Origin of the sequence: Burkholderia cenocepacia (genome assembly GCF_900446215.1) — a bacterium.
In the GTDB taxonomy this organism is placed as follows: Bacteria; Pseudomonadota; Gammaproteobacteria; order Burkholderiales; family Burkholderiaceae; genus Burkholderia; species Burkholderia cenocepacia.
The window spans coordinates 403,146-460,816 of record NZ_UAQZ01000007.1 but is presented as its reverse complement, the minus strand read 5'-3'; the positions used below and the strand labels follow the sequence as shown (position 1 = coordinate 460,816).

The window sequence follows — 57,671 nt, the reverse complement described above, 5'->3', positions numbered from 1 at the left end:
AGCACGGCCGAGCATAGCTGGCGGCTGTGCCTGATGGCGCTCGTGTTCGCCGAAGCGCTGCCCGGCGTCGATACGCTGAAGCTGCTGAAACTGTGCGTCGTCCACGACCTCGGCGAGGCGCTGCACGGCGACATCCCCGCGATCGAGCAGGCCGCGCACCCCGACAAGAGCGTGCACGAACGCGACGACCTGCTGACGCTGACCGCGTCGCTCGACCGCGCGGCGCGCGACGAGATCGTCGCGCTGTGGGACGAATACGAGGCGGCCGCCTCGCCGGAAGCCCGCGCGGCGAAAGCGCTCGACAAGCTCGAAACGATCCTGCAGCACAACCAGGGCAGCAATCCGCCCGATTTCGACTATGCGTTCAATCTCGGCTACGGCCGGCGCTATACCGACGCCGCGCCGCTGTTCAGCGCGATCCGCGAGATCGTCGATGTCGACACGCAGCGCAGGATCGACGCGGGTGGGCAGCGCGCGTAAGCTCGCGGGATCGGGCGTACCACCTTGCGCGCCCCACCCGCACCTGAGCCGACGCATGACGCAGAACATCTACGACGACCCGGCCTTCTTCGAAGGTTACAGCCGCCTGAACCGCTCGATTCACGGGCTCGACGGCGCGCCCGAATGGCCCGCGCTGCGCGCGCTGCTACCCGACCTGCACGGCCGTCACGTGCTCGATCTCGGTTGCGGCTACGGTTGGTTCAGCCGCTGGGCCGCCGACCAGGGCGCTGCCGGCGTGCTCGGCATCGACGTGTCCGAACGCATGCTCGAACGCGCGACATCGACCACCGCGCATCCGGCGATCACGTACCGTCGCGCCGACCTCGAAACGCTCGCGCTGCCGGATGCCGCGTTCGATCTCGCGTACAGCTCGCTCGCATTCCACTACGTCGTGCACCTCGACACGCTGCTGCGCACGATCCACCGCGCGCTCGTGCCGGGCGGCCGGCTCGTGTTCTCGATCGAGCATCCGATCTATACGGCGCCGCGCCGGCCAGGTTTCGTCGTCGATGCGCAGGGTAACCGCTCGTGGCCGCTCGACGGCTACCAGCGCGAAGGCGAACGCGTGACCGACTGGCTCGCGCCGGGCGTCGTCAAGCAGCATCGCACGCTCGGCACGCTCGTGAACCTGCTGATCCGCAGCGGCTTCACGCTCACGCACCTCGACGAATGGGCGCCGACGCCCGGGCAGGTCGACGCGCTGCCCGCTCTCGACGAGGAACGCGACCGGCCGATGATGGCGATCGTCGCCGCGCGGCGGTAGCGCGGTCGCGGCGGATCGCCGCCTTCACAGATCGAAACAATTGCACCGTCCGGCCCGCGCATCGATACGGCGTCCACACAATTCAGCACAATTTCCACACGATTTGGCGCGAATTCCTCGCTTACCATGAGCGCCTGATTCGATTCGGCACGCCCGCGCGATGCGTACGCGGAACCCGTCGCGGGCAACACGCCCGGCACGCGGCGCCGACCGGATCGTTCCGTTCGGCCCCACGCATCGCCGGCGCCCGCTTCATCCTCGCTGCATTCTCATGACCCAGAAGACCCATCGCCGCCGGCGCATCGTGCTGGCTACCCTTGCCGTCGTCGCAATCGCCGTCGGCGTCACGCTGAAGGCCTGCGCGCCCGACAAGCATCCGCAGTACCTGTCCGCGCCCGTCACGCGCGGCGATCTCGAGAACGCGGTGCTCGCGACCGGCGCGCTGCAGGCGTTCAGGCAAGTCGACGTCGGCGCGCAGGTGTCGGGGCAGTTGAAGACGCTGAAGGTCAAGCTCGGCGACAAGGTCACGAAGGGCCAGTGGCTCGCCGAGATCGACCCGGTGATCTCGGAAAACGCGCTGCGCCAGGCGCGCGCCAGCGAAGAAAGCCTGCGCGCGCAGCAACAATCGACCGCCGCGCAGTTGACCCAGGCCGAACTCGCGTTCCGCCGCCAGCAGGCGATGCTGCCCGACGACGCGACGTCGCGCGAATCGTTCGAGGCCGCGCGCGCTGCGCTCGACGTGCAGCGCGCGACGCTCGCGTCGCTCGCCGCGCAGATCCGTTCGGCCCGCATCCAGATCGAGACCGCGCAGGCCAACCTCGGCTACACGCGCATCGTCGCGCCGATCGACGGCGAGGTCGTCGCGATCGTCACGCAGGAAGGCCAGACCGTGATCGCGCAGCAACAGGCGCCGGTGATCCTGAAGCTCGCGAATCTCGACACGATGACCGTGAAAGCGCAGGTGTCGGAAGCGGACGTGATTCGCGTGAGCGCCGGCCAGACCGCGTATTTCACGATCCTCGGCGAACCGGACAAGCGTCACTACGGCAAGCTACGCGCGATCGAACCGGCGCCGCAGAACTACGCCGAAGCGCAAAGCCCGCTCGGCGGCGGCGCGGGTGGCGGCGCGAAACCGAACAGCGCGGTGTTCTACAACGCGCTGTTCGACGTGCCGAATCCCGAGCACCGGCTGCGCATCGCGATGACCGCGCAGGTCAACATCGTGCTCGGCAACGCGCGCAACGCGCTCAGCATTCCGGCCGCCGCGCTCGGCGAGAAGCGCAAGGACGGCACCGTGGCGGTGCGCGTGCTGCGCGCCGACGGCAGCACGGAAACGCGCCATATCCGCATCGGCATCAACAACAACGTGCGCGTCGAAGTGCTGGCCGGCCTGAAGGACGGCGAGCGCGTCGTGATCGGCGAAGCGTCGGCGGACGAGCGCGCACCGCTGTCGGACGTGGTGTAACGATGCGCCAGCCCCTGCTGAAACTCGCCGCCGTCACGCGACGCTTTCCGGCCGGCGACAAGGACGTCGTCGTCCTGAACAACGTCAACCTGTCGATCGACGCGGGCGAGATCGTCGCGATCGTCGGCGCGTCGGGGTCCGGCAAGTCGACGCTGATGAACATCCTCGGCTGCCTCGATCATCCGAGCGAAGGCACCTACACGGTCGGCGGCCGCGACACGCACATGCTCGACAGCGACGAGCTCGCGCAGCTGCGCCGCGAGCACTTCGGCTTCGTATTCCAGCGCTATCACTTGCTGCCGCACGTCGACGCGGTCGCGAACCTCGAAATGCCGGCGATCTACGCGGGCACCCCGCGCGCCGAGCGGCATGCACGCGCCCGCGCGTTGCTCGCGCGCCTCGGGCTCGCGGATCGCGCGCATCACCGGCCCGGCCAACTGTCCGGCGGCCAGCAGCAGCGCGTGAGCATTGCGCGCGCGCTGATGAACGGCGGCCAGGTGATCCTCGCGGACGAACCGACCGGCGCACTCGACACGAAAAGCGGCCAGGACGTGATCCGCATCCTGCACGAGCTGAACGCGCTCGGCCATACGATCGTGATCGTCACGCACGACAAGGCGGTGGCGCGCCATGCGCGGCGCATCATCGAAATCAGCGACGGCGAGATCGTCGCCGACCGGCCGAACCGCCACTACGCGGAGGCGCTCGCGGAAGTCGGAATCGGCGCAGCCGACGTAGCCGAAACGCCAGCCGAAACGGCAGCCGAGACGGCTTCGTCGCCCGCGCCGCACGATGCCCCGCCGCCCGCCGACACCGATCCCGGCCCACGCGCCCCCCGCTTCGCCGCCGGCACCGGCCGCTTCGCCGAAGCGTGCCGGATGGCGTGGATCGCACTCGTGTCGCACCGGCTGCGCACGCTGCTGACGATGCTCGGCATCATCATCGGCATCACGTCGGTCGTGTCGATCGTCGCGGTCGGCGAAGGCGCGAAGCGCTACATGCTCGAGGAGATCGGCAGCATCGGCACCAATACGATCAGCCTCTATCCGGGCGCCGACTGGGGCGACAGCCGCGCGGACACGATCCAGACGCTCGTGCCCGCGGACGTCGTCGCGCTCGCGGAGCAACCGTACGTCGACAGCGCGACGCCCGAAACGTCGCGCACGCTGCTGCTGCGCTTCCGCAACGTCAATGTGAACGCGCTCGTGAGCGGCGTCGGCGAACGCTACTTCCAGGCGCGCGGAATGCGCTTCGCGCTCGGCGTCGCGTTCGACGACGATGCCGTGCGCCGTCAGGCGCAGGTGGCCGTGATCGACCAGAACACGCGCCGCAAGCTGTTCGGCGCGACGCGCAATCCGGTCGGCGAAGTGATCCTGGTCGACAACGTGCCGTGCGTCGTGATCGGCGTGACCGCCGACAAGAAGAGCGCATTCGGCAGCGTGAAAAGCCTGAACGTGTGGGTGCCGTACACGACCGCCAGCGGGCGTCTGTTCGGCCAGCGCTATCTCGACAGCATCACCGTGCGGGTGCGCGACGGGCAGCCGAGCGCCGCCGCCGAGAAAAGCCTCGAGAAGCTGATGATCCAGCGCCACGGCCGCAAGGACTTCTTCACGTACAACATGGACAGCGTGGTCAAGACCGTCGAGAAAACCGGCCAGTCGCTGACGCTGCTGCTGTCGCTGATCGCGGTGATCTCGCTCGTCGTCGGCGGGATCGGCGTGATGAACATCATGCTGGTGTCGGTGACCGAACGCACGCGCGAGATCGGCATCCGGATGGCGGTCGGCGCGCGCCAGTCCGACATCCTGCAGCAGTTCCTCGTCGAGGCCGTGCTCGTGTGCCTGCTCGGCGGCACGATCGGCATCGCGCTGTCGTTCGGGCTCGGCGCGCTGTTCTCGATGTTCGTCGCGCAGTGGAAGATGGTGTTCTCGGCCGGCGCGATCGTGACCGCGTTCGTGTGCTCGACGCTCACCGGTGTGATTTTCGGGTTCATGCCCGCGCGCAACGCGTCGCGGCTCGATCCGATCGATGCGCTCGCGCGCGACTGACGAAACATGACCATCACGCATTCCTCCCCGCTTCGCCACCTCGGCGCATTCGCCTGCGCGGCCGCTTTGCTCGCCGGCTGCGCGGGTACGCGCCACGATCCGCTGCCGCCCGTCGCGATGCCCGCGAACTGGGCCGCGCCGGTCACGGCCGACGCGCCGCCCGCCGCGCGCGACTGGTGGCGCAGCTTCGGCGATCCGCAACTCGACGCGCTGATCGACGACGCGCTGCGCGCCAACAACGACCTCGCGATCGCGGCGATCCGCGTGTATCGCGCGCAGTTGCAGGCCGGGCTCGTCGATACGAACCTGACGCCCAACGTGACGCTCGGCGCGAACGGCGCCGTGTCGCGCACGCTCGATACGCACCGGACGAGCCAGTCGAGCGGCCTCAACGGTTCGCTCAGCTACGAAATCGACCTGTGGGGCCGGCTGGCCGCGCTGCGCGATGCCGCGCACTGGGAAGCCGACGCGACGGCCGCCGATCTCGAAGCCGCGCGGCTGTCGCTGATCGGCACGACCGCGGCGCTGTACTGGCAGATCGGCTATCTGAACCGGCAGATCGCGCTCGGCGACGCGAACATCGCGTATGCGGTGCGCACGCTCGCGCTCGTCCGGTCGCGGCACGCGGCCGGCGCCGTGTCGGGGCTCGATCTCGCGCAGGCCGAACAGAGCCTCGCCGCGCAACGCGCGGCGCAGACGCAACTGATCCAGCAGCGCACCGAGAACCGCCACGCGCTCGCGATCCTGTTCGACCGGCCGCCGCAGCAACTGGCGGCCGAGCCGGCGGCACTGCCGGATGCCGCACCGCCCGACGTGGCGGCCGGCCTGCCCGCGAGCCTGCTCGGCCGGCGCCCCGATCTGCGGGCGGCGGAATTCCGGCTGCGCGAATCGCTCGCGCAGGTCGACGCGACGCGCACGAGCTTCTACCCGACCTTCACGCTGACCGGCAGCGCCGGCACGACGAGCACGAGCCTCGAGCGCGTGCTGACGAACCCGGTCGGCACGCTCGGGCTCGGCCTCGCGCTGCCGTTCATCCAGTGGAACACGATGCAGTTGCAGATCAAGGTGTCGAAGTCGCAGTACGAGGAAGCGGTCGTCGGGTTCCGCCAGCGGCTCTACACGGCGCTCGCGGAAGTCGAGAATGCGCTGTCGGCGCGCGTGCAGCTCGAACGCGAGGCCGAACAGCGCGCGCTGTCGCTCGCGCAGGCGCAGCGTGCCGAACGGCTGGCCGCCGCGCGCTTCGCGGCCGGCGCGACCGCCGTGCAGCCGTGGCTCGACCAGCAACAGGTGCTGAGGAGCGCGCAGAGCGCCGACGAGCTGACCCGCCTGAACCGGCTCAACAACCAGATGAAGCTCTACCGCGCGCTCGGCGGCGGGACGTCCTGACCGGCCGTCACGCGCCGCACGCCGGCCGCGTCATTCGCACACGGCCGCCCCGCGCCGCGCCGGTGCGAACGCCACCGCGCTCGCCGTTGCGAGCAAGGCCACGCCCGCCGCGCCGTACACCATCACCCAGCCGAACCCGTGCACGAGCGCCGCGTGCAGCGCCGCGCCGCTCGGGTCGGCCTGCGCGAGCGCCGGCGCGATCGCCTGCAGCCCGTCGGTGCGGCCCGCCGCGATTTCCTGCGCGAGCCGACGCAGCGCCGCGTCGCCGATTGCGCCGGCCGGCCCGCCCTTCAGGCTCGCGACGATCCCCGCCACCAGCACGAAGCCCATCGCCGCGATGTTCAGCGCGAGCGAGATCATCCGCGCGCTCATGTCGATGCCCGACGCCATCCCGGCCCGCGCACTCGGCACCGCGCCCGTCGTCGTGTTGGTGACGGGCGTGTTGGTCAGCCCGAGCCCGATGCCGGCGGTCACGCAACCCGGCAGCATCGTCAGCCAGCTCGCGTGATCGGCCGCGCTGCCGAGTCGCATCAGCACGAAGCCGGCCGCGATCGTGAACAGCCCGGCCGGAATCACGACGCCCGGCCCGTAGCGCAGCGCGAGCCGTTCGCCGAACGGCGGCGCGATCAGCGTCGGCAGCGTGTACGCGAGCAATGCGAGGCCGGCCGTCACGCTGTCGTAGCCGAGCGCGACCTGGAACCAGATCGGCAGGTAGATCATGAACGGCCAGAAGCTGAAGTTCATCCCCATCGAGCCGAAGATCGCGCCGGTGAACGCGCGGATCCGGAACACCGAGAAGTCGAACATCGGCCGCGCGCTGGCGCGCTCCGCGATGAAGAAGCCGATCACCGCGACCACGGTCGCACCGAGCACGCCGAGGCCGGCCGCGCTCGTCAGCCCGAGTTCGGCGCCTTGCGTGATGTAAAAGGCGACACCGAGCACCGCGAGCGACAGCGTGACGATACCCGCGACGTCGAGCGCGCCCGCATGCGGATCGCGCGATTCCTGCACCGCGCCGCCGATCAGCACGAGCGCGACGGCCGCGAGCGGCGCATGGACGAGGAACACCCACGGCCAGTTCGCCAGCGCGACGATCGCGCCGCCGACGATCGGCCCGAAGCCGAGCCCGATGCCGAACACGATCCCCCAGATCCCGAATGCGCGGCCGCGCTCGCGCCCTTCGCGGAACTGGTGCGACAGCACGGCGATCTGGCAGATCAGCATCGCGCCGCCGCTCGCGCCCTGCAGCAGCCGGCCCGCGACGAGCACCGGCACGTTCGGCGCGAGCCCGCACAGCAACGACGTCGCGCCGAACAGCACGGTGCCGATCACGTATACGCGCTTGCGGCCGAACCGGTCCGCGAGCGTGCCGGCCGCCATCAGCACCGTCGTACACGCGATCGTGTACGCGTTCATGATCCACTGCATGCCGTTGAAATCGCCATGCAGCACGTGTTCGAGCGTCGGCAGGATCACCGGCACGCTCGAGATTTCGAGGCCGAACATCAGCGAAGTGAGACAGACGGCCGCGAGCGCGACCGCATTCCTGCGGGAGTCGGATAGCGTCATGCGTATTGCGCGGCGGCCCGGCGACAGGCCGCGCGCCTCCAGGTGAGTAGGATTCGCCGCGCGCGGCCGGCGACGCACGCTGGGCGGGAATCGGTACTATAGTGAGAATTCCCCTCCCCATTGACGCATCCATTTCTACGAACTGGGGAATCACAGGACGCAATCCGCGCAACCCGCTATGACCGACAGACTCGATGGCGTGACGACCTTCGTCCAGGTGGTGGAATCCGGCAGCTTCGCGCTCGCCGCGGAACGGCTCGACATGACGCGCTCGGCCGTCGGCAAGGCGATCGCGCGGCTCGAAAAGCGGCTCGGCGCGCGGCTGCTGCAGCGCACGACGCGCAGCCAGAGCCTGACCGACGACGGCCAGGCGTACTACGACCGCTGCGTACGCGCGCTGGCGGAACTGGAAGCGGCGGAAGCCGATCTCGACTGCGGTCGCAACGAGGCGCGCGGCAAGCTGCGGCTGAGCGTGCCGCTCGCGTTCGGGCACCACTGCGTGACGCCGATCGTGCTGGACCTCGCGCGCACTTACCCGCACCTGCGGATCGACGTGTCGATCACCGACCGTTTCGTCGATCTCGTCGAGGAAGGCATCGATCTCGCGGTGCGGATCGGCCCGCTCGCGGACAGCACGAGCCTCGCGGTGCGGCGGCTCGGCACGCAATACGGGAGCCTCGGTGCGGCGCCATCGTATCTCGCGCGTTACGGCACCCCGCAATCGCTCGACGACCTGAAGAACCACCGCACGATCGCGTATTCACGCTCGGGCGTCGTGCAACCGTGGTACCTGCGTGCGCCGGACGGCTCGAGCGTCCACATCGACATGCCGCACCAGCTCAGTTTCGACGACGTGCAGGCGATCGCGGCGGCCGGTGCGTCGGGGTTCGGGATCGCGTGGCTGCCGAGCTGGCTGCTCGATCACTACGTGAAGCGCGGGGAGATGGTGGTCGTGCTCGATCGCTGCTTCGTCTGCGAAGGCGACATTCATGCGATCTGGCCGAAGACGCGCTACCTGCCGCGCAAGACGCGCTGCATGATCGATGCGCTCGTGGAGGCGGTGCCGCCGATGATCGAGCGCTGAGCGCGAAAGAACCGCAACGAAATACGCGGCAACCGACGCGCCGCGCGGGCGCGTCGGCTCATCGCATCACGCCGCGCCGAGATCGGCGAGCGGATGCGCGAACAGCTTCCACGGCGACGTCAGGAAATGCCGCACGCGTTCGGCGCGCAGCTCGACGAGCGATGCGGGCGCCCAGCGCGGCTTGCGATCCTTGTCGACGAGATGTGCGCGCACGCCTTCGCAGAAATCGCCTTCCTCGATCGCGCGCGCGACGATGCCGAGCTCCATCCGGAACGATTCCGCGAGCGTCATCTGCCGGCCGCGCAGCAGCGCCTCGCGCGTCACGGCGAGCATCGTCGGCGAATGGCTCGCGAGCGCGTCGAGCGTCGCCTGCAGCCACTGGCGGTGCTCGCGCGCCAGCTCGTCGCGCGCCAGCTCCTGCGTGAGCGTCGCGACGATCCGCTCGACGGTCGAACGCTTGTCGAAGTGGCGAACGATCCACGGCATCTGGCCGTCGAGCGCCGCATGCGGCACCACGTTGCACGGCGGCTCGAACACCTTGCGCAGCAACGGCAGCGCGTCGCCGTCCCACTTGACGCTTTCGATGCGCGTCTCGAACGTGTCGAGCCACGCGGACGGCACGCACAGGTCCGCGAGCTTCGCGGTCAGCGCGTCGGCGCCCGACAGCATCGCACCGGTCAGCCCGACGTACAGTTCGAGTTCGGCCGGCATGCCCGACAGGAAATGCGTGGCGCCGACGTCGGGCACGAGGCCGATGCGCGTTTCCGGCATCGCGATCTTGCTGCGCTCGGTCGCGACGCGCAGCGCCGCGCCCTGCGCGAGGCCCATGCCGCCGCCCATCGTCACGCCGTCCATCAGCGCGACGACCGGCTTCGGGAACGTGTGGATCGCGTAATCGAGCCGGTACTCGTCGACGAAGAACGGCAGCCAGGTCTCGCGCTGCGCGACCATCCGGTACAGCTCGCGGACGTCACCGCCCGCGCAGAAGCCCTTCTCGCCCGCGCCGCGCAGCACGAGCGCGACGATCTGGTCGTCGTGGCGGCAGCGCTCGAACAGCGCGGTCAGCTCGCCGATCATCGCGTACGACAGCGCGTTGAGCGCGGCCGGCCGGTTCAGCGTGATCAGCGCCACGCGGTTCACCACGCGGAACAGCACCTCGGGCGCATGTTCCGCGAACGTGTCGTGATTCGTCACCGGCGTGCTCATCGTTGCGGCTCTCCATCGGTGCGCCACTGCGGCGCGCGCTTGCCCAGGAACGCCGCCACGCCTTCGCGCGGATCGGCCGTGTCGAACAGGTCGACGAAGCGTTCGCGTTCGACCGCGAGCGCCGCGCCGCGCGGCACGCCGCGTCGGGCGAGGCCGATCAGCTCCTTGCTGTAGGCCACCGCATGCGGGCTTTGCCGCGCGACGTTGCGTGCCAGCGCGAGTGCCGCGTCGCGCGCGGCGCCGCTGTCCACCACGTCCTCGACGAGGCCGATCCGCAGTGCGGTCGCCGCGTCGACGCGCGCGCCGGTCAGGATGATCTTCTTCGCCCAGCCCTCGCCGACGAGCCAGGGCAGCGTCTGCGTGCCAAGCCCGCACGGCAGCAGCCCGACCGACGGTTCGGGCAGCGCCATCTGCGCATGCGTCTCCGCGATCCGCAGGTCGCATGCGAGCGCGCATTCGAGGCCACCGCCCATCGCATAGCCGTTGATCGCCGCGATCGTCACGACGCGCGCGTCGTGCAGCGCCTCGAACGCCGCGCCGAAGCGCGCCGCCATCGTGCGCGCGACCGCGCGATCGCCGTCGGCGAACGTGTTGAGATCGGCGCCCGCGCTGAAGAACTTCGGGCCGTCGCCGGTGATCACCAGCGCGCGCACGCGCGGGTTCGCATTCAGTTCGGCGACGGTTTGCTGCAATTGCTGCAGCCCGTCGGCGGTAAAGGCGTTCGCGGGCGGACGCTTGAGCGTCGCGCACGCGATCGCGCCGTCGTCGACGTAGTCGAGTTCGATCATCACGCGTCCTTCTTCGTGGCCGGTTGATACAGGCGGATCACCGCCGAGAAATCGAGCTGGCCGTCGCCGCGGCTGCTCATCGTCTGGTACAGCTGCTGCGCGAGCGCGCCGAGATAGACGGGCTGGCGCGCCTGCTTCGCCGCATCGTTCGCGAGGCCGAGATCCTTCAGCATCAGGTCGGTGCCGAAGCCGCCCGAGTAGCCGCGCGACGACGGCGCGGTCTCGATCACGCCCGGATACGGGTTGTAGGTGTCCGAGCTCCAGCAGCGGCCGGTCGACGTGTTGACGATGCCGGCCAGCACCTTCGGGTCGATGCCGAGCGCGACGCCGAGCGACATCGCCTCCGACACCGCCGCCATCGAGATGCCGAGCACGAGGTTGTTGCAGACCTTCGCGACCTGCCCCATGCCCGTCGCGCCGCAGTGGACGATGTTCTTGCCCATGCCGGCGAGCACCGGCTTCACGCGCTCGAAATCCGCGTCGCTGCCGCCGACCATGAAGGTCAGCGTGCCGGCCGCCGCGCCGCCGGTGCCGCCCGACACCGGCGCATCGACGAACGCGCCGCCGTGCTCGCGCACCAGCGCGCCGAACGCCTGCGCGCTCGCCGGGTCGATCGTGCTCGAATCGATCACGGTCGCGCCCGCGCCGAGGCCGGCCAGCACGCCGTTCTCGCCGGACAGCACCGAGCGCACGTGCGGCGCGGCCGGCAGCATCGTGATCACGAACGTCGCGCCCGATGCCGCGTCGCGCGGGGAAGCTGCCACCTGCGCGCCGGCGTCCTGCAGCGCGCGCAACGCGTCGGCGCTCAGGTCGAACGCGTGCACGTCGTGGCCGGCTTTCAGCAGGTTCAGCGCCATCGGCGCGCCCATGTGGCCGAGGCCGATAAATCCGATTTTCATGTTGGTGTCCTCCGCCGCTCAGTGCAGCCGGATCGTCGTATTCACCGGGCCGGCCGTCGTGTCGTCGTCGAACCAGCGCGCGGTGACCGTCTTGGTCTGCGTGTAGAACTGCACGACCTGCTTGCCGTACGGGCCGAGATCGCCGAGCTTCGAGCCGCGCGAACCGGTGAAGCTGAAGAACGGCACGGGCACCGGGATCGGGATGTTGATGCCAACCTGGCCGACGTCGATCTCGCTCTGGAACTTGCGTGCCGCCGCGCCGCTCTGCGTGAAGATGCCCACGCCGTTGCCCATCGGGTTCGCGTTGACCAGCGCGATCGCTTCGTCGAGCGTGTCGACTTCCATCACGACCAGCACCGGTCCGAAGATTTCATGCGTGTAGACCGTCATGTCGGTCGTCACGCCGGAGAAGATCGTCGGGCCGATGAAGTTGCCTTCCTCGAAGCCGGCGACCTTCACGTCGCGGCCGTCGAGTTCGAGCTTCGCGCCTTCCTTGATGCCCATGTCGATCAGCGACAGAATCCGCGCCTTCGCGCCGCGCGACACGACCGGCCCGACGTCGGTGCCCGCTTCCGAGCCCGCGTTGACCTTCAGCGTCTTCGCCTTCGCGACGATGTCGGGCAGCCATTCGCGCGCGTTGCCCACCAGCACCGCGACGGAAGTCGCCATGCAGCGCTGGCCGGCCGCGCCGAAGCCCGCGCCGACGAGCGCGTTGATCGTCTGCTCGCGGTTCGCGTCGGGCAGCACGATCGCGTGGTTCTTCGCGCCCATCATCGACTGCACGCGCTTGCCGTGCTGGCTGCCGAGGTTGTACACGTGCGTGCCGACGGCGGTCGAGCCGACGAACGAGATCGCCTTCACGAGCGGATGCGTGCAGATCGCATCGACGACTTCCTTGCCGCCGTGCACGACGTTCAGCACGCCTTTCGGTACGCCGGCTTCCAGCGCGAGCTCGACGAGCTCCATCGTCGACATCGGGTCCTGCTCGGACGGCTTCAGCACGAACGTGTTGCCGCACACGATCGCCATCGGGAACATCCACAGCGGAATCATCGCGGGAAAATTGAACGGCGTGATGCCCGCGCACACGCCGAGCGGCTGGCGCAGCGTGTAGGTGTCGACGCCGCCCGCGACGTTCTCCGCGAATTCGCCGAGCTGCAGCGTGCCGATCGAGCATGCGTGCTCGACCACTTCGAGGCCGCGGAAGATGTCGCCTTCGGCATCGGGAATCGTCTTGCCCTGCTCGGCCGTCAGCGTCTTCGCGATGCGCTGCTGGTTCGCGCGCACCAGATCCTGGAACTTCAGCATGATGCGCATGCGCGCGGCGATCGGCGTGTTCTTCCACGTCGCATACGCGGCGTGCGCGGCCTGCACGGCCGCGTCGACTTCCGCGACGGTCGCGAACGGCACGCGTGCGAGCACCTGCTGCGTCGCCGGGTTGACGATGTCGCGCCACTCGTTCGTGGCGGACTCGACGAAGGCGCCGTCGATCAGCAGCTTGACCGTCGGCACGTCTTGCCCCGTGCGGGGCGTCGGATTCGCGTTCATCAGAGCACTCTCCTTGCAGTGGGCCGCGTGGCGTCGTGCGACGCGCGGCCGGTTCGGTTCAGCGAGGCGGCGGGCGACGCGCGGAAAAAAGCAGCACGCGCGACCCGCGGCCGGTCATTTCAGTTCGGCGGCGAAATCTTCTTCCCAGTACTCGCCGGGCATACGCTCGGTCGCGTCGTCGCCGCGCTCGATCTCGCGGCGGCGCAGCTCGACGCGGCGAATCTTCCCGGAGATCGTCTTCGGCAGTTCCGCGAATTGCAGGCGACGGATGCGCTTGTACGGCGCGAGCTTCTCGCGCGAGAAACGGAATATCTCCAGCGCGAGCGCGGGGCTTTCTTCATAGCCCTGGCGCAGCGTGATGAAGGTCTTCGGCACCGACAGCCGCACCGGGTCCGGGCTCGGCACGACGGCCGCTTCCGCGATCGCCGGATGCTCGATCAGCACGCTTTCCAGTTCGAACGGGCTCAGCCGGTAGTCGGACGACTTGAACACGTCGTCCGCGCGGCCGATGTACACGTAGTAGCCGTCGTCGCGACGCATCGCGATGTCCGACGTGCGGTAGTGGCCGTCGCGCATCGCGTGGGCCGTCGCGTCCGGATTGTTCGCGTAGCCCTTCATCAGCCCGACCGGACGCGTGACGTCGCCACCGATCGGCAGCGCGACCTCGCCTTCGGTCACCGGCGCGCCGTCCGGGTCGAGCAGCGCGATCCGGTAGCCGGGCAGCGGCCGGCCCATCGAGCCCGCGACCACCGGCTGGCCCGGCGAGTTGCCGATCAGGCAGGTCGTCTCGGTCTGGCCGTAGCCGTCGCGAATCGAGATGTTCCACGCCTTCTTCACGCGCTCGATGATCTCGGGATTCAGCGGCTCGCCCGCGCCGACGATCTCGCGCAGCTTCACGTCGAACGACGCGAGCGGCTGCTGCACGAGCATGCGCCACACGGTCGGCGGCGCGCACAGCGTCGTCACGCGATACTTGACGAGCGCATCGAGCACGACCTTCGGCTCGAAGCGCGCATAGTTGAACGCGAACACGCACGCCTGCGCATTCCACGGCGCGAAGAAGCAGCTCCACGCGTGCTTCGCCCAGCCCGGGGAGCTGATGTTCCAGTGGATGTCGCCCGGCTGCAGGCCGACCCAGTACATCGTCGACAGATGGCCGACCGGATAGGTGCGGTGCGTGTGCTCGACGAGCTTCGGCTTCGACGTCGTGCCGGACGTGAAGTACAGCAGCATCGGATCGTTCGCGTGCGTGACGGCGTCCGGCTCGAACGCAGCGCTCGCCGCATAGCCGTCGTTCATCGCGAGCCAGCCCGCGCGCGGCGCGCCGGCGACGATCTTCTGCGCGAGGCCGAGATCGGGCTGTTCGAATTTCGCGGCTTCGTTCTCGTCGACGATCGCGTATTTCGCGCCGCCGATCTGCACGCGGTCGCGCACGTCGTCGGGCGACAGTTGCGTGGTGGCGGGCAGCACGATCGCGCCGAGCTTCATCGCGGCCAGCATCGCGTCCCACAGCTCGACCCGGTTCGGCAGCATCAGCAGGATGCGGTCGCCGCGCACGACGCCGATCGCGCGCAGCCAGTTCGCGATCCGCGACGAACGCTCGGACATCTGCGCGAACGAATACGGATCGCCCGTGCCGGTCGCCGCGTCGACGATCCACAGCGCGGGCTGGTCGTTGCCGCGCGCCATCGGGTCGAAGTAGTCGAGCGCCCAGTTGAACGCATCGAGCACCGGCCATTCGAAATCGCGGTACGCGGTGTCGTAGTCGGTGCGATGGCGCAGCAGAAAGTCGCGTGCGTCCAGGAATGCCTGTACCGTCATGTGTCGTCTCCGTCCAGTCTCCATGCCCAGCGCTCAACCGGTGCAGGTGCTGCAGCACATGCCCGGTTCCGTGTTGCACGGCGCACGGTCACGTCGTTGCGTGCCGCGTTCACCGCGCTGCCCTCGTGCCCTGCGTGATGCTGTCGTCCCGGCGCGACCGTCGCGACTCAAAGCTGCCGCGCGATCACCATCCGTTGCACTTCGCTGGTGCCTTCGTAAATCTGCGTGATGCGCGCGTCGCGATAGTGACGCTCGACTTCGTAATCGACCAGGTAGCCGTAGCCGCCGTGAATCTGGATCGCATCCGAACACACGCGCTCGGCCATCTCGGACGCGAACAGCTTCGCCTGCGACGCTTCCGACAGGCACGGCAGCCCGGCCGTGCGCAGCTTCGCCGCGTGATGCACGAGCAGGCGCGCGGCGTTGATCTGCACGGCCATGTCGGCGAGCTTCTGCTGGATCGCCTGATGCTCGGCGATCGGCTTGCCGAACTGCACGCGCTCGCCCGCATAGCGGCGCGCCTTGTCGAACGCGGCGCGCGCGATGCCGAGCGCCTGCGCGGCGATGCCGATGCGGCCGCCTTCGAGGTTCGACAGCGCGATCTTCAGCCCTTCGCCGCGATTGCCGAGCAGGTTGTCTTCCGGAATCGCGCAGTTCTCGAACGTGATCGGGCACGTATCCGACGCGCGGATGCCCATCTTCTTCTCGGGCTTGCCGACGATGAAGCCCGGCGTGTCGGTCGGCACCAGGAACGCGGAAATGCCGCGCTTGCCGGCTTCCGGGTCGGTCATGGCAAAAACGATCGCGACGCCGGCGCGCTGGCCGTTGGTCACGAACTGCTTCGCGCCGTTCAGCACCCATTGGCCGTCGCGCAGCTCGGCCCGCGTGCGCAGGTTGTTCGCTTCGGAACCGGCATGCGGCTCGGTCAGGCAGAACGCGCCGATCACGCGACCGGCCGCCATGTCGGCCAGCCAGCGGTCCTTCTGCGCGGGCGTGCCGAAGCCGAGGATCGGCCCGCAGCCGACCGAGTTGTGCACGCTCATCATCGTCGCGCACGCGGCGTCGCCGGCCGCCACTTCCTCCATCGCCAGCGCATACGCCACGTAGTCCGTATACGAGCCGCCCAGCTCCTGCGGCACGATCATCCCGAGCAGGCCGAGCTCGCCGAGCTGCGCGACGATCGCGTCGGGCAGGTGCGCGTCGTGGTCCCACTGCGCGGCGTTCGGCGCCAGCATCTCGGTGGCAAAAGCGCGCGCCGCATCGCGGATCATCCGCTGGTCTTCGGTGTAAAGCTCGTCCATGGTGCTGCTGTCTCCCGCGGCCGCCGGGCGCGACCGTCCTTGCGTTTCGATGCAACAAGTGTAGGCAAGCACGCGCGACTGTTCGATGCTCGCGTCGCTCATTTACACTGAGCGTTTTTGCCACACCGGCGACACCGATGAAGCAGGAAGACAAGGGAACCGTCGCGATCAGCCTCGTCGCGTACAGCGTCGCGCTGGCCACGCGGCGCGGCGTCGCGGCCGAGCCGCTGCTCGCGCAGGCCGGCATCGCGCCCGCGCTGCTCGGGCAGCCGCGCGCACGCGTGTCCGCGCAGCAATACGGCGCGCTGTGGAACGCGATCGCGCGCACGCTCGACGACGAGTTTTTCGGGCAGGATCGCCACCCGATGCGCAGCGGCAGCTTCATCGCGATGAGCCAGGCCGCGCTGTCGGCGCGCGACGGGCTGCACGCGATGGCGCGCGCGGTGAACTTCATGCACTGCGTGCTCGACGACCTCCACGCGGAGCTCGACGCGAACCCGCAGCGCGTGCGGCTGCGTTTCGTGCACCGCAACAACGGCGCGACGCCCGCGATGTTCACGTACGCGACCTATTTCATCATCGTGTACGGCCTCACCTGCTGGCTGATCGGGCGGCGCATTCCGCTGCTGCATGCGAGCTTCCGCTGCGACACGCCACCGGCCGATCACGAATACCCGTCGATGTTCTGCGACGACATGCGCTTCAACGAGCCCGAGTCGTATGTCGATTTCGATCCCGAATTCGCGACGCTGCCGGTCGTGCAGAACGCGAAGACGCTGAAAACGTTTCTGCGCAACGCGCCGGCCAGCTTCATCGTCAAGTACCGCAACCCGAACGCGCTCGCGCAGCGCGTGCGCGCGGTGCTGCGCGGGATGCCGCCCGCCGCGTGGCCCGGCGCGGGCGGGATGGCCGCGCGGCTGCACGTGGCCGAGGCCACGCTGCGCCGCAAGCTGCATCAGGAAGGCCACGCGTACCAGTCGATCAAGGACACGCTGCGGCGCGATCTCGCGTTCGAGGCGCTGGCCGACCCCGCCCGCACGATCGCCGACGTCGCGGCCGCGACCGGTTTCGCGGAACCGAGCGCGTTCTACCGCGCGTTCCGCAAATGGAGCGGGCGCAGCCCGGCCGAGTTTCGGGAAGAAGCGCTCGCGCGCGGCGGCGGCGCCGGCTGAAGGCGCGGCCGGCCCGCCTCGCCTTCGCGCTTTGCGCCGAAACCGCCTAATCTTCAAGCATCGGGCCTACGCCCTTTCCGCCAGCCGGACGGCACGCGGCCGTGCGCCGCCCGGACGTCCCGATGCGCTTTCACCGTCATGGCCCGCCGCCGGCGCCTGCCGCGCCCGACGGCCGCCCCCGTCACCCGCTGTCCGCGCGGGTCGCGCGCGCCGCGCTGTTCGCGGCGCTGCTCGTCGTGTGCGCCGCGCTCGCCGCGCCGCCATCGGCCGACGCGCCCGCCGCGCATCCGGTCGTCGTGATTCCCGTCAACGGCGCGATCGGCCCGGCCAGCGCCGATTTCATCGTGCGTTCGCTCGACCGCGCGGCCCGCGAGCATGCGCCGCTCGCGATCCTGCAACTCGACACGCCCGGCGGCCTCGATACGTCGATGCGGCAGATCATCAAGGCCGTCCTCCGCTCGCCGGTACCGGTCGCCGCCTTCGTCGCGCCGGGCGGCGCGCGGGCGGCGAGCGCGGGCACCTACATCGTCTATGCGAGCCACTTCGCGGCGATGGCGCCCGGCACCAACCTCGGCGCGGCGTCGCCCGTGCAGTTCGGCATCGGCGGCGCGGCGCCGCCAGGCGCGAATCCCGCCGCGCCGCGACCGACCGGTGCATCGGGTGCGTCTGGCGTGTCGGACGCGGCTGCCGTGCTGCCGACCGATACGCAATCGACCGAGATCCGCAAGGCGATCCAGGACGCTTCCGCATACATCCGCGGCCTCGCGCAATTGCGCGGACGCAATGTCGAATGGGCCGAGCGCGCGGTGCGCGAGGCCGTGAGCCTGTCGGCGAACGAAGCGCGCGCGCAGCACGTCGTCGACGTGATCGCGCAGGACCCGGCCGACCTCGCGCGCCAGCTCGACGGCCGCACGGTGACGACGACTGCCGGCACGCTGCATCTCGCGACCGCGCACGCGCCGCTCGTCGTGCTCGCGCCCGACTGGCGCAGCCGGTTCCTCGCGATCATCGCCGATCCGAACGTCGCGCTGATCCTGCTGACGATCGGCATCTACGGCCTCTTCTTCGAATTCGCGAACCCCGGTTTCGTGCTGCCGGGCGTCGCCGGCACGATCTGCCTGCTGGTCGGACTGTTCGCGATGCAGTTGCTGCCGATCAGCTATGCGGGCCTCGGCCTCGTGCTGCTCGGGCTCGGCTGCCTCGTCGCGGAGGCGTTCCTGCCGACCTTCGGCGTGCTCGGGTTCGGCGGGATCGTCGCGTTCACGATCGGCGCGCTGATGCTGATCGACACCGACGTGCCGGGCTACGGGATTCCGTGGCCCGTGATCGCGAGCCTGGCGCTCGGCGGCGCGCTGCTCGTCGCGGGCGTGTCGAGCGTCGCGCTGCGCGCGCGGCGCCGCCCGGTCGTGACGGGCGCCGAGGCGATGCTCGGCAGCATCGGCGAAGTGCTCGACGACGGCCTGCAGCCGGACCAGCCACATGGCGCGACCGACGCCGCGCCGTCGGCCGCCGGCTGGGCGCGCGTGCACGGCGAGCGCTGGCGCGTGGCGAGCAGCACGCCGCTGGCCGCCGGCTGCCGCGTGCGCGTCACCGGCCGCCACGGGCTGACGCTGACGGTCGCGCCGCTCTACGACGTGCCCGCCCCCGCCCATCCCCAGGGAGAACCTTCATGATCGGTTACACGTTCGGCTTCAGCAGCGTCCTGGTCGTCTTCGTCGTGGTCCTCGTCGCATCGTCGATCCGCATCTTTCGCGAGTACGAGCGCGGTGTCGTGTTCATGCTCGGCCGGTTCTGGAAAGTGAAGGGGCCGGGGCTCGTGCTGATCATCCCGATCGTCCAGCAGGTCGTGCGGATCGACCTGCGCACCGTCGTGTTCGACGTGCCGGCGCAGGACGTGATCACGCGCGACAACGTGTCGGTGAAGGTCAATGCGGTCGTGTATTTCCGCGTCGTCGATCCGGAGAAGGCCGTGATCCAGGTCGCGCGCTTCTTCGAGGCGACCAGCCAGCTCGCGCAGACGACGCTGCGCGCGGTGCTCGGCAAGCACGAACTCGACGCGCTGCTCGCCGAGCGCGAGCAATTGAACGCGGACATCCAGAAGACGCTCGACGCGCAGACCGATGCGTGGGGGATCAAGGTGTCGACGGTCGAGATCAAGCACGTCGACCTGAACGAGACGATGATCCGCGCGATCGCGCGGCAGGCCGAAGCCGAACGCGAACGGCGCGCGAAGGTGATTCATGCGGAAGGCGAGCTTCAGGCGTCGGAGAAGCTGCTGCAGGCCGCGCAGCGGCTCGCGCTGCAGCCGCAGGCGATGCAGTTGCGCTACCTGCAGACGCTGACGACGATCGCGGCGGACAAGAATTCGACGATCGTGTTTCCGTTGCCGGTCGATCTGCTGGGGGCGTTGCTGGATCGGCTGGGCCCGCCGCGCGAGCGTTGAGACGCGCATGTGCCGGCCGCACGACGCCGCGGGCCGATGCCGATGGGCGCGGGAGCCGCGGCGGCCAGCGCCCGGCGGCCCAGCGGCCCGCCCGCGTCAGGCCAGCAGCTTGCGCTCGGCCTTGCCGTACTTGATCGACTTCTCGTCCGGGATCATCAGGCCCGTGTGCTCGTCGCGGCCCTGCAGCAGGAAGCGCGCGTCCGGGTTGCCGATCTGCTCTGCCGCGAGCTTGCTGTCCGCGCCGATCTCGCCCTTCTTCATCCGGTTGACGATCACGCCGGCCGCGGTGTCCTTGAAATCGCGCAGCATCCATGCGTCGCCGTCGCTGTCGCCGAACACCAGCAGCGGGCCGTAGCCCTTCTTCGACGCGAGCACGTTGCGGATGCCCACCGTCTTGCCGGGCCCCCAGTTGAAATGCCAGCCGGCCGGATAGGTGCTCGTGTACTTGCCGTCCTGCATGTCCAGCCGCAGGCCGATCACGTTCTCCGGCGGCACGCCGTAGCCATAGTTCGGATTGCCGGCGAACACGCGCACGACGTCGTCGAGCGACGCGGTGCTCACGTACACGTCGATGCCGTTCGCCCGCAGCGTGTGCATCACCGCGCGGATTTCCTCGTGAATGCGGATGCCGTGGAAATGCGTATCGGCCACCACGCCGGCCTTGCCCGGCAGCGCCTTGGGGCTTTCGTAGCGGACCTTGCGCAGCGCGTCGCCGATCCCGTAGTTGTTCGACGCTTGCGCCATCGCCTGCAGCTCGGCGGTCGTCATGTTCTGGTAGAAGTAGATGATCCACTTGTAGCCGACTTCGAGCGGATGCGTGTCGCAGATCGCGTCGTACATGAAGTACAGCTTCGCGCGGAAATCCTTGAACTGATCGGTCTCGCGAATCTCGTCGAGGCTCTTGTCGCCGCCGAGGCCCTGGTAGTTCGCATGGAGCCAGCGGTAGTCGGATTCGACGTCGGCCGCGAGGTCCTCCATCGTCACCGGCTTGCCGTCGACGGTCGTGTAGTCCTTCATGAACGCGCCCTTCGGCACGTCCTTCCACATCACGGCGACGAATTCGTCCGGCGTCAGCTTGTACTGCAGATGGTTGATCTGGTACATCAGCAACGCCTCTTCGCAGTCGTTCATGATGCACGTGTTGTCCCAGTCGAACACCGCGTACGGGCGGCGCTTTCCGTCGTAGCGGGCGCTCGCGGCGCCATGCTGGTCGAGCACCGCCTGCAGGCGCGCGGCGTTGAACGGCGACCAGCGGCCGGGGTCCAGCGCGTCCGGCGCGGTGGCGCTCTTCGCGCCGGCGAGGCCGGCCTTGAGCATCAGCGGCGTCGCAGCGGTCGCCGCGGCAAGGGTGTTCATGAACTGGCGGCGTTGCATGGTCTCTCCGTTGATATGCCGAATCGGCCTCGGTCGCGGCCCCGCGCGACGCGCGACACACCGGCCTCGCGAAGCCGCAAAGGCTTCGAATCGGGGCGGATGATGTGACGAAATTATTTCGGCAATTTGACAGCGTCCCGCCGCGACACGACGGCGAGTTGATCCGGCGCGACATGCCGGGCCGTGCGGAAGCCTTGCATGGGGTGCCCCGACCGGTTTCCCCGTTCGGCAAGCATGAACAAGCAACGACCATCCGGCCCCGCTCGCCGGAAATCTAGAGCTTCCCCTCCATTTCGGCCCTTCATTAGGAGAAGCCCTCATCTCCGGGGGCTGGCGCGCGACGTCGAACCGGCTATGATCATTACATTGCTCAATGACACATTAAATGCTGACTGAATAACCGTGTGGCGATGGACGCCGGCGGATGCATTCCGGATCAGCACCCCAGCCTTGCCCAGGACCCGCGTTGCGCCGAGACGCGAACGCGGGCCGACACATGGAGACGCATCATGGCCGACCACCATCCGCTGCCGGAAGTCCACCTCGACGAGCTGCCGCAATTCCGCGCGGTCCAGCAACTGGCGTACCGCTGCGTCGAAACCGTCGGCGCGATGCTCTACCCCGGCATCACCGAGAAGGAAGCCGCGCGCCTCCTGACCGAATGGCTGCAGGACAACGGCGTGCACGACTGGCTGCACAAGCCGTTCGCGTGGTTCGGCGACCGCACCGCGTTCGAAGGCTTCTCGGGCCTCAAGCACATGGGCGGCTTCAATCTCGCGTTCTTTCCGAGCAACCGGCAACTCGAAACCGACATGCCGGTGATCCTCGACGTCGCACCGGTGCTCGACGGCATCGTCGCCGACGTCGGCTACGCGCACTGCCTGGGCCACAACCCGATCCTCGAGCAGTTGCAGGACGACCTGATGGACCATCGCGACATGATCGTGCGGCTCGTGAAGGAGCGCCGGTCGATGGCGGAAGTCGCGCAGGAAGTCGACGCGCTGTGCCGCCGCCAGGGCGTCGAGCCGCGCCACAAGGCCTATCCGTTCAAGGTGCTCGCGCATCGCGTCGCGAAGATCCACAAGCTGTCGAAGCCGCGCTTCGTCGCGCGCTTCGGGCTGAACGCGACGCGCAACCTGCTGCTCGACCAGGGCCGCGCGGCGAAGCAGCAAGGCTGGTCGCCGCTGTGGTCGATCGACCGCCGCTCCGAGCATGCGCCCGTGCCGGGCCTGTGGGCCGTCGAGCCGCATCTCGGCTTCGCCGGCGTCGGCGCGAAATTCGAGGAACTGCTGGTGATCACCGACGACGACGCGTACTGGCTCGACGAGGACCTGCCGCACGTGCGCCGCTGGCAGCGCCGCCAGGCCGGACGCGCGCAGGCGGCGTCGACCGTGCCGGCCGCCGCCTGACGCGCCCCTTCCTCACGAATCCCTGAACGACGGACTCACGATGCAGCCTCTTTCCGACGAAGCGCCGCTGGCCCTGTTCGAATCGGTTCACAACGAAACGGCGGTCGCCTCCGGCGACCTGACGCTCGCGGTCCGGACCTGGGGCGACCCGGCCCGCTCGCCGGTCGTGCTGGTGCACGGCTATCCCGACGACAGCAGCGTCTGGCAGCATGTCGCGCCGCTGCTCGCGCGCCGGCACTACGTGATCGCGTACGACGTGCGCGGCGCGGGCCTGTCCGGCGTGCCGACGCGCACGGCCGACTACCATCTCTCGAAGCTGACCGACGATTTCGTCGCGGTGATCGATGCGCTCTGCCCCGGCCGCGCCGTGCACCTCGTCGCACACGACTGGGGTTCGATCCAGGGCTGGGAATTCGTCACCGATCCGCGCCTGGCCGGCCGCATCGCGTCGTACACGTCGTGCTCGGGGCCGTGCCTCGACCACGTCGGCTTCTGGCTGCGCGAACGCGTGCTGCGGCCGACGCCCGCGTCGCTCGCCAAGCTCGGCGGCCAGCTCGTGCGCTCGTGGTACGTGTACCTGTTCCACCTGCCGTTCCTCCCCGAACTCGGCTGGCGGCTGTGGCTCGGCCGCGCGTGGCCGGGCCTGCTGCGCCGGCTCGAGAAAACGCCCGCCGCGCCGCGCCCGACGCAGGCCGACGACGGCGCGCGCGGCGTGCGCCTGTATCGCGCGAACTTCATCCGCTGCCTGTTCGCGCCGCGCGAACGCTACGCGCACGCACCGGTGCAGACGATCGTGCCGCTCGGCGACAAGTACGTGAGCCCCGCGCTGTCCGAAAACCTGTCGCGCTGGGTGCCGCAGTACTACCGCCGCGAAGTCGCGGCCGGTCACTGGCTGCCGCTCGCCGATCCCGCGCGCTTCGCGGATCTCGCCGGGCAATTGATCGACGCAGTCGAATCCGGCAACGAACCGCCCGCGCTCGCGAACGCGCGCCGCCGCGCCACCAGCGGGCGCTTCAGCGGCAAGGTCGCGGTCGTCACCGGCGCGGGCAGCGGCATCGGCCGCTGCGCGGCGCTGGCCTTCGCACGCGAGGGCGCGACGGTCGTCGCATGCGACATCGATCTCACGAGCGCCGAGCGCACCGCACTGCTGATCGGGCTGACCGGCGCGCACGCGCATGCGAAACGCGTCGACGTCGGGTCCGCCGACGAGATGGAAGCGCTCGCGGCCTGGGTCGGCAGCGAACTCGGCGGCGCGGACGTCGTGATCAACAACGCGGGCATCGGCATGGCCGGCGGCATCCTCGACACGAGCGCGCGGCACTGGGAGCGGATCCTGCACGTGAACCTATGGGGCGTGATCCACGGCTCGCGGCTGTTCGCGCAGCAGATGGCCGCGCGCGGCACCGGCGGGCATATCGTCAATACCGCGTCGGCAGCCGCATTCGGCCCGTCGCGGGACCTGCCCGCCTATGCGACGACCAAGGCCGCGGTGCTGATGCTCAGCGAATGCATGCGCGCGGAACTCGCGGACAAAGGCATCGGCGTGACGGCCGTGTGCCCCGGTTTCGCGGAGACGGGAATCATGGCGTCGACGCACTATGCGGGCGCCAACGCGCAGGACGAAGCGCGGCTGCGCAAGCGCGCGACGAAGCTGTACCAGATGCGCGGCCTGAAACCGGAAACCGTCGCGCAGGCGATGGTCGACGGCGTGCTGCGCAACCGCCCCGTCGTCGCGGTCGGCGGCGAAGCGCACGCGCTGCGCTTCGTCGGCCGCTTCATGCCGTGGCTCGGCCGGATGATCGCCCGCGTCAGCATGGCATCGCATTGACGGCGCACGACGCCGCACTGGGAGACAACATGACCGATACCGCCGACTATCACAAGATCAAGGCCCGGCACGTGAAGTTCGACTTCAGCGACACGCCGGTCACCTGGGTGCCGAACGATCCGGGCAGCACGCACATCATCAACACGCTGAACCTGCTGTTCCCGGAAGGCGAGCTGTGGTTCTGCCGCGTGTACAACAAGGCGCTGCCGCTGATCACCGATGCACGCCTGCGCGACGAAGCCGAAGGCTTCCTGCGGCAGGAAGCCGTGCATTCGCGCTCGCACGGCGGCGTGCTGAAGCACTACTACGACCGCCACGGCATCGACACGAAGCCGTTCACGCAGAAGCTCAACCGTTTGTTCACGCGCGTGCTGGGCGAAGCCCCGTTCGGGCTGAAGATCGGCCATACGCGCTTCTGGCTGCGGCAGCAACTGGCCGTGATCGCGTCGCTCGAGCATTTCTTCGGCTATCTCGGCAACTGGGTGCTCAACGCGCACGGACTCGACGAAGGCCGCGCCGACCCGACGATGGTCGACCTGCTGCGCTGGCACGGCGCCGAGGAAGTCGAGCACCGCACCGTCGCGTTCGACATCTACCGGCATATGGGCGGCACCTATCCGGAGCGGTGCGTGCACATGGCGTTCGTGATCCTGCTGCTGCTCTATTACATCACGACCGGCGCGAAATTCATGTACCGGCGCGATCCGGACGCCGGCCGCTACCCGGGCTTCGTGCTCGCGTGGTGGCAGGGTTCGCGGCGCGGGCACCTGCCGTCGTTCTGGAAGGTGATCGGCGCGGCGCTGCGCTATTTCAAGCCGGGCTATACGCCGCATCACGAAGGCTCGACCGAGCAGGCGCTCGCGTACCTCGCCCGCTCGCCGGCTGCGCAGGCGGCCGCGCACGGCGGCAACTGGGGCACGACGAAAGGCGCGTGACCGGGTTTTCGGCCGGCCCGGCAGGCGGCGCCCGCCGAAATGCGTACAATCGCGGCTTCATTTCCCGGAGGTGCCGCGATGGCCATGAAGAAAACCGATCTCGAAAAGAACAAGGCGCTCAAACTGACGCACGCGATGAAGCAGTCGAGCTCCGCGCGTTTCGGCAAGGGCGCCGACGAAGCGGCCAAGCTGGACCGCCGCGCGCAGCGCAAGCTCGACCAGGAACAGGGCCTCGTGCCGTTCGCGTGCAAGCTCAACGCCGCGCTCGTCGAACAGCTGAAGGCACGCGCGGCCACGCACCCGGAAGGGATGACGGGCCTGCTGTCGGAACTGCTCGTGAACGGCCTCGCGCAACGCGACGCGTAACCGCCACGTATCTCGAAATTGCCGTTGACACGGCAGCGCGGCCACGACACACTCGTTCGCATGCCTATGCTCAAGCCCGTCGCCATCGCGCATGAAAACCGAGTGAACGCCCATACGCGGCGATCACCGGAGGCGCTTGTGCGTTAGCATCGAGATTCAGTCACGCATATCACGAGGCCTCGCCGGAAACGGATGAGGCCTTTTTGTTTGGGGTGCGCGTCATCCCGACCGGCTCAACGGATGGAGATGACGATGGACCACGCAAGCCGGCTGGTTGTCTGCCCCGATCGGTGCCGCACCGATACGATCGCATTGCCGAGCGTCGAGCTGCATTTCATGGTCGCGCCCGGCAAGACGCTGACGTGGCGCGCGCAGCACGACGCCGAGATTCGCGTACACGACGCAACGCTGTGGATCACGCGGCTCGGCAGCATCGACGATTACCGGCTGCGCACCGGCGACGTGCTGCGCGTACGGCGCGGTGACCGCATCTGGATCGGCGCCGGCGACGCCCAGCCCGCCGAAGCGTCGATCGCGACCGCGTACGTGATGCGGCGCGATACGTCGCTGGGGCGGGCGATCGCACGGATGCGCGACATGCTGGGCAGACGAGGTCGAAGAACGCGCGAGTGACGCATCCTGTATCGCCCGTGCATATCCCGAAAATAGTCGTTGACAACGCCGCACGCCGACAACAAAATCGTTCGCATGCCTACGTTCAAGCTCATCGCCATCACGATGCATTGCCCGGTGAACATTCGAAAGAATGGATCACGGGAGGCGCTTGTGCGTTAGCAATCGGGCAGTACCGCATGTCACACAAGGCCTCGCCGGAAACGGATGAGGCCTTTTTGTTCTGGTGCACGTCATCCGTCCGGCTCACTGAATGGAGAAGACGATGGACCAGGCAAGCCCGCTGTTTGAACGCCGCGATCGGCGCCACGCCGGCACGATCGCATTACCGACCGTCGTGATCCGTTTCGCGGTCGCGCCACGCACGACGATGACCTGGCGCGCGCCGCAGGATGCGGAGATCCGCGCGCACGGCGCGGCGCTGTGGATCACGCGGCCGCCGAGCGTCGACGATCACTGGGTGCGGCCCGGCGAGGTGCTGCGTATCGCACGCGGCGAGCGCATCTGGCTCGGCACCGATGCCGACCGGTCGGCCGAAGCGACGATCACGACCGCGTACGTGCGGCGCGGCGAGCGCGTCAAGCGCATGCTCGCGCAAGTGCAACGTTTGCTCGTCGGGATAGGGAGAAGGAGCGGATGAGCGACGTGCCGTGTCGCACGCGTCACGCGCGCGACACGCGGAGCGGCCGCGACCGGAAACGGGCGCACCCGCGGCGCAACGCGCCGCAGGTGCGCATCGAAGGACGCGGCACGCCGGTGCATGCCGCGAGCGATCGCGCGCCGTGCGCAGCGACGGGATGCAGCAAAGGCATCAGGTGCTGGCGGCGAGACGCGGGCCCGTGCTTCGTGGAGTGGAATCGAGGTCGGGACGTTGCGCGGCCTGCGAGGTCACCCACGGATCGATGCCCTGCTTCTGCACCTCTTCGAGGAATGACACACGTGTGCGCCAGTAATCCGCCTGTAATTTCGCATCGATGACGCGCTGTTCGGCTGCGAACAGTTCCATGCGCGCCGTCACGAGCATCGACGCAGCGGTTTTTTCCGGCGTGGGGGCGTGTCGCATCGCCCAGCGGCTGATCCAGTTCAACATGCTGACCTCCGTGATTACGGACGAACCCGCATCGGGCAATCGCAACCGGCCGTGCCTGCCCAAACGCGCAACGGCCTTGACCGCCATTCACCGCCTGGCCTGCACGGACTGCGACTCCCCCGCGTCGGCAATGACCGGCCGGCGTGTGCATGCGCGGTGTATCTATCCTAGAAAGACTTGCCGGTTTACGCGATGGGGTCTTGCAATCTTTTACACAGAAACCACAGTCGTCCCCGCATCGCGAAATGACTGTTGCGCACGGGACGGCTTCGGCGCACGATAGCCCGATACCTGCAACGGCCTGGACTGACGAATGGCCGCCGCACGCCGCGGCCGCGCATCCGCATCGGCCGCGCACGCGCGTTCGCGCGCACCGCCGCCTGCACCGCGTTCGTGCAGCATGCGGGCGCTGCGTTTCAGTCGCATGTCATCGCGCACCGGCCGCGTGCGATGCCGCCAGCGTGCCGTTGCGCACGCATCGGCCCGTCTCGCCCGCCTGCCCCGCGCCGCTTCCCGTCGCTTCCCGTCGTTTCCACCGCTCCCGCCGTTTCAGCCATTTCTGCCGGCCCGCGCCGCGCGAACCGGTAAAATGCGCGCCTTCGTCGCGCGGGCGTGCTGCCAGACCGTTCGCGCGCAGGCAACCGATCGTGCCCCCAACTATATCGTCCGAGCTATCCACGCTATTACAATCCGCCGATAGCCGGACAATAGTGGCTGGTTACAGTTAGCCGGCCGCGCGCTGCCTTTACAACAATTCGGCACAACAATCAACACGACAACCCGACCGGAGAAACGCCTTCATGGAATCCATCAAGCGGTATTTCGGCTTCGCTGAAGCCGGCACCGACTTCCGCACCGAAATACTCGCGGGCGTCACCACGTTCCTGACGATGGCCTACATCATCTTCGTCAACCCCGCGATTCTCGGCGACGCCGGCATGCCGAAGGAATCCGTGTTCGTCGCGACCTGCCTCGTCGCGGCGTTGGCGTCGATCATCATGGGGCTGTACGCGAACTACCCGATCGCCTGCGCGCCCGGCATGGGCCTGAACGCGTATTTCGCGTACACGGTCGTCAAGGGGATGGGTTTCACGTGGCAGGCGGCGCTCGGCGCGGTGTTCATCTCCGGCTGCCTGTTCCTGCTCGTCACGCTGTTCCGCGTGCGCGAGGCAATCGTCAACGGCATTCCGAAATCGCTGCGGATTTCCATCACCGCCGGCATCGGCCTGTTCCTCGGCATCATCTCGCTGAAGACGTCGGGCGTGATCGTCGGCAACCCGGCCACGCTCGTCACGCTCGGCGACCTGCACAAGCACGAGACGATCCTCGCGATCGTCGGCTTCTTCACGATCGTCACGCTCGACCACCTGCGCGTACGCGGCGCGATCCTGATCGGCATCATCGGCGTGACGATCCTGTCGTTCTTCTTCGCCGGCAACCAGTTCCACGGCGTGTTCTCCGCGCCACCGTCGATCGACGCGACGCTGTTCAAGCTCGACATCGGCGCCGCGCTGTCGACCGGCATCATCAACGTGATCCTCGTGTTCTTCCTCGTCGAGCTGTTCGACGCGACGGGCACGCTGATGGGCGTCGCGAATCGCGCGGGCCTGCTCGTCGAAGGCAAGATGAACCGCCTGAACAAGGCGCTGCTCGCCGACAGCACGGCGATCGTCGCGGGCTCGGTGCTCGGCACGTCGTCGACCACCGCGTACATCGAAAGCGCGTCGGGCGTGCAGGCCGGCGGCCGCACCGGCGTGACGGCGATCACCGTCGCGGTGCTGTTCCTCGCGTGCCTGTTCATCGCGCCGCTCGCCGGCGTCGTGCCGGCCTATGCAACGGCGCCCGCGCTGCTGTACGTGTCGTGCCTGATGCTGCGCGAGATGGTCGAGGTGCCGTGGGACGACGCGACGGAAGCCGTGCCGGCCGCGCTGACCGCGCTGCTGATGCCGTTCACGTATTCGATCGCGAACGGCGTCGCGTTCGGCTTCATCGCGTACGGCGGCCTCAAGCTGCTGACGGGCCAGGGCCGCACGGTCAAGCCGATCGTCTGGATCATCGCGGCCGTGTTCCTGTTCCGCTTCTTCTATCTGGGCAGCGAGTAAGCGAAGCGCATCGCCGCGCCGCACGATGCAACGAAAAAACGCCACCTTCGGGTGGCGTTTTCGTTTTCGCACGATTCATCCGCGATCCTGACGAATCGACGCGCACGTCCCTATCGATGGTCGACCATCCCGCCCGGCCCGCATACGAAAATGCCGCCCGGCCCCACCGAACGGCATTGCGTGAAAGGCAACGTCTTCGTGCGCCGCGCTCGGTCGCGCGCGCCGCCGGACGAGCGTCGTGTCGTCAGCGCCAGTTGGCCTCGTAGAAACGCACATAGCCGCTGCGCAGCGTCACGCACTGCGCGCGCGTTTCCGACAGCAGGCGCCGTGCGGCCGCCTCGATGCGCTCGCGGTGCTGGTCGAATGCGCCGACCATGTCCTCGAAGCGCGGCGACGCCGCACCGAAGTGGTCTTCCAGCGCCTCGGCGGTGATCTGACATTGGACGCGCTCGCCATTGACCAGTGCCGTGAACCCCAGCATCAGGTCACGCCCCGAATACTCAGGCTTCTCGTTCGTGAAATGGATCTGCATGGGCGCCGCCTCGACCGGTAGAAAACGAATGACCGCGTCCGTCGTCCGCTACCGGCCGGACGAAATGTACGCGGGCTCGCCAGCGGAGGCCCCGACCGCGGGGTGTGGCGCGGTCGATGCATGCCGGTTGAATTCCACTTTAGACGGTTTCGCGCGGGACACAAAAATTTCGGTATGCGTCGTTCCGACGCGCATTTCGTCTGATCTGCGCGGCATCCGGCACCGTTTCAGCAACGGACGTCAGTGCGGATCGGTCGGCCAGATGTTGAGCGCGATCGCGGCGGTCGTGACGCCCACCGCAATCGCGGCCGCCCCGTATCTCACCGCATCGGTCAGATCGAACAGCAATCCGTGGATCGCCACGGCAATGCCGCCCAGCATGATGAAAGTGGCGATGGCCGCCAGCACGACTCTCAGTTCCGCCCGAACCATGATGCGTCTCCCGAACGGATGCATGTCGCGTCGCATGCATGTTGCACTGCGGAACACGGCGCGTGCGTGCTCCATTTCCATCATTGCAGGCGGGCGCTTAAAAGCAAGGGGATTTTGTTCGCGGTCGCGCATCGCACGTGGCGCTTGTATGATGATGCGTACCCGGACGGTCGGCCGTCGCGCCGAATGGTGCACCGCGAGCGGAGCCGCACTCCGCCGCCGATTCCGATCCGGTCGGCCCCGGGAACAGGAGACACATCATGCCGCAACCCTTCGTGCTGCCCGCCACCGCGGGGCGTACCGACCTGCTCGCGCAGGCGCATGCGCGTTCGACCGCGGTCGGCCTGCGCGCGCACGAACGCCCCGATTTCTCGCCGCTGTCGCGCGTCGCGCTGCGCGAACTGCTCGACACGAACCACACGCTGTTCTCGCACGCCCGCCCGGTGATGGAGGACCTCCACGCGCAGATCGCCGAGACGCAAAGCCTCGTGCTGCTGACCGATGCCGACGGCGTGATCCTGCACAGCATCGGCGACGCGGACTTCATCGAGAAAGCGAACCGCGTCGCGTTGTGCAACGGCGTGTCGTGGGCCGAAGGCGCGCGCGGCACCAACGCGATCGGCACCGCGCTCGCGTCGGGCCACGCCGTGGTCGTGCACGGCTCCGAACATTTCCTGCGCGCGAACCACATCCTCACCTGCGCATGCGCGCCGATCGTCGATCCGTTCGGCCGCACGCTCGGCACGCTCGACGTGAGCGGCGACCCGCGCGGCTCCAGCCCGCATACGCTCGCGCTGGTGCGAATGTCCGCGCAACTGATCGAGAACCACCTGTTCGCGAACCAGTGCGGCGAAGCGCTGCGGCTGCGCTTTCACGCGCACGAGGATTGCGTCGATTCGCTGTTCGCCGGGCTCGTCGCCTTCGGCCCCGACGGCGGGCTGATCGCCGCGAACCGCAGCGCCCAGTTCCAGCTCGGCGCGTCGTTCGACGCACTGCAGCATCAGGCGAGCGACGCGTTGTTCGGCATGCGCTTCGCCCAGCTCGCGCAGCAGGCCGCGCGCGCGCCGGGCGCCACGTTCTGCCTCACGCTGTCGACCGGCGTGCGCGTGCTCGCCCGCTGCGAATTCCCGGAAGCGCAGAAAACGACCGTCGCCGTCACGCCGCCGGCGCCGGCTGCGCGCGTGCGAGCACCGGACCCGGACGCGATCACGTTCGCGACGCTCGACACCGGCGACGCGCGCATGGCCGCCGTACTCGAACGCGTCGCGAAGATCCGCGGGCGCGACCTGCCGCTGCTGATCCTCGGCCAGACGGGCACCGGCAAGGAATGGCTCGCCCGCGCGCTGCACCAGGCGTCGCCGCGCGCGGACGGCCCGTTCGTCGCGGTCAACTGCGCGGCGCTGCCCGATTCGCTGATCGAGGCCGAGCTGTTCGGCTACGAAGACGGCGCGTTCACGGGCGCACGCAAGCGCGGCAGCCCCGGCAAGATCGCGCAGGCCGACGGCGGCACGCTGTTTCTCGATGAAATCGGCGACATGCCGCTCGCGCAGCAGGTGCGGCTGATGCGCGTGCTGCAGGAGCGCGCGGTGATGCCGCTCGGCGGCGCACGCGCGGTGCCGGTCGACGTGCGGGTGGTCTGCGCGACTCACCGCGACCTGCGCGCGATGATCGCGGAAGGCACGTTCCGCGAGGATCTGTTCTACCGGATCAACGGGCTCGCGGTCACGCTGCCGGCGCTTGCCGCCCGCACCGACCTGCCGGCGCTCGTCGAGCGCATCCTCGCGCGGCTCGCGCGCAGCGAGCCGATGCCGCGCCGTCTCGCGGCCGACGTGCTCGATGCGTTCGCGCGCCATCGCTGGCCCGGCAACCTGCGGCAGATGACCAACGTGCTGCGCACGGCCGGCATGCTCGCCGAAGACGAAGCCGAAATCACGCTCGCGCATTTGCCCGACGATTTCTGGCTCGACTGCGACGATGCGCCGGCTGGGCCAGCGGCGGCCACCCCGGCCCCATCGGCCGGCAAGCACGAAGGCACGACGCTGCAAAGCCACCAGGCCGCGATGATCGACGCGGTGCTCGCGCGGCACGGCGGCAACGTGTCGGCGGCCGCGCGCGAACTCGGCCTCGCCCGCAATACCGTGTACCGGTATCTGCGGCGGCACTGATGCACACGGCCGGCGGCCGGCGCGTTCGGGTATGCTTGGCGCGTTGCCGCCGAACCGCCGCCCGCTTCAGTCATGACCGATCCAGAACACCCGCCCGTCGTGCGCATCGAGCCGCTCGGCGCCACCTTCGACGCGCCCGATGCGCTGACCGTGCTCGAAGCCGCCGCATTCGCGCGCGTATCGCTGCCGCGCTCGTGCCGCAACGGCACGTGCCGAAGCTGCCTTTGCCGGATCGTCAGCGGCAGCGTACGCTACACGATCGAATGGCCGGGGCTCTCCCGCGAGGAAAAGGCCGACGGCTATACGCTGCCGTGCGTGGCCGTCGCGACGTCGGACCTCGTGCTCGACGTGCCCGACGCGGTCATGCTCGACTAAACACGGCGCGCGACCGCGCGCGTCGCCCTGCAACGCTCGATCCTGCATGGAGAACGTGATGGTCCAGCCAACCGATCGCATCGAAAAACAGACGCTGCTCGCCGCATCGCCCGACCGCGTCTGGGCAGCCGTGAGCAATTCCGGCGAATTCGGCCAGTGGTTCGGCGTGTCGTTCGACGGCCCGTTCGAGGCCGGCCAGTCGCTGTTCGGCCGCATCACCCCCACCCGCGTCGACGACGACGTCGCCAAGGCGCAGGAGCCCTATGCGGGCACTGTGTTCGAAATCGTCGTCGACCGTATCGAACCCAAGCAACTGTTCTCGTTTCGCTGGCATCCGTTCGCGATCGATCCGAATGTCGATTACGCGTCCGAGCCGATGACGCTCGTCACGTTCACGCTCGCGGCGCAGGCGGGCGGCACGCTGCTCACCGTCACCGAAACGGGCTTCGACCAGTTGATCGAAGCGCGTCGCGCGACCGCGCGCGACATGAACGACCAGGGCTGGGCCGCGCAGATGACGCTGATCGCAAAGTATCTGGCGCTGCACGCGTAGCGCGCCGCTACGCCGCACGTCCGCGCCGACCGGCGCATCGACGTGCGTGGCATAATCGGCGGCATCGTCGTCCACCCGCCGCCGCGCATCGCATGCTGAGTCGTCGTCTCCGGAAGATCGGCAGTCTGATCGGGATGCTCGCCATCCTGATGACGGCGCTCGCGCCGACGATCTCGCAGGCGCTGACCACGCAAGGGCGCGTCGACGCGCTGCTGGCCGGCTACTGTTCGTCCGCGCCGGCCGCCGGCACGCCGTCCGCCGATGCGGCGACGAAAAGCCTGCAGGCCCATCTCCAGGCGTGCGGCTACTGCAGCCTGCTTGCCCATACCCCCGCGCTGCCCGCGCCCGAACTGACGTTCGCGGCTCACGTGCACGCAATCGAGCATCGCGCGGCCACCCGCTTCGAAAGCCTGCGCCGCGCGCTACCGCTCACGTCCGCGCAACCGCGCGCCCCACCGTTCACGTCCTGATCCGTCGTCATTGCGCGTGATGCCGTCGTGCATCGCGCCGTCCGCGCACGCCGCCGGCGTGCGCGACGTGTCACGTTTCGAAGGACGATCATGTCTCACCCTGCTGCGCACGGCGTCGTGCCGGGCATGTGGTTGGCCGCCGCCGGTTCGGATTGCCGCGCCCGCATTCGCCCGCATGCGAATGCCTGGCCGCGCAGGTCCGCGCCGACCGGCGTCGGCATCGATGCCGCTCCGCGCAGCCGTCCGTCGAATCCGTTTTTTCATCCGATTCGTCATTCGCTCATCCAGCCATGAAAACCACCCTTTTCGTTCGCGGCGCACTCGCCGCACTCGGCTTCGTCGTCATCCAGGCCGCCCACGCGCATGCGCTCCCGAAAACGCAGGACCCGGCGCCCGACGCCACGCTGTCCACCGCGCCGCACGCGGTCACGATCGATTTCGGCGAGGCGCTCGAGCCGGCGTTCAGCTCGATCGCCGTGACCGACAGCCAAGGGCAATCGGTCGTCGACGGGAAATCGGCCGTCGACGCCGGCAACCGGAAGCGAATGCACGTCCCACTCGCGAACCTGAAGCCCGGCACCTACACGGTCGCGTGGATCGCGGTGGCCAGCGACGGCCATCGCACGCACGGCCGCTACACGTTCACGCTGAAGTAACGCATGGCACGCACGCGGTGCGCATCGGCGCTTCGTGCCGAGCGCATTCGCATCGATGCCCGCGGCATCGCACCCAATAAGGAGAACACATGATGAAACGCCCGATTCCGACCGGCCTGCTCATGGCACTGACGCTGCACGCCACCGCCACGTTCGCCGCGCCGGCCATCCAGGCCGATGCGTGCTGGATCCGCACGATGCCGGCGACGGTGCCGTCGTCCGGCTACTTCACGCTGAAGAACCACGGCGACGCGCCCGCGACGCTGACCGGTATCGACACGCCCGCCTACGGGATGGCGATGGTGCATGAAACGCAGACGAGCGGCAGCACCGCGAAGATGGTGCACGTCGATTCGGTCGTCGTGCCGGCGCACGGCTCGGTGACGTTCAAGCCGAAAAGCTATCACGTGATGCTGGAGGAGCCGCGCCAGGCCGTCGCGCCCGGCGCGAAGGTGCCGTTCCGGCTGCACTTCGCGGACGGCTCGACCGTGTCCGTGACCTGCGACGCGAAAGCGCCGACCTACGCCGGCCAGTAACGCCGCCCGCCTCACGATCGAAGGAGACGCACATGAAAGACCGCCTGCCGCTGGCCGACCTGATCGTTCGCTACCGGACACCGCTGAATGTCGCGGTACTGATCGTCTGCGGGTTGTGGGCCGCATGGATCGCGTGGATGACACGGCCTGCCGCCATCGATACACCGCCGTCGATTCCCGCGTACTGCATGCGCGACGCGCGCTGACAGGCCGGACGGCACGGTTCCGGCGGCGGCCCGAGCCATTATTGGCGTGGCATCATCGCGTCATCCCGACCGCCGGAACCGCCTCTCGGAGCGCCGCATGTCCATTCAGACCTGGATGCTGTTTACCGCCGCCTATCTCGCGACGACGCTGTCGCCGGGGCCCAACGTGCTGCTCGTGATCCGCAACACGGTGCGCTACGGCGCGCACGGCACCGCGGCGACGATCGCCGGCAACCTCGTCGCGCAGGGTGTGGTCGTGCTGCTGGTCGCGCTCGGCGTCGGCGCGGTGCTGGCCGCGATGCCGCCGCTGTTCGTCGCGATGAAGGTGATCGGCGCCGCGTACCTGATGGTCCTGGGTGTCCGGCAGTTGCGCGGCGACCGCAAGGCCGCCGCATCGAGCGGCCCAACGGAAATCGCCGTGCCCGATCGCCGCAAGCTGTTCCGCGAAGCGCTGTTCGTATCGGGCAGCAATCCGAAGACGATGATCTTCCTGTCCGCGTTCATGCCGCAGTTCGTCGTGCACGACCGGCCGCTCGCGCTGCAGTTCGTCGTGATGTACGCGACGATCGCGTGCACGGTCGTCGTCGTTCACAGCGTCTATTCGGCCGGCGTGCGCCGCCTGCATCGCGGCTTCGGCATGAGCCGCGCGGTACGCGCGCTCAAGCGCGCGAGCGGGCTGCTGTTCGTCGGGCTCGGCATCAAGCTGCTGAGTGCACGGCAGGCATGAGTCGACCCCATCCGTTCAGCGCATGCGCTCGGCCAGCGCGGCCGTGATCTCGTCGAACGACGGCCGCGCATCGACGTCCTCGTTCACACAGGCCGCCGCCAGCGCATCGAGCGCGTCGGCGTGCGATCCACAGCGCTCGAGCAATTCGCCGAGCAGATAGCCGAACGCGCGCACTTCGAGCCGCTCGAACCGGGCGCCCCATATACGCGCGTTCGGGTCGTACAGCGACGCCGCGCCGAAATCCCCGAGCAACGCGCCGCCTGCACCGTCGTGCAGGATGTTGTGCGCATACAGGTCGCCATGCATGATGCCGCGCGCGTGCAGATGACCGGCGACCGACGCGATGCCGTGCGCGATTCGCACCGCTTGCGCCGGATCGAACCTCGCATCGGCGGCGTAGACGTCGCGCGTGCAGGACGCGAAGCTCGGCGGCCCGGCGAGGTTCGTCAGCACCGGATCGACCAACGCCATCACCAGGCCGCGCGTGCCGTCCGGATGCCCGCGCAGCTTGCCGATCACCGGGATCAGGTTCGGATGACCGCCGGCATGCAGGCACGCGGCCATTTCGCAATCGGGCAGGCCGTCGCTCGTCACCGCGCCCTTGAACAGCTTGACCGCGACCGTGCGCGGCGGATGGCCGTCCGCGCGCCACTGCGCACGGTAAATGACGCCCGACGCGCCCTCGCCCAGCTTCTGTTCGCATGACAGCGCCGCCCAGTCGATCTCCGCGACGTCCGGTTCCGCGGACGCCGCGGCCTCCGGCACCGCGCCGAGCGGATTGCCGGCAACGGCGAGCCATGCGAGACGCGGCAGGCGCAGCAGCCAGTCGGGCAACGCCTCCAGCCGGTTCGCGGACAGGCGCACCAGTTCCAGCGCGCGGCACGCGGCCAGTTCCGCGGGCAGCGCGCGCAGCTGGTTGCCGGCGAGCATCAGCTTCTGCAACCGCGCACAGTCGCCGATGTCGGCCGGCAGTTCGTCGATCGCGTTGTCGGTCAGGATCAGCCAGCGCAGCGCACGCGGCAGCGCGCCATGCGGCACGGTGCGGATCCGGTTCGCCTTGAAGCCGATCATGTCGAGCTGCTCGCACGCGCCGAGCACGCCAGGGAAAGCGGTGAAGCGGTTGCCCGACGCGAACAGGATGCGCAGGCGATGCAGCCGCGGCAGATCGTCGGGCAGCGCGGACAGCGCATTACCGGTCAGGTCGAGCACTTCGAGCGTGTCGGCCAGATCGAAGATCTCGCGCGGAAATTCGGTCAGCCCGCACGCGAGCTTGAGTTGCCGCGCGCCCGCCAGTTGGCCGGCCTGCAGGTGTTCGAGGGTGTGGGTCACGGGAAGAAAACGGGTGGCGGTTGCGTTGATCGTCGGGTCGATCGGACGAATTCTACCGGGATCGATCGAGTACCCGTGCACGACCTTGTCACACCCCCTTCACAAACGCGCGATGTGACGTTAGAATTGCGCCCCTTGCAGTGCCGACGTGGTGAAATTGGTAGACACGCTATCTTGAGGGGGTAGTGGCGAAAGCTGTGCGAGTTCGAGTCTCGCCGTCGGCACCAGATGCGTTTTCCCCGCATTCCAGCATTCTCTGAAACCCGCGACAGCACTTGGCTGCGCGGGTTTTTTGTTTTCCGCTACGCCAACAATAAAAAATTCCGCACCACCGCCGACGGCTCGTCGCAGCGCGACGCAATCGCCAGCCTGGCGCGAAACCGGTTACCCGCGAACGGCCGGTACACGACCCCGGGAACCTGCACCTGCGTAATCGCCTTCGGCACGACCGACACGCCGAGCCCGGCCGCCACCAGCGTCACCGCGGACGCGATCTGCGGCGCCGGTTGCGCCATGCGCGGCTCGAACCCGGCGGCCCGGCACGCGGCGACGATGTCGTCGAACAGCGCGCCGCCGGCCGCGCGCGGCACCTGCACGAACGACTCGTCGGCCAGTTCCGCCAGCTCGATGCGCCGCCGCTGCGCGAGCCGGTGCGCGACGGGCAGCGCGACGAACATCGGCTCCTCGTCCCAGTCCGACACCCGCAGCGTCGCGGCGACGCGACGCTCGGGCCGCACGATCGCGACATCGACGCGCCCGGCCTCGAGCGCCTCCAGCAAAACCCCCGACGTCGCTTCCTGCAACGTCAGCTCGGCCTCCGGAAACGCCTCCCGAAAGCGGCGAATCAGATCCGACACCTTCGGATTGAACGCGGCCGTGCCGGTGAAGCCGACCCGCAAATGGCCGGTTTCCCCGCGCGCGGCGCGCCTGGCCGCCCGGGCCGCGCGCTCGGCATCGTCGAGCACGCGTCGCGCCTCTTCCGCGAACACCTCGCCCGCCAGCGTCAGCTCGGCGCCGCGCGCGGTCCGCTTGAACAGCTCCACGCCGAGCTCGTTCTCGAGCGCCTTGATCTGCTGGCTCAACGGCGGCTGGCCGATGCCGAGCGTTTCGGCGGCCTTCGTGAAATTCGACGCGGCCGCGACGGCCAGAAAGTAGCGGAGATGCCGGAGTTCCATGCGTGACGTGACCTCGCGGTGAGTCGGATTAACCCGTCAGCCAGTGTTAAAACATATGGCTGCGGTTCATTTCATATATTGGACATATACATGACCGTGCGCAAGAATTCGTGTATTCCGTCGCACAACGAGTGCCTTCATGTCCTCCGCTTCGATTTCCCGTTCCCTGCCCGGCGCGCAGAACACCGCACCCGATGCGCTGCCGGCCGGTGTGTCCCCGCGCTCGGCCGCGTACAAGCGCATCGCATTCGCGCTGTTCCTCGCCGGCTTTTCCACTTTCTCGCTGCTGTACTGCGTGCAGCCGCTGCTGCCCGCGTTCGCCCGCGAGTTCAACGTCGGCGCGGCGTCGAGTTCGCTCTCGCTGTCGCTGTCGACCGGGATGCTCGCGGTGTCGATCCTGTGCGCCGGCGCGCTGTCCGAACGCGTCGGGCGGCGCGGGCTGATGTTCGCGTCGATGACGCTGGCCGCGCTGTTCAACCTGCTCGCCGCGTGGTCGCCGAACTGGCACCTGCTGCTGGTCTGGCGTGCGCTCGAAGGCTTCGCGCTGGGCGGCGTGCCGGCGGTGGCGATGGCGTATCTCGCGGAAGAAATCGCGGCGGACGGCCTCGGCTTCTCGATGGGGCTCTATGTCGGCGGGACCGCGTTCGGCGGCATGATCGGGCGGATCGGGATGAGCGCGCTCGAAGAGCACTTCTCGTGGCGAACCGCGATGCTGTCGATCGGCGTCGTCGACCTGCTCGCGGCGATCGCGTTCGTGATGCTGCTGCCGCCGTCGCGACGCTTCGTGAAGCGCACCGACCTGACGCTGCGTCACCACCTGCGGCTGTGGCACGCGCAATTGCAGCACGGGCGCCTGCCGTTCGTATTCGCGATCGGCTTCCTCGTGATGGGCGCGTTCGTGACGATCTACAACTACGCCGGGTTCCGGCTCATGGCCGCGCCGTTCAACCTGAGCCCAACCGCATGCGGGCTGATCTTCGGCGCGTACCTGTTCGGGATGGTGTCGTCGTCGAGCGCCGGCGCGCTCGCCGATCGTCTCGGGCGGGCGCCGGTCCTCGTCAGCGGCATCGTCGTGTTCGCGGCGGGCCTCGCGCTGACGCTGTCGCACTCGCTCGCCGCGATCGTCGTCGGCATCGTGCTCGTGACGATCGGCTTCTTCGTCGCCCACTCGGTCGCGAGCGGCTGGGTCGGCGCGCTCGCGGGCGCCGCGAAGGGGCATGCGGCTTCGCTGTATCTGCTCGCCTACTACGTCGGGTCGAGCGTGCTCGGCTCGGTCGGCGGCGCGTTCTGGCAACGCGGCGCGTGGACGAGCGTCGCCGCGTACGTCGCGGTGCTGCTCGTCATCGCATTGCTGGCGGCGCGGCGGTTGAGCCGCGCTTGAGCCGCGCTCAGCCACGCGTGGCCAGACGCAGCGCGGCGCGATGCGCACCCTGCATCGCACGCCGGCCGCGCAGCCGTCACGACACCAGCGCATCGTCCCCCTTCACCGCATACGCCGCCTCGCGCCGCCGCAGCTTCATCGCGATCAGCGCCGCCAGCACCGCGAGCGCGACGCCGGTGAGAAACCCGCCCGTGTAACCGACCTTCGCGGTCAGCGACAGGATCGTCGACGACGCGATCAGCTCGCCGAGATCGCGCGTGCTCTGCACGGCCGTCACGTCGGTGCCGGCCTGATCGCTGCCGCCGGCGAAACGCATGCCGGCCGTCATGATCGACACGGACGTGATGCCGGTCGCCAGCGAGCCGAGCACCGTGCACAGCCACGCCCACGACGGCGACACCGGCAGCCACCCATTCGCCTGCGCGAACCACAGCAGCGCGGCCGCGCCCGCGCAACTCACGCCGGCCGTAAACGCGCGCCACAGCCCGAGCGCCCTCACGAGCCACGCGCCGCCGCCGCAACCGAGCACGACCGTCACGACGCCGCCCGCCATCCCGAGTTTGCCGATCGCGTCGAGCGACCAGCCCGCGTCGTTGAGGAACAGCTTCGACAGGCCGAAGCCCGATACGGCGGTCATCGCCGACAGCAATGCGAGCGACAGCAGCGACCACGAACGCGGCCGCTTCGCGAAGCGCACGAGGCTCGCATCGTGTTCGGGCCGGACGCGCGCGCGATCCGCGTCGCGCGGCAGCACCCACAGCACGCAGACGAGGCTCGCGAGCGGGACGGCGGCCAGCGCGAGAAACGCGGTAGGCTGGCCGAACAGGCCGATCAGCGTCAACGTGCCGGCGCCGCCGCCAAAGAAGCCGATCATCACGCCCGCGATCTGGATCGCGTTGATCTTCGCGAGCGTGTCGCCGCTGAAATGCTCGGCGGCCATCCCGTCGTTCGCGATGTCCTGCGTCGCGCTCGCGAGCGACGCGACGGCCAGCAGCCCGACCGCCCAGCCGGCCGTCGCGACGGTCATCCCGATCTGCGCGAGGCTGACCAGGCACAGCACGACGATCGTCTGCATCGGCAGCATCCAGCTGCGCCGCCGGCCGATGCGGGGCGACCAGCGGTTGTCGACGACGGGCGCCCACAGGAATTTCACGACCCACGGCAGCCCGACGAGCGGCAGGAACGCGAGCGCGTGAAGCGGCGCGCCGTCGTGGCGCAGCAGCGTCGGCATCGCGTCCATCGCGATGCCGATCGGGATTCCCTGTGACAGGTAAAGCAGCGTGATCGTGATGACCAGGCGGCGATGTTCGAGCAGGTCGCGCATCGAAGTCTCCAGTTGCATGAGGTTAAAAAGGTTCGGCGCCGGCCGGCACGCGCGCAGGCTGCATCGCGTCGCGCCGCGGACGGCGGGCCGCACGCAGCAGCAATGCGCCGAAGGCGACGAGCGCCACGTCGATCGGCCAGTACACGGGCTGGCCCGCGCCCCGCAGCGCGAGCGCGCAATGGGTCGCGCCGGCCAGCCCGTACGCGATGCCGGCCGCACGCATCAGCACGCGCAGCCATGCCGCGCGATCGGCGACACAGGCCGCGAGCGCGATCGCGCCGCCCCACACGGCCCAGAACAGCATCGCGAGCGCATGGTCGACGTGCACGCCGTCCGGCAGCGCACGGCCGGCGAACAGCAGGGCGCCGCCCGCGAGCACGAGCCCGCCGCACACGCCGACCGCGGCGGCGGCCAGCACGTCCGCCGAACGCTCGCGCTGCGCACGCCGCCGCTCGATCCACAGGTGCAGCCCCGTCGCGCACAACGCGCACGCGGCGAGTCCCATCAGGAAATGCAGCACGCGCAGCCCATCACCGGCCGCCCCCACCCAGCCGTATTGCGCGAAATGCAGCGGCTGCACCGCGATGAACGCGCGCAGCCAGAAGCCGCGGCCGCGCGACGTCGCATCGGCGAGCCATTGCCCGTCCGTCGCACGGTACAGGTGGCGTTCGAACACGGCGGTGCTCGGCAGGCCCGCGGTCGTGCCGGCAATCTCGACGCGCGCATTCACATCGCCCCAGCGATGCAGCACGACGGCTTCGGGCCGGAAATCCGGCCTGCGCACCGCGTCGCGCCGCAGCAGCGCATCGAGATCGGGCGCATGTCGCCACGGGCCGCCGGCTTCCACGGGCGGCGGCCCGCCCAGCAGTTCGGCGAACGCACGCTGCGGCTGCCCCGGATACGCGACGCCCGCGAGCGACACCGTGCCGAGCGCGCCGAGCCCCGACAACGCGCCGGTGAACGCAAACAGCACGAGCCACGGCGTGCCCCACAGGCCGATCCATGCGTGCAGGTCGAACAGCGCGACGCGCAAGCCGTGGCCGCGCCGGATGCGCGCCGCATCGGGCCAGCGCTTGCGATGCACGACGATGCCCGCGACGATGAGCACGAGCAGCACGATGCCCCACAGGCTGACGAAGATGCGCCCGGGGAAGCCGGCGAACAGCGTCTTGTGCAGCGTGACGATCAAGGTCGCCCGCCCTGCGTCGGGCAGCGGCGCGCCGGTTGCCGGATCGAGTGCGAGCGTGCATGTCTGGCGCGCGTCGCAGAAACGGATGGCCGGATCGTCCGGCCGCGGCAGCACGATGCGCGCGTCGCGCAACGCCACCCCGAGCGACGCCGCGCGCGTGACGAGCGCGTCGAGCGGCAACGTCGGCCGCGCGACGGCCACCGCCGGCGGCCGCCACCAGCCCTGCATCGAATCGAATGCGAGACTCCAGGCACCGCGGAACAGCACGACGAACAGCACCACGCCGAACAGCGCACCGGCGCCGCGATGCAGCGCGCGCCAGCGCGAACGCGACGAAGCATCCATGTCAGCGCCCTCCCCAGAACATCGCGCACGGCACGAGCACCGCGAGCCACACACCCGCGCGCCACGCGGCCTGCCGCCAGCCGGGCGCGACGAGCACCCACAGCAGCGCGGCGACGCTCGCGGCGAGCGTCAGCAACACGGCCGCATAGAGCCGGTTCAGGCCGTCGTCGGGGTAATGACGGGCCAGCGTGAGCGCGAGCGCGACCGCACCCGGCAGCACGCCGCCGATCGCGATCGCCGCCCGCGCCCCCCAGCCGGACGCCATCAGAATTGCCCGCGCACGGTCAGCATCACGTTGCGCGGTTCCCCGTAACGGTTGTTCCAGCCGGGCTGGCTCAGGCTCAGGTAGTAGTGGCGGTCGAACAGGTTGTTGACGTTGAGCGCGGCGCTCCAGTGCTTGTCGTAGCGGTAGCCGAGCCGCACGCTCGCGAGCGCGTAGCCGCCCTGGCTCATCGTGACGCCGTTCGCCTGCGCCGAGTAGCTGCTCTGCACCTGCACGCCGCCGCCGATGCTCCAGCGCCGCTCCTGCCACGGCAGGTCGTAGTTGGTCCACAGCCGGAACAGGTGGCGCGGATTCAGCAGCGGCGCGAACGAACCCGCGTTCGCGAGGTTGTCCGCATAGCGCATCGTGTCGTACGTGTAGCTCGCCCACACGCTCCACCACGGCGTGATGCGGCCGTTCGCCTCGAACTCGAAACCCTGGCTGCGCACGCTGCCGCCGTTCACGTAGTAGCAGCTCGGCCCCGCGCACGGGTGCGCGAGGTCGACCTGCGGGTTGTTGTCGAGATCGATGCGGAACGCCGCGAGCGACACGTTGAGCTTGCCGCCCGCCAGTTCGCCCTTCACGCCCGTTTCGTAGGTGCGCCCCTTCACCGGCGTCAGGATGCCGCCGCCCCACATCGACTTGGTCTGCGGCTGGAACACCTCCGCATAGCTCGCGTACCACGACCAGTCGCGCGCGAAATCCCAGATCAGCCCGCCGTATGGCGTGAACTGGTGGCCAGTGTTGTAGTGCGCGCCGAGGCTGTCCTGGTTCCACCAGCTCATCCGGCCGCCGAGCACGAGCGTCAGCGGTTCCGCGAGCTTGATGCGGCCGAGCCCGTAGACGCCCTTCTGCGAAATGTCGTTCTGCTGCGATTGCTGGTACGGCCCGATGCCGGGCTCGGGCACGCTGCTCGGGTTCCAGCGATACACGTTCACCGGCGTGCCGGCCACGTCGCCGAGCAGCGGCGCCGTCATCTGCCCGCTGCTGCTGTTCGCGTAGGTGACGCCGAACAGCAGGTCGTGCGTGAGCCCGAACGCATGCACGGGGCCCTGCACGTTCGCATCCAGGCTGCGGCTGTAGCTGCTGAACTGGTACGCGGCGCCGGTCAGCCGGCCGCCGGCGCCCGTCGCCGGATCGATCGCGCCGAACGAACCCGCGTACTTCAGGTCCGAGCGCACGCTCTGGTATTCGCCGCTGACCTTTGCTTTCCAGCCGGCGCCGAGCTTCTGCTCGACCGACGCGAACGCACGCGTCGTGTCCCAGTTGAAGCGGCCCCACGCGGTGTCGAGGAACGTCGAGCGCGACAGGCCGAGGCTCGATCCGTCGCGCGCCATCGGCACGCCGGACATGTCGGGCACCGACGACGTGGTCTGGTACTGCGCGCCGAACGTGAGCAGCGTGTCGCGCGTCACGTCGACTTCCGTGACGCTGTAGATCGAACGCGTGTCCTGCTTCGCATGGTCGTAGAAGAAGTGGCGATCCTCGTACGCGGCGACGAGCCGGCTGCGCACGGTGCCGGCCGCATTGAGCGGGCCGCCGATGTCGGCTTCCGCGCGATAGCGGTCCCAGCTGCCGACGCTTGCGGTCGCATGCGCGGAAAACTGGTATTGCGGGCGCTTGCGCACGAGGTTGACGGTCGCGGCCGGATTGCCGGAGCCGTGCAGCAGCCCGTTCGCGCCGCGCAGGATTTCCACGCGCTCGTACACCGAGATGTCCTGCGGCGCGCTCGCCATGTCGCCGATCACGACCGGCACGCCGTCGAATTCGAACGAATCGACCTTGAAGCCGCGCACGAAGTACGCGGTGGTGAGCAGCACGTAAGGCTGGACCGTCACGCCGGCCGACTGCTGCATCACCTCGTCGAGCGAGAACAGGTTCTGCTGGTCGATCCGCTCGCGCGTCGTCACGCTGACCGACTGCGGAATCTCGCGCAACGCGAGCGACATCTTGCCGACCGTCGCCACCGACGGATCGTCGGCCACGCTGCGCGACGCATTCACCGCAATCGCCTTCAACTCGCCCCCGGCAGGCTGCGCGGCGGCCGCCTCTTCCTTGCGGACTTCCGCGCCGCCCGCCGGTGCCGCATCGGCGAACGCCGCCGCCGGATGCGCGGCGATCAGCAGGCCGAGGTACAGCGACGGACGCCAGCGCCCGAAACGGGCGACGCGCGCGCCCCGCATCATCGATCTCTCAGGTTCCCGTACCTCGTACCGCATTCACGCCCCCGTATTTGATAATCATTCTCATTATCAATTAGAACCAGCAGGCGATTTTTCGATCGAGGGGCTTTTCCTATCGATTCCGGGCACGGCGGCCCGTATTGTTCACGTCACTGTTCGGATTCGGCCGGGCGGAATTCCGCGTCCGCGCCGGCGGGCGGCGCCCCGTCGGGCGGCCGTCCGGCGCGGGCGAACGTCGCGTACCACGCATCGGTCTCGATCAGTTGCGCGTGCGTGCCGGTCGCCCGCACGCGGCCCGCGTCGAGCACGACGATCGTGTCGGCGGCCGCCGCGAGCGCCGGCTGGTGCGTGACGACGATGCGCGTGCGCTGCCCGCGCAGCGCGACGAGACTGTCGCGCACGCGCCGCGCGCTCAGTTCGTCGAGGCTCGCGGTCGGCTCGTCGAACATCAGCACCGGCGCCCGCGCGAGCAGCGCACGCGCCAGGCACGCCCGCTGGCGCTGCCCGCCCGACAGCAACTGCCCGCCCGGCCCCACGTCGGTGTCGAGACCGTCCGGCAGGCGCTCGGCGTCGCGCAGCAGGCCGACCGCGTCCAGCGCGGCGCGCAGCTCGGCATCGGTCGCGTCCGGTCGCCCCATCCGCACGTTCCACGCGAGGCTGCCGCGAAACAGCCCGTTGTCCTGGAACACGAGGTTGCGCGTCGCGGCGAGCATCGCCTCGCTCAGGTGCCGCACGTCGGCGCGGCCGAGCAGCACGCGCCCGGCGCACGGATCGTCGAGCCGCGCGAGCAGGCCGAGCAGCGTGCTCTTGCCCGCGCCCGTGGGGCCGACGATCGCGACGAAGCCGCCCGCCGGACAGTGCAGGTCGATCCCGTCGAGCAGCGTCGCGCCGCCGGCCGACCGATAGCCGACGCGCAGCGCGTCGACGCTCGCGTCATGTACCGGCGTGCCGCGCTCGGGGCTGTCGAAGCGCGGCGCGTGCAGCACCGCGAGCACCGTGTCGAGCGCGCGCCAGCCGCCGCGCAGCGCCTGATCGAGCTGCGTGAGTTGCGCGAGCGGCTCGATGAAGCGCACGAGCAGCACGAGCACCGCGACGGCCGTCGCCGCGTCGAGTCGGCCAGCCGCGACGGCCCACGCGCCGCCGATCAGCATCGCGACGAACACGCCCTGCACCGCGGCCGCGAATCCGAGCTCGAGCGGCAGCGAGCGCCGCATCAGCGCCCGCGTGCGGCGATGCTGTTCGTCGAACGCGCGCTGCAACACCGCGCGTGCTTCGCCGTCCCGGCCCGCGAAGCGCAGCAGCCCCTGATGCGCGGCGAAGGTCTGAAGCTGCACGGCCATCTCGCGATCGCCCGCGGCGCGCGCCTGTTCGAACCCGAGCGTGCGGGCGCCGCCGCGCTGCAGCAGCGCGAACAGCAGCACGGCCGCCGCCGCGAGGCACAGCGCGATGCGCCAGTCGATCCATGCAAGGCCCGCGACCACCGCGAGCGGCGTGACGACCGCGCCGATCAACGGCCCGAGCAGGTGCGCGGGAATCCCCATCGCCTGCATCACCGGCCCGCGCAGCAACCCGGCCGGATGACTGTCGCGCACGGTCTGCCACGACGCGATGCGCGGCAGGTGTTGCACGAGGCGTTCGACGAGGCCCACGGCCAGCGCACCGCCCGCGCGATAGCCGCCGCGTTGCGCGACGTACAGCACGAGCGCATGGCCCAGCGTCAGCGCGCCGAGCACGATCGTCCAGTGCAGCGCGGCCGTATGCGCGCCGGCGAACCATGCGCGGATCAACGGCACGAGCAGCAGCCCGCACGCGCCGTCGAGCAACGCGGCGGCCACCGCCCAGCCCAGCCCGCGCCACAGCGCGCGGCGCGTGTCGCGCGGCAGGCACTGCAAACGTTTGAGCGATTTCGTCATCATGCGGCCTCCCCGCCTGCGGCGCCGCGTTCGCGCCAGAGCCGCGCATACAGCCCACCCGCGGCCAGCAGCGCCGCATGCGTGCCACGTTCGACGATGCGGCCGCGTTCCATCACGAGAATCTGGTCCGCGTGCCGGATCGCGTCGAGATCGTGGCTGACGATCACACGGGTACGCGTGTCGGCGCGCAGCGCGTTGCGCAACGCGCGCCCGGTTTGCGGATCGAGCGCCGACGCCGGTTCGTCGAGCAGCAGCAACGGCGCACGCGACAGCAGCGCACGCGCGATCGACAGCCGCTGCAGTTCGCCGCCGGACAGGCGCACGTCGCGCCCGCATACGCAGTCGTAACCGCCCGGCAATGCGTCGATGCGTGCGTCGAGACACGCCGCGCGCGCGGCGGCGCGAATCGAGTCGCGATCGGCGTCGGGCCGATAAAGCGCGATGTTCGCGGCAATCGACACGTCGAGCGCGCTCGCCTGCTGGAACACCATCGCGATCTGTTCGCGGCGCGTCTGCGAACTGACCAATCGCAGATCGGCGCCGCCGAGCCGCACCGTGCCGCGATCCGGGTCCATGAAGCGCGCGAGCAGCATCAGCAGCGTGCTCTTGCCCGCGCCGGACGGCCCGACGATCGCGGTGGTCGCGCCGGCCACGAGCGTCGCGTCGATGTCGCGCAGGATCGGCTCGCCGTCGATGTCGACCTGCACGCCGCGCAGTTCGATCGACGCATCGCACGGCGCCTGTGCCGCGCCGTCGGCGGGTTCCTGCAGGCCGGGCTGCGCAAGCAACGCATCGAGCCGCGCGGCGGCCGCGCGCGCGTCGCGCAGCGCATCGGCGCCATGACCGAGCGCACGCACCGGCGCCGCGACCGCCCAGATCAGCAGCGCGAACGCGCACAGCGTGCCGACCGGCAACTGTCCGGCCGTCAGCCACGTCGCGCCGAACACGACCCACGCGAGCAGCAACGGCGTGCCGAGCAGCACCTGCGTGCACGCGCCGAGGTCGCCGATGCGGCCGACCCACGCCGAGAACGCCCGCCAGAACTGCCCGCTCGACGCGAGCGCGGCCGCCTCGATGCCGGCGCCCGGATACTGCCGCACCAGCGCCGGGTTCTGCGCGAGCTGCGCGTAGTCGCCCATCAACCGTTCGAGCGCCGCGTTGCGTGCGGCGAAGGCCGGCGCGAAGCGTGCCGAGCGCATCCAGCGGAACAGCGCCGCGCCGGCGACGAGCGGCACGAGCGCGAACGCGAGCAGCGCGGGATTCAGGTAAAGCAGGCACGCGAGCGCCGCGCACGGCACGACCACGAGCTGCGTGAGATCGGCCGGCGCATGCGCGACGAGCTGGTGCAGCGCGCGCACGTCCTGGTCGACGTGGCGCGCGACGCGGTCGCTGCCCGCGCGCGCGAACCAGCCGAGCGGCAAACGCTGCAGATGATCGGCGAGGCGCTTGCGCAGGCGGTCGCCGAGATCGGCGTCGACGCGGTGCGTCAGGTGCAGCGCGACCGTCTGGCCGGCCAGCCAGAACGCACCGGCCGCCACGGCCGCGACGAGCCAGCCGCGCGCCGCCGTGTCGAGCTGCGCGCTCGCGCGCCATGCGTCGGCGAGATGCGCGAGCGCGAGCCACGGCACGAGCGACGCGATGCCGGCCAGCGCCTGCAACGCCACCGCCGCGACGAGCGGCACCGCGAACGGTCGCAACATCGAAAGCAACGGCCCCTTCATGCAGCACGCTCCAGCAGCATGCCGAGCGTCGCGGCGCGCGCATCGCCCGGCGGCTGCGCCGGAAAACCGAGTTGCGCGGTCAACTGCTGCCACACGCGCGCCACGTCGATGCTGCGCTGGTTGCACGCGTGCAGCCCTTCGCCGGACACGAGGCGATCGACGGCGCGCACGGCCGCCTGCGGCCAGCTGCGCGCATGAATCTCGCCCCACGTGTCCTGCGCGTCGTCGCAGATCTGGATGCTCGGCAGGTCGTCGCCGGCCGGCTCGCCGAAGATCGGGAACAGGCCGTCCTCGTCCTGCGCCGGCTCGCGCAGCGCGGGCGCCCACCACAGCGGGCCGTGCGGCGACGCGAGCGTCCACGTGCCGGCGTCGGTCGTCAGCGTGATGCCGAACAGCATGCTCATCCGGCCGTCGTCGGCCGCCGCCATCTCGTTGTGCACGCGCAGCGACACCGGCGTTTCGGCGAGCACCATCGCGCATTCGCGCATCGACGACAACGCCGGCCCGATCGGTTCGACCGACCACGGCCCGACGCCCTGCAACGCGGCCGCGAGCACGTCGAGCGCCGCGTAGCTCGCCTGCACCGAGCACACCACGTCCGCATGCACCGGCGCGCTCGTCTCGCGCAGCCGCCGCGCGACCGCGATGAAACGCGCGACGACCGGCAGGTTCGGATAGAAGCTGTTGAGCAGGCAACGGCGGCCCTGGCGCGACGCGGTACGCAGCACGCCGGCCCATTCGTCGGGCAGCAGCGGATGCTCGATCACGACGTCGATCCCGCGTTCGAGCAGCCGGCAGGCCAGCGCGGCGCCCTCCGCGCCGCGGGCTGCGCCGCCGACGGCGACGCACGCGATGCGCACGTCGTCCGGCAACGCGTCGACGCGGTCGAACACCGGCGCCCCGACGCGCGCGGCCAATGCGGCCGTGCGCGCGCTGCCCTGGCCGAGGATGCCGGCGACGTGATACGAACCGGACGCCGCGAGGCCCGCCGCATAGAACTGACCGAAACGGGAGCCGGCCACGACGACCGGCAGCGGATGGACCTTCATCATGCCTCCTTCAGGCGGGTGTCGACGAACGCGGCGTTCAGGCAGTCGAAATGACCGCCGGGGATATCGACGGCCGTGATGCCGCCGAGCGCCTGCGCCGTCCAGTAGTCGGTGAGCGCCGCGCGCTGCTGCGGAATCAGCGGATTGCAGCGCTCCGGCACGAACAGCCGCAGCGCGCCCGCATACGGCGCATCGCCGGCCCAGTGGCACGCCTGCACCGAATGCATGAAGAGCCGGTAGAGCCGCTCGCGCTCGTCGAGCAGCGGATGCGCGACCGCGTCCTGCATCGACAGCCCGGCCGCCGCGCGCAACACGCGGCCGAGCAGCACGTCGAGCGGCTCGCAGCGATCGCCGAAGATCTCGAGCTGCGCCTGCAGGCTGCCCGGCGCGAGCCGCGTGGGGTCGGCCTTCAATGCGTCGGCGAGCGCGTCGGCCAGCACGTACGTTTCCGGAAACCCGAGTGCGTCGAGCGGCAGCCCGAGCGTCGCCGCGAAGTTGAACAGCACGAGCCGTTCATCCTCGATCAGGTACGGAATCCGGTAGCTCGACACGATGTCGAGCGTGCGCACCGTGACGCCCAACTGCACCAGCGACTTCGCCATTTCGAGCGCGACCAGCCCGCCCGAGCAATAGCCGAGCACGTCGACCTCGCGCACGCCGCTGCGCCACAGCGCATCCGCGTAACGCCGGCCCAGCGTCGCGTTCAGGTGACGCGCCGGCAGGTCGAGATAGTCCTGCGCGTCGCGCACCGCGAAGCCGAGCACCGGGCCGAGCCGCGCGAGCGCGGGAAGCACCGGACGATACGCATGCACGGTGCCGAGCCCTTCGTGCACGATCACGCGCGGCACGCCGTCGCCGGGCGCGAGCGGAATCGGCCGCACGCCGGTGCGCACGCGCGGCGCCGGCGCATGGACGACCGCCGACCCATGCGCCATGCGCGACGCGGCGGGCGCGGCCGTCGGCGTCGCGCTCGCCGGCTGTTCGCCCGCGTCGCGCAGGCATTGCGCGAACGCGGCGGGCGTCGGCTGCGCGAGCACCCAGCGCAACAGCCGGTCGAACGGATGCGCGTGCGCGAGCGGTTCCTCGCCGCGCAGCCGCGACACGAGTTGCGCGATCAGCAGCGAATCGCCGCCCGCGGCGAAGAAGTCCTGGTCCGGCGAGACGTTGCGCGTATCGAGCACGGTCTCCCACAAGCCGATCAGCCGCGCCAGCAACGGATCGGCTGCCGGTGCGGGCACCGCTCGCACCACGGCCGGCGCCGGCTCGCGGATATCGGCGATGCCGGCCAGCGTACGGCGGTCGATCTTGCCGTTGGCGGTCACCGGCAAACGTTCGAGCACGCGCAGTTGCGACGGCACCATGTAGCCCGGCACGCGCTCGGCCACGAACGCCAGCAGCGTATCCGGCGCGATGCGCGCCGCGCCGCGCTTCACGTGGGCGAGCAGGATGTCGTAGCCGAGCGCGGCGAGCGGCGTGTCGGGCGCGACGCACCCGAGCGCGCGATCGCCCGCTTCCGCCTGCAGCCAGTCGAGCCACTGCGCATGCGGCACGAACAACCGCGCCGATGCGGCCCGCGCATCGTCAGGCGTCTCCATCATCAGCCCCTGGCTGATGCTGATTTCCGGATGCTCGGCCGTCAGCTCCTGGATCACCCACCACGCGTCGGGCGCCGACAGTGCGCGCAAGCCGGCAATCAGCGCGACCGTGTCGCGCGCATTGTTCAGCGCGCCGGAGCTGATCGTCATGTCGACCGAATGCGGCGCAATGCCCTGCGCGTCGCACGCCGCATTCATGTCGAAACGCACGAAGCGCATCCACGGATACGCAGCGAAACGCTCGCGCGCGGCCGCGAGGAAATAGCTCGACACGTCGCTGAACAGGTAATCGATGCGCGTCCCGGCTTCCACCAGCGGCGCGAGCGCCTCGACGATCGCCCGCGTCGCGGCGGCCGTGCCCGCGCCGATTTCGAGGATGCGCCACGCGCGCCGCGGTTCGCGTGCGACGACGGCGTGCACGGCCTGCGCCATCCCGCGATGCAGCGCGCGGGCGTGTTCGCCGTCGCTGTACATCGCTTCGGCGATATGCGAAGCCCCTTCCGGGAACATCAGGCCGGCCGGCGATACGCGGCCGTCGATCTGCGCGTCGAGGCATCCGGCACTGGCGCGGAAGTAATCGACGAGGACGGCCGGCCACAGCGCGGGCGATGCGTGCTGCGCGAATGCGTCCCAGCATGCACGCGCGTCGACGACGCTGGCATCGGGCCGCCTGCGCCAGCCGTCGTCCGCGTCCGCGTCCAGCACGCCATGTGTGACCAGCATCGCGAGCCAGTGGCGCAGCAGATGTCGTCGCGCCGCCGGCACACGCAGCCGCTCGCACAGCGTCGCGAAACCGGTCACGCCATCGGTCGTCAAGCCGCCGGCCGGCACGATCCACGCGGCGAGCGACGCCACGCACGCTGCGTCGAGCTGCGCGACCGAACGCGACACGTCCGCCTGCGCGGGCCAGCGCGCGGCGTCGAACGCCGTACGCACGTGCGTCGCGATCTCGTGCAGCGCGTCGTCCTGCGCCGGCGGGGGCGCTTCCGCGCCCTGCAGCGACACGAAGCTCGCAAGCCGGCGCTCCGCGCCCTCGCCGAGCACGATCGTGGCCGCCGCGCCGACGAGCGGATGCGCGGTCAGCGCCGCATCGATCTCGGCGAGCTCGATCCGGTAGCCGCGAATCTTCACCTGATCGTCCTGCCGCCCGAGGAATTCGAGCGAGCCGTCGGCGCGCACGCGCCCGAGATCGCCGGTGCGATAAAGCCTGCGCCCGTCCGGATGACGAATGAAACGCTCGTCTGTCCGCACGGGATCGTTCGCGTAGCCCGTCGCAAGCCCGACGCCGCCGATATGGATCTCGCCGCGCACGCCCGGCGGGCACGGCCGGCCGAGTGCGTCGAGCACTTCCATCGTCTGCCCGGTCAGCGCGCGGCCGTACGGAATGCTCGCGAGCTGCGTATCTTCCGGACGGATCGGATGTTCGATCGACCAGATCGACGCTTCGGTCGCGCCGCCGAGGCTGAACAGCGCGCTGTCGGGCCAGCGACGCCACCAGCGGGCCGGCAGCGTCACCGGAATCCAGTCGCCCGACCACAGCACGCGGCGCGGGCCCGGCACGTCGAGCGCCGGTTCGCCTTCGAGGTAGTCGATCAGCATCTGCCCCTGTGCGGGCACCGAATTCCACAGCGTCACGCGATGGCGCGCCATCAGTTCGGCCCAGTGCGACGGATCGTTGCCGCGCGCCGGATCGGGCAGCACGATGCACGCGCCGCGCGCGGTCGCCCCGAAAAAATCGTAGACGGACAGGTCGAAGCTCAGTTCGGCCAGGCCCAGCACCACGTCGCCCGCGCCGACCGCATGCCGCGCGCTGATGTCGGCGAGCGTGTTGCACACCGCCGCGTGGCTCAGCATCACGCCCTTCGGCTCGCCGGTGGAGCCCGACGTATAGATCACGTAAGCCAATGCATCGGGAGCGATGTCGCATGCGGCGCGCGGCGGCCATTGCGGATCGATCGGCACCGCATCGATATCGATGCGCACGCAACCGTCATGGTCGAATGCGAGCGCCTGCACGCTGACGACCGCGCGTACCCGTGCATTGCGCAGAATGGCCTGCTGCCGCAGCGCCGGCTGGCGGCTGTCGACCGGCACGTACGCGCGCCCGCCTGGACGATCGCGAGCACGGCCGCGAGCTGGTGCGCGCACTTCGGCATCAGTACCGCGACGGTATCGCCCACGCCGACGCCCGCCTGTTCGAGCGCGGTACGCAGCGCCGCCGCCTGTTGCGCGACCTCGCGGTACGTGCGCGGCCCCCGTGCATCGATCACGACCGGCGCATCGGGCGTGCGCAGCGCCTGCGCGGCGAAACCGGCCGCGATATGCGTATCGGCATCCGGATGCACGTCGGCGACGGGCGCCGCGGACGGCAGCACGATGTCACCCTCACGCGACCACCATGCGGCATCGTCGGCCAGACGACCCAGCAGCGCGACATACGCGTCGAACATCGCGGCCGGCATGCCGTCCGGAAACAGGTCGTCGCGCACGTCCCAGCCGATTTCCAGCCCGCCGAACTGGTCGGTCACCTGGCAGTCGAGCCACACCTGCGGCGTCTGGCTGATCATGGTGCGCGGCGGCGCGGCGCGCGCCGCGTGCCCTGCGTGCTCGCCGAGCAGGCGCTCGACACTGCCGATCCCGCTCGTGAACACCACCGGCATCAGCGCCGCATCCTTGCCGCGCCGCCGTGCGAGTTCGCGCATCACGTCGACGCCGGTGAACGCGCGATGGTCGAGATCGTCGAACATCCGCGCGCCGATCGTGCGGGCACGCTCGACGAAATCGCGCCCGTGCGTCGCGTCGACGGCGAGCAGGCTCAGCGCGGTGAAATCGCCGAGCACCGCATCGATGCGCGGATGCACGGGCGGACGGTTCAGCACCGTCAGGTTCAGGCAGAACGCCGGCGTCTGGCTCCAGCGGCCGACGACCTCGGCGAACGCGGCCAGCGCGACGCTCGCCGCGCTCAGCCCGAAACGGCTCGCCTGGCCGCTCAGCGCGGCCCATTGCGCGCGATCGAGCCGCGCATGCCGATGCGTGAAGCGCGGCCGCCCGTCGGTGCGCCTCGCGGGCACGACCGGCAGATCGGGACGCGCGGGCAACTCGTCGAGTCGAGCGAGCCACCATGCCTTGTCGCGCGCATGGTCCGCACGCGTGCCGGCCTGCGCTTCATGCAGCACATAGTCGCGAAACGTCGCGTCGAGCGGCGCGGGCTGCCATTGCGGATCGTCGTAACGGCGCCGCCATTCGGCGAGCAGCAATTGCAGGCTCGCGTAGTCGATCAGCGTGAAATCCACGGACAGGTGCAGCACCGCCGCCTCCTGGCCGAGGCTCACTTCCGGCTGCAGCACCGGCCAGCGGTCGAGCGCATGCACCGCATGGTCGAGGCGTTCGCGCACGCGGTTCAGGTGCGCGTCGAAGGCGTTCGCGTCGGCCTCGCGCAGGTCGTGCACGGTGAGCGGCTGCCACGGCACGTCGGGCAGCACGCGTTGCCATGCGTTGTCCTCGACGATCGCGCGCAGCATCGGATGGCGCGCGACGCACGCGTTCCACGCGGCTTCGAAGCGCACGCAGTCGAGATCCTGCGGTTCGTCGTATTCGACGTACAGGTGGCATGCGCTGCCGCCGAACTCGAACGATTCGTGGCGACCGAGCACATACGCGGCCTGCACCGGCGTCAGCGCGAACCGTTCGTGCCGGTGCGCCGGATCGTCGCGCCATGCGCCGTTCCGAAGGAAGCGGACGAACGCATCGCGTTCAGCCTTGATGCGCGCGGCGAGATCCGCATCGAGCGCGCCGGCCGGCGCGCGATAGCGCAACTGGCCGCCGTCGTCGCACCACAGTTCGATCCGCCGTTCGCGGCAGAGGTCGAGCACGTCGTCGAAACTCACAGCACGCCCTCCTCGATCGTCGCGACCGCTGCGTCGCCGTCGGCCGGCGCCGCCGGCGTCAGTTCGTCGAGCTGCGCCGCGAGACCGGCGAGCGTCGGCTGCCGGTAGAACGCGGCCATCCCGATCCGCACGCCGAGCTGCTCGCGCAGTTGCGCGAGCAGGCGCGTCGCGAGCAGGCTGTCGCCGCCGAGCGCGAAGAACGTCGCGTCGCGCGCGTTCGCCGCGCGGCCGAGCGCCTGTTCCCAGCAGGCGAGCAATATCGCGTGCCGCTCGCCGGCCGGCACGAATGCGTCGTGCGCGGCCGGCGCGTCGCCGAGTGCGCGCGCGAGCGCCTCCCCGACTGTCCGGCGATCGATCTTGCCGTTCGCGTTGAGCGGCCAGCGCGGCACGCACCACAGCGCATCGGGACGCATCGCGTCGGGCAAGCGGTCGCGCAACCAGTCGGCCAGCGCCGCCTGCGCGATCGGCTCGCCGACCCGGCGCGCGTCGAGGCAGGCGAACGCCGTCGAGCGCCAGCTGCGCGCATCGAGCGCAAAGCCGCACGCGTGGGCGGCCGCCGCGAGCGCGTCGTCGGCGAACGGCCGCGGCGGCGACGTATCGCCCGCGACGCTCGCGACGAGTTCACGCAGCGGCGAATCGCGCAGCACGTCGGCGAGCAGCAGGCGGCCGTCCCGCGCGAGCAGCGCGGCCGCGATCCGGAACGTGTCGCGCGGATCGTCGCGCAGGTGCGCGGCCGCGAAACTGATCACGCAGTCGAATGCGCCGAGATGACGTGCGGGCAGCAAGCCGTCCTGCATCGTCTGCAATGCGGGCAGCGTTCGCGTGAAGCGTGCCTGCGCGTTGTGCAGCAGGCCCGGCGACACGTCGAACAGCGTGACGTCGAAGCGCGGATCGTCGAGCACGCCGAGCCCCGCATCGAGCGCCTGGCCCGCGCGCGCATCGAGCACCGCGACGCGCAGCGCACCCGTGTGCGCCGCGGCCTGCGCGTCCAGCGCGACGGCGAACTCGCGCAGCGCACGAACGCCGTCCGGCAAGCGCGTCGCGAACGCGAGCGGCGCCACGCACGGGTCCAGCGGCACGCGTTGCGCGGCGGTCTCCGGATCGGCGGCGAGCGCGCGCAGCGCGGCCGTCAGAGCGTCGAGATCGGTTGCCTGCCAGGCGAGCCGGTCGAGCGCGTCGTCGATCGGGATCGATGCGGCGTCCTTTGCGCGCCAGTGCGCGAGCGGCGGCGGCGGCAGGCCCGCGTCGCCGTCGAGCAGCCGGGCGGCGACGGCGTGCGCGACGGCCGTTTCCGCCGGCATCGTGTCGACCATGTCGACTGCCGCGAGCAACGATGGCGCGGTGTCCGCCGCCGCGCAGTCGGCCGGCACGAATGCCGCGACGATGCGCGCGGCCTCGCCGTGGACGACGCTCGCACATGCGCCGTCGATCAACGGATGCGCGGCGAGCGCCGCCTCGATCTCGCCGAGTTCGATCCGGTGCCCGCGCACCTTCACCTGTCGATCCTCGCGGCCGAGGAATTCGAGCGTCCCGTCCGGCCAGTAGCGGCCGCGGTCGCCGGTGCGATACCAGCGGCCCGACGCGTGCTGCACGAAACGCTGCGCGGTCAGCTCGGGATCGCTCCGGTAGCCGCGCGCGAGACTGTCGCCACCGATCAGCAATTCGCCCGGCACGTAATCGGGCACATCGCGTCCGTCGCCATCGACGACGCGATACGCCTGCCCCGGCAACGGCCGGCCGTACGGAATCGAACGCCAGTGCGGCGGCACGTCGCGCACCGTCTGCACGTTCGACCAGATGCCGGCCTCGGTCGCGCCGCCGAGCGCGTGGAACGCACAGGCGTCGCCGCAGCGCTCGCGCAGGCGCGCCGGCAGGTCGAGCGCGATCCAGTCGCCGGACAGCAGCGCCGCGCGCACGCTGCGGCACGCGTCGCGC

General features: G+C 69.8%; 47 protein-coding genes, 1 tRNA gene and 1 pseudogene (2 of these 49 cut by a window edge). 26 read left to right on the top strand and 23 right to left on the bottom strand.

Annotated elements, in window-relative coordinates; genetic code table 11:
* The 5 genes from DTA15_RS16050 to DTA15_RS16030 all read left to right on the top strand — a co-directional run.
* On the top strand, nucleotides 1-480 hold the 3' portion of the coding sequence (locus DTA15_RS16050) for an HD domain-containing protein (protein WP_006483155.1). Its footprint begins 102 nt before the window's first position; the window shows 480 of its 582 coding nt (coding positions 103-582); its start codon lies beyond the left edge, outside the window; it ends in the stop codon at nucleotides 478-480.
* A 55-nt stretch (nucleotides 481-535) separates the two neighbouring features.
* The gene (locus tag DTA15_RS16045; RefSeq protein ID WP_006483165.1) at nucleotides 536-1,264 is read left to right on the top strand and encodes a class I SAM-dependent methyltransferase; all 729 of its coding nucleotides are present in this window, start codon (nucleotides 536-538) and stop codon (nucleotides 1,262-1,264) included.
* Nucleotides 1,265-1,535: 271 nt separating this feature from the next.
* Entirely contained in the window at nucleotides 1,536-2,729 is a 1,194-nt protein-coding gene (locus DTA15_RS16040) for an efflux RND transporter periplasmic adaptor subunit (RefSeq protein ID WP_006483156.1), read from the top strand.
* Nucleotides 2,730-2,731: 2 nt separating this feature from the next.
* Nucleotides 2,732-4,777 carry a MacB family efflux pump subunit gene (locus DTA15_RS16035; RefSeq protein ID WP_006483164.1) on the top strand — a complete coding sequence of 682 codons (2,046 nt, stop codon included), beginning with the start codon at nucleotides 2,732-2,734 and terminating at the stop codon, nucleotides 4,775-4,777.
* A 6-nt stretch (nucleotides 4,778-4,783) separates the two neighbouring features.
* On the top strand, nucleotides 4,784-6,163 hold the full coding sequence (locus tag DTA15_RS16030) for an efflux transporter outer membrane subunit (protein WP_006493361.1): 1,380 nt from the start codon (nucleotides 4,784-4,786) through the stop codon (nucleotides 6,161-6,163).
* A 30-nt stretch (nucleotides 6,164-6,193) separates the two neighbouring features.
* Here the strand turns inward: DTA15_RS16030 and DTA15_RS16025 are convergent, their stop codons facing one another.
* Nucleotides 6,194-7,732, bottom strand: a complete 1,539-nt coding sequence (locus tag DTA15_RS16025) for an MFS transporter (RefSeq protein WP_012493498.1) — start codon at nucleotides 7,730-7,732, stop codon at nucleotides 6,194-6,196.
* A gap of 178 nt (nucleotides 7,733-7,910) precedes the next feature.
* Here DTA15_RS16025 and DTA15_RS16020 point away from each other — a divergent pair, with 178 nt between their 5' ends.
* The gene (locus DTA15_RS16020; protein ID WP_006482817.1) at nucleotides 7,911-8,816 is read left to right on the top strand and encodes a LysR family transcriptional regulator; all 906 of its coding nucleotides are present in this window, start codon (nucleotides 7,911-7,913) and stop codon (nucleotides 8,814-8,816) included.
* A gap of 66 nt (nucleotides 8,817-8,882) precedes the next feature.
* Here DTA15_RS16020 and DTA15_RS16015 read toward each other — a convergent pair whose 3' ends face one another.
* From DTA15_RS16015 to DTA15_RS15990, 6 genes are all read right to left on the bottom strand, one after another.
* Nucleotides 8,883-10,022, bottom strand: a complete 1,140-nt coding sequence (locus DTA15_RS16015; RefSeq protein ID WP_006482815.1) for an enoyl-CoA hydratase/isomerase family protein — start codon at nucleotides 10,020-10,022, stop codon at nucleotides 8,883-8,885.
* Nucleotides 10,019-10,810: an enoyl-CoA hydratase gene (locus tag DTA15_RS16010; RefSeq protein WP_006482810.1), complete on the bottom strand. Its 792-nt coding sequence runs from the start codon at nucleotides 10,808-10,810 to the stop codon at nucleotides 10,019-10,021. Before DTA15_RS16010 ends, DTA15_RS16015 begins: the two co-directional genes overlap by 4 nt.
* Entirely contained in the window at nucleotides 10,810-11,709 is a 900-nt protein-coding gene (gene mmsB, locus DTA15_RS16005) for a 3-hydroxyisobutyrate dehydrogenase (protein WP_006480765.1), read from the bottom strand. Before mmsB ends, DTA15_RS16010 begins: the two co-directional genes overlap by 1 nt.
* Before the next feature lie 18 nt (nucleotides 11,710-11,727).
* Entirely contained in the window at nucleotides 11,728-13,257 is a 1,530-nt protein-coding gene (locus DTA15_RS16000) for a CoA-acylating methylmalonate-semialdehyde dehydrogenase (RefSeq protein ID WP_006482814.1), read from the bottom strand.
* A 114-nt stretch (nucleotides 13,258-13,371) separates the two neighbouring features.
* Nucleotides 13,372-15,078, bottom strand: coding sequence for an AMP-binding protein (locus DTA15_RS15995; RefSeq protein WP_006482813.1), 1,707 nt, complete (start codon nucleotides 15,076-15,078; stop codon nucleotides 13,372-13,374).
* A gap of 167 nt (nucleotides 15,079-15,245) precedes the next feature.
* Nucleotides 15,246-16,379, bottom strand: a complete 1,134-nt coding sequence (locus DTA15_RS15990; RefSeq protein ID WP_006482812.1) for an acyl-CoA dehydrogenase family protein — start codon at nucleotides 16,377-16,379, stop codon at nucleotides 15,246-15,248.
* Nucleotides 16,380-16,516: 137 nt separating this feature from the next.
* Between DTA15_RS15990 and DTA15_RS15985 the strand changes: the two genes are divergently transcribed.
* The 3 genes from DTA15_RS15985 (at nucleotide 16,517) to DTA15_RS15975 (ending at nucleotide 19,994) form a co-directional block, all read left to right on the top strand.
* Nucleotides 16,517-17,551, top strand: a complete 1,035-nt coding sequence (locus DTA15_RS15985) for an AraC family transcriptional regulator (protein ID WP_006498836.1) — start codon at nucleotides 16,517-16,519, stop codon at nucleotides 17,549-17,551.
* Nucleotides 17,552-17,673: 122 nt separating this feature from the next.
* Entirely contained in the window at nucleotides 17,674-19,224 is a 1,551-nt protein-coding gene (locus DTA15_RS15980) for an NfeD family protein (RefSeq protein ID WP_012493499.1), read from the top strand.
* On the top strand, nucleotides 19,221-19,994 hold the full coding sequence (locus DTA15_RS15975) for a slipin family protein (RefSeq protein ID WP_006483242.1): 774 nt from the start codon (nucleotides 19,221-19,223) through the stop codon (nucleotides 19,992-19,994). Before DTA15_RS15980 ends, DTA15_RS15975 begins: the two co-directional genes overlap by 4 nt.
* Before the next feature lie 96 nt (nucleotides 19,995-20,090).
* Here DTA15_RS15975 and DTA15_RS15970 read toward each other — a convergent pair whose 3' ends face one another.
* Nucleotides 20,091-21,368, bottom strand: a complete 1,278-nt coding sequence (locus DTA15_RS15970; RefSeq protein WP_006486264.1) for an HAD family hydrolase — start codon at nucleotides 21,366-21,368, stop codon at nucleotides 20,091-20,093.
* A gap of 509 nt (nucleotides 21,369-21,877) precedes the next feature.
* Here DTA15_RS15970 and DTA15_RS15965 point away from each other — a divergent pair.
* From DTA15_RS15965 to DTA15_RS15940, 6 genes are all read left to right on the top strand, one after another.
* Nucleotides 21,878-22,777, top strand: coding sequence for a M24 family metallopeptidase (locus DTA15_RS15965; RefSeq protein ID WP_006486262.1), 900 nt, complete (start codon nucleotides 21,878-21,880; stop codon nucleotides 22,775-22,777).
* A 40-nt stretch (nucleotides 22,778-22,817) separates the two neighbouring features.
* Nucleotides 22,818-24,605 (top strand): SDR family oxidoreductase, encoded by a 1,788-nt coding sequence (locus DTA15_RS15960; protein WP_006493552.1) that lies wholly within the window; start codon nucleotides 22,818-22,820, stop codon nucleotides 24,603-24,605.
* Nucleotides 24,606-24,634: 29 nt separating this feature from the next.
* Complete coding sequence (locus DTA15_RS15955) at nucleotides 24,635-25,540, top strand: metal-dependent hydrolase (protein WP_012493501.1); 906 nt, start codon at nucleotides 24,635-24,637, stop codon at nucleotides 25,538-25,540.
* 78 nt (nucleotides 25,541-25,618) lie between these two features.
* Nucleotides 25,619-25,906, top strand: coding sequence for a hypothetical protein (locus DTA15_RS15950; protein ID WP_006486730.1), 288 nt, complete (start codon nucleotides 25,619-25,621; stop codon nucleotides 25,904-25,906).
* 252 nt (nucleotides 25,907-26,158) lie between these two features.
* Nucleotides 26,159-26,539, top strand: coding sequence for a DUF2917 domain-containing protein (locus DTA15_RS15945; protein WP_006486718.1), 381 nt, complete (start codon nucleotides 26,159-26,161; stop codon nucleotides 26,537-26,539).
* Between the two features lie 265 nt (nucleotides 26,540-26,804).
* A complete protein-coding gene (locus DTA15_RS15940; RefSeq protein WP_006493550.1) occupies nucleotides 26,805-27,179 on the top strand; it encodes a DUF2917 domain-containing protein in 375 nt (124 codons plus the stop codon).
* A gap of 171 nt (nucleotides 27,180-27,350) precedes the next feature.
* On the opposite strand, the gene DTA15_RS15935 is transcribed toward DTA15_RS15940, so the two are convergent.
* Together DTA15_RS15935 and DTA15_RS15925 are read right to left on the bottom strand one after the other, a co-directional pair.
* On the bottom strand, nucleotides 27,351-27,629 hold the full coding sequence (locus tag DTA15_RS15935; protein WP_006480752.1) for a hypothetical protein: 279 nt from the start codon (nucleotides 27,627-27,629) through the stop codon (nucleotides 27,351-27,353).
* Nucleotides 27,630-28,056: 427 nt separating this feature from the next.
* Nucleotides 28,057-28,308, bottom strand: a complete 252-nt coding sequence (locus DTA15_RS15925; protein ID WP_006486741.1) for a hypothetical protein — start codon at nucleotides 28,306-28,308, stop codon at nucleotides 28,057-28,059.
* A 121-nt stretch (nucleotides 28,309-28,429) separates the two neighbouring features.
* Here DTA15_RS15925 and DTA15_RS15920 point away from each other — a divergent pair, with 121 nt between their 5' ends.
* Nucleotides 28,430-29,731: an NCS2 family permease gene (locus DTA15_RS15920; RefSeq protein ID WP_006480751.1), complete on the top strand. Its 1,302-nt coding sequence runs from the start codon at nucleotides 28,430-28,432 to the stop codon at nucleotides 29,729-29,731.
* Between the two features lie 244 nt (nucleotides 29,732-29,975).
* On the opposite strand, the gene DTA15_RS15915 is transcribed toward DTA15_RS15920, so the two are convergent.
* A complete protein-coding gene (locus DTA15_RS15915; protein ID WP_006486743.1) occupies nucleotides 29,976-30,263 on the bottom strand; it encodes a DUF1488 family protein in 288 nt (95 codons plus the stop codon).
* A gap of 240 nt (nucleotides 30,264-30,503) precedes the next feature.
* Complete coding sequence (locus DTA15_RS15910; RefSeq protein WP_006498826.1) at nucleotides 30,504-30,779, bottom strand: DUF2964 family protein; 276 nt, start codon at nucleotides 30,777-30,779, stop codon at nucleotides 30,504-30,506.
* Between the two features lie 176 nt (nucleotides 30,780-30,955).
* Between DTA15_RS15910 and DTA15_RS15905 the strand changes: the two genes are divergently transcribed.
* The 8 genes from DTA15_RS15905 (at nucleotide 30,956) to DTA15_RS15870 (ending at nucleotide 36,383) form a co-directional block, all read left to right on the top strand.
* The gene (locus DTA15_RS15905) at nucleotides 30,956-32,860 is read left to right on the top strand and encodes a sigma-54-dependent Fis family transcriptional regulator (protein ID WP_006486755.1); all 1,905 of its coding nucleotides are present in this window, start codon (nucleotides 30,956-30,958) and stop codon (nucleotides 32,858-32,860) included.
* Between the two features lie 72 nt (nucleotides 32,861-32,932).
* Complete coding sequence (locus DTA15_RS15900) at nucleotides 32,933-33,235, top strand: 2Fe-2S iron-sulfur cluster-binding protein (protein WP_006486753.1); 303 nt, start codon at nucleotides 32,933-32,935, stop codon at nucleotides 33,233-33,235.
* Between the two features lie 58 nt (nucleotides 33,236-33,293).
* Entirely contained in the window at nucleotides 33,294-33,788 is a 495-nt protein-coding gene (locus DTA15_RS15895; RefSeq protein WP_012493504.1) for an SRPBCC family protein, read from the top strand.
* Between the two features lie 92 nt (nucleotides 33,789-33,880).
* A complete protein-coding gene (locus tag DTA15_RS15890) occupies nucleotides 33,881-34,258 on the top strand; it encodes a DUF2946 domain-containing protein (protein ID WP_012493505.1) in 378 nt (125 codons plus the stop codon).
* A 290-nt stretch (nucleotides 34,259-34,548) separates the two neighbouring features.
* A complete protein-coding gene (locus tag DTA15_RS15880) occupies nucleotides 34,549-34,914 on the top strand; it encodes a copper resistance CopC family protein (RefSeq protein ID WP_006486759.1) in 366 nt (121 codons plus the stop codon).
* 92 nt (nucleotides 34,915-35,006) lie between these two features.
* Entirely contained in the window at nucleotides 35,007-35,450 is a 444-nt protein-coding gene (locus DTA15_RS15875; protein WP_012493506.1) for a copper chaperone PCu(A)C, read from the top strand.
* A 32-nt stretch (nucleotides 35,451-35,482) separates the two neighbouring features.
* Nucleotides 35,483-35,656 (top strand): hypothetical protein, encoded by a 174-nt coding sequence (locus tag DTA15_RS38585; RefSeq protein ID WP_006486739.1) that lies wholly within the window; start codon nucleotides 35,483-35,485, stop codon nucleotides 35,654-35,656.
* Between the two features lie 97 nt (nucleotides 35,657-35,753).
* Nucleotides 35,754-36,383, top strand: a complete 630-nt coding sequence (locus tag DTA15_RS15870) for a LysE family translocator (protein WP_006493549.1) — start codon at nucleotides 35,754-35,756, stop codon at nucleotides 36,381-36,383.
* A 15-nt stretch (nucleotides 36,384-36,398) separates the two neighbouring features.
* Here DTA15_RS15870 and DTA15_RS15865 read toward each other — a convergent pair whose 3' ends face one another.
* Complete coding sequence (locus tag DTA15_RS15865) at nucleotides 36,399-37,712, bottom strand: leucine-rich repeat-containing protein kinase family protein (protein ID WP_034178267.1); 1,314 nt, start codon at nucleotides 37,710-37,712, stop codon at nucleotides 36,399-36,401.
* Nucleotides 37,713-37,854: 142 nt separating this feature from the next.
* Here DTA15_RS15865 and DTA15_RS15860 point away from each other — a divergent pair.
* Nucleotides 37,855-37,939: transfer RNA gene (locus tag DTA15_RS15860), tRNA-Leu, on the top strand.
* 75 nt (nucleotides 37,940-38,014) lie between these two features.
* Here the strand turns inward: DTA15_RS15860 and DTA15_RS15855 are convergent.
* Entirely contained in the window at nucleotides 38,015-38,887 is an 873-nt protein-coding gene (locus DTA15_RS15855) for a LysR family transcriptional regulator (RefSeq protein WP_006486745.1), read from the bottom strand.
* A 139-nt stretch (nucleotides 38,888-39,026) separates the two neighbouring features.
* On the opposite strand from DTA15_RS15855, the gene DTA15_RS15850 reads away from it, so the two are divergent.
* Nucleotides 39,027-40,268, top strand: coding sequence for an MFS transporter (locus DTA15_RS15850; protein ID WP_006486714.1), 1,242 nt, complete (start codon nucleotides 39,027-39,029; stop codon nucleotides 40,266-40,268).
* Nucleotides 40,269-40,344: 76 nt separating this feature from the next.
* On the opposite strand, the gene DTA15_RS15845 is transcribed toward DTA15_RS15850, so the two are convergent.
* The 9 genes and pseudogenes from DTA15_RS15845 to DTA15_RS15805 all read right to left on the bottom strand — a co-directional run.
* A complete protein-coding gene (locus tag DTA15_RS15845) occupies nucleotides 40,345-41,592 on the bottom strand; it encodes a RhtX/FptX family siderophore transporter (RefSeq protein WP_006486728.1) in 1,248 nt (415 codons plus the stop codon).
* 22 nt (nucleotides 41,593-41,614) lie between these two features.
* Nucleotides 41,615-43,126: a PepSY-associated TM helix domain-containing protein gene (locus DTA15_RS15840; protein WP_006486737.1), complete on the bottom strand. Its 1,512-nt coding sequence runs from the start codon at nucleotides 43,124-43,126 to the stop codon at nucleotides 41,615-41,617.
* 1 nt (nucleotide 43,127) lies between these two features.
* Complete coding sequence (locus DTA15_RS15835; RefSeq protein ID WP_006486734.1) at nucleotides 43,128-43,391, bottom strand: hypothetical protein; 264 nt, start codon at nucleotides 43,389-43,391, stop codon at nucleotides 43,128-43,130.
* Entirely contained in the window at nucleotides 43,391-45,574 is a 2,184-nt protein-coding gene (locus tag DTA15_RS15830; protein WP_006486761.1) for a TonB-dependent siderophore receptor, read from the bottom strand. Before DTA15_RS15830 ends, DTA15_RS15835 begins: the two co-directional genes overlap by 1 nt.
* A 146-nt stretch (nucleotides 45,575-45,720) precedes the next feature.
* A complete protein-coding gene (locus DTA15_RS15825) occupies nucleotides 45,721-47,484 on the bottom strand; it encodes an ABC transporter ATP-binding protein (RefSeq protein ID WP_034178268.1) in 1,764 nt (587 codons plus the stop codon).
* Nucleotides 47,484-49,205 (bottom strand): ABC transporter ATP-binding protein, encoded by a 1,722-nt coding sequence (locus DTA15_RS15820; protein WP_006483270.1) that lies wholly within the window; start codon nucleotides 49,203-49,205, stop codon nucleotides 47,484-47,486. Before DTA15_RS15820 ends, DTA15_RS15825 begins: the two co-directional genes overlap by 1 nt.
* A complete protein-coding gene (locus DTA15_RS15815) occupies nucleotides 49,202-50,254 on the bottom strand; it encodes a Gfo/Idh/MocA family oxidoreductase (RefSeq protein WP_006493253.1) in 1,053 nt (350 codons plus the stop codon). The genes DTA15_RS15820 and DTA15_RS15815 overlap by 4 nt, the downstream gene beginning before the upstream one ends.
* Nucleotides 50,254-55,736, bottom strand: a pseudogene (locus tag DTA15_RS15810) (non-ribosomal peptide synthetase). The gene DTA15_RS15815 and the pseudogene DTA15_RS15810 overlap by 1 nt, the downstream one beginning before the upstream one ends.
* A protein-coding gene (locus DTA15_RS15805; protein WP_012493508.1) for a non-ribosomal peptide synthetase crosses the window boundary here: on the bottom strand, nucleotides 55,733-57,671 show its 3' end. It continues 2,435 nt past the right edge of the window; only the last 1,939 of its 4,374 coding nucleotides appear in the window; the start codon falls outside the window, past its right edge; it ends in the stop codon at nucleotides 55,733-55,735. The pseudogene DTA15_RS15810 and the gene DTA15_RS15805 overlap by 4 nt, the downstream one beginning before the upstream one ends.

Coding starts and splice junctions, on each gene's coding strand:
- DTA15_RS16045 (WP_006483165.1), top strand. CDS start 536: ATGACGCAGAACATCTACGACGACCCGGCCTTCTTCGAAGGTTACAGC.
- DTA15_RS16040 (WP_006483156.1), top strand. CDS start 1,536: ATGACCCAGAAGACCCATCGCCGCCGGCGCATCGTGCTGGCTACCCTT.
- DTA15_RS16035 (WP_006483164.1), top strand. CDS start 2,732: ATGCGCCAGCCCCTGCTGAAACTCGCCGCCGTCACGCGACGCTTTCCG.
- DTA15_RS16030 (WP_006493361.1), top strand. CDS start 4,784: ATGACCATCACGCATTCCTCCCCGCTTCGCCACCTCGGCGCATTCGCC.
- DTA15_RS16025 (WP_012493498.1), bottom strand. CDS start 7,732: ATGACGCTATCCGACTCCCGCAGGAATGCGGTCGCGCTCGCGGCCGTC.
- DTA15_RS16020 (WP_006482817.1), top strand. CDS start 7,911: ATGACCGACAGACTCGATGGCGTGACGACCTTCGTCCAGGTGGTGGAA.
- DTA15_RS16015 (WP_006482815.1), bottom strand. CDS start 10,022: ATGAGCACGCCGGTGACGAATCACGACACGTTCGCGGAACATGCGCCC.
- DTA15_RS16010 (WP_006482810.1), bottom strand. CDS start 10,810: ATGATCGAACTCGACTACGTCGACGACGGCGCGATCGCGTGCGCGACG.
- mmsB (WP_006480765.1), bottom strand. CDS start 11,709: ATGAAAATCGGATTTATCGGCCTCGGCCACATGGGCGCGCCGATGGCG.
- DTA15_RS16000 (WP_006482814.1), bottom strand. CDS start 13,257: ATGAACGCGAATCCGACGCCCCGCACGGGGCAAGACGTGCCGACGGTC.
- DTA15_RS15995 (WP_006482813.1), bottom strand. CDS start 15,078: ATGACGGTACAGGCATTCCTGGACGCACGCGACTTTCTGCTGCGCCAT.
- DTA15_RS15990 (WP_006482812.1), bottom strand. CDS start 16,379: ATGGACGAGCTTTACACCGAAGACCAGCGGATGATCCGCGATGCGGCG.
- DTA15_RS15985 (WP_006498836.1), top strand. CDS start 16,517: ATGAAGCAGGAAGACAAGGGAACCGTCGCGATCAGCCTCGTCGCGTAC.
- DTA15_RS15980 (WP_012493499.1), top strand. CDS start 17,674: ATGCGCTTTCACCGTCATGGCCCGCCGCCGGCGCCTGCCGCGCCCGAC.
- DTA15_RS15975 (WP_006483242.1), top strand. CDS start 19,221: ATGATCGGTTACACGTTCGGCTTCAGCAGCGTCCTGGTCGTCTTCGTC.
- DTA15_RS15970 (WP_006486264.1), bottom strand. CDS start 21,368: ATGCAACGCCGCCAGTTCATGAACACCCTTGCCGCGGCGACCGCTGCG.
- DTA15_RS15965 (WP_006486262.1), top strand. CDS start 21,878: ATGGCCGACCACCATCCGCTGCCGGAAGTCCACCTCGACGAGCTGCCG.
- DTA15_RS15960 (WP_006493552.1), top strand. CDS start 22,818: ATGCAGCCTCTTTCCGACGAAGCGCCGCTGGCCCTGTTCGAATCGGTT.
- DTA15_RS15955 (WP_012493501.1), top strand. CDS start 24,635: ATGACCGATACCGCCGACTATCACAAGATCAAGGCCCGGCACGTGAAG.
- DTA15_RS15950 (WP_006486730.1), top strand. CDS start 25,619: ATGGCCATGAAGAAAACCGATCTCGAAAAGAACAAGGCGCTCAAACTG.
- DTA15_RS15945 (WP_006486718.1), top strand. CDS start 26,159: ATGGACCACGCAAGCCGGCTGGTTGTCTGCCCCGATCGGTGCCGCACC.
- DTA15_RS15940 (WP_006493550.1), top strand. CDS start 26,805: ATGGACCAGGCAAGCCCGCTGTTTGAACGCCGCGATCGGCGCCACGCC.
- DTA15_RS15935 (WP_006480752.1), bottom strand. CDS start 27,629: ATGTTGAACTGGATCAGCCGCTGGGCGATGCGACACGCCCCCACGCCG.
- DTA15_RS15920 (WP_006480751.1), top strand. CDS start 28,430: ATGGAATCCATCAAGCGGTATTTCGGCTTCGCTGAAGCCGGCACCGAC.
- DTA15_RS15915 (WP_006486743.1), bottom strand. CDS start 30,263: ATGCAGATCCATTTCACGAACGAGAAGCCTGAGTATTCGGGGCGTGAC.
- DTA15_RS15910 (WP_006498826.1), bottom strand. CDS start 30,779: ATGATGGAAATGGAGCACGCACGCGCCGTGTTCCGCAGTGCAACATGC.
- DTA15_RS15905 (WP_006486755.1), top strand. CDS start 30,956: ATGCCGCAACCCTTCGTGCTGCCCGCCACCGCGGGGCGTACCGACCTG.
- DTA15_RS15900 (WP_006486753.1), top strand. CDS start 32,933: ATGACCGATCCAGAACACCCGCCCGTCGTGCGCATCGAGCCGCTCGGC.
- DTA15_RS15895 (WP_012493504.1), top strand. CDS start 33,294: ATGGTCCAGCCAACCGATCGCATCGAAAAACAGACGCTGCTCGCCGCA.
- DTA15_RS15890 (WP_012493505.1), top strand. CDS start 33,881: ATGCTGAGTCGTCGTCTCCGGAAGATCGGCAGTCTGATCGGGATGCTC.
- DTA15_RS15880 (WP_006486759.1), top strand. CDS start 34,549: ATGAAAACCACCCTTTTCGTTCGCGGCGCACTCGCCGCACTCGGCTTC.
- DTA15_RS15875 (WP_012493506.1), top strand. CDS start 35,007: ATGAAACGCCCGATTCCGACCGGCCTGCTCATGGCACTGACGCTGCAC.
- DTA15_RS38585 (WP_006486739.1), top strand. CDS start 35,483: ATGAAAGACCGCCTGCCGCTGGCCGACCTGATCGTTCGCTACCGGACA.
- DTA15_RS15870 (WP_006493549.1), top strand. CDS start 35,754: ATGTCCATTCAGACCTGGATGCTGTTTACCGCCGCCTATCTCGCGACG.
- DTA15_RS15855 (WP_006486745.1), bottom strand. CDS start 38,887: ATGGAACTCCGGCATCTCCGCTACTTTCTGGCCGTCGCGGCCGCGTCG.
- DTA15_RS15850 (WP_006486714.1), top strand. CDS start 39,027: ATGTCCTCCGCTTCGATTTCCCGTTCCCTGCCCGGCGCGCAGAACACC.
- DTA15_RS15845 (WP_006486728.1), bottom strand. CDS start 41,592: ATGCGCGACCTGCTCGAACATCGCCGCCTGGTCATCACGATCACGCTG.
- DTA15_RS15840 (WP_006486737.1), bottom strand. CDS start 43,126: ATGGATGCTTCGTCGCGTTCGCGCTGGCGCGCGCTGCATCGCGGCGCC.
- DTA15_RS15835 (WP_006486734.1), bottom strand. CDS start 43,391: ATGGCGTCCGGCTGGGGGGCGCGGGCGGCGATCGCGATCGGCGGCGTG.
- DTA15_RS15830 (WP_006486761.1), bottom strand. CDS start 45,574: ATGATGCGGGGCGCGCGCGTCGCCCGTTTCGGGCGCTGGCGTCCGTCG.
- DTA15_RS15825 (WP_034178268.1), bottom strand. CDS start 47,484: ATGACGAAATCGCTCAAACGTTTGCAGTGCCTGCCGCGCGACACGCGC.
- DTA15_RS15820 (WP_006483270.1), bottom strand. CDS start 49,205: ATGAAGGGGCCGTTGCTTTCGATGTTGCGACCGTTCGCGGTGCCGCTC.
- DTA15_RS15815 (WP_006493253.1), bottom strand. CDS start 50,254: ATGAAGGTCCATCCGCTGCCGGTCGTCGTGGCCGGCTCCCGTTTCGGT.